At 38.1% G+C, this 57,671-nt stretch carries 58 protein-coding genes and 1 rRNA gene (1 of these 59 only partly in view); 21 read left to right on the forward strand and 38 right to left on the reverse strand.

The window, feature by feature from the left end; translation table 11 throughout:
• The 5 genes from BFJ97_RS18420 to BFJ97_RS18435 all read right to left on the reverse strand — a co-directional run.
• Nucleotides 1-155, reverse strand: the 5' end (the start) of a protein-coding gene (locus BFJ97_RS18420; protein ID WP_068986111.1) for an ABC transporter ATP-binding protein. 613 nt of this gene lie to the left of the window's left edge; 155 of the gene's 768 nt are visible here — the first part of the coding sequence; its start codon is at nucleotides 153-155; its stop codon lies off the left edge, out of view.
• 25 nt (nucleotides 156-180) lie between these two features.
• Nucleotides 181-450 (reverse strand): hypothetical protein, encoded by a 270-nt coding sequence (locus BFJ97_RS24330; RefSeq protein WP_139114483.1) that lies wholly within the window; start codon nucleotides 448-450, stop codon nucleotides 181-183.
• 382 nt (nucleotides 451-832) lie between these two features.
• Entirely contained in the window at nucleotides 833-1,309 is a 477-nt protein-coding gene (locus BFJ97_RS18425) for a glutathione peroxidase (protein WP_068986112.1), read from the reverse strand.
• A gap of 17 nt (nucleotides 1,310-1,326) precedes the next feature.
• Nucleotides 1,327-2,661: an FAD-dependent oxidoreductase gene (locus tag BFJ97_RS18430; protein WP_068986113.1), complete on the reverse strand. Its 1,335-nt coding sequence runs from the start codon at nucleotides 2,659-2,661 to the stop codon at nucleotides 1,327-1,329.
• Nucleotides 2,662-3,567: 906 nt separating this feature from the next.
• Entirely contained in the window at nucleotides 3,568-3,855 is a 288-nt protein-coding gene (locus BFJ97_RS18435; RefSeq protein WP_068986114.1) for a DUF6509 family protein, read from the reverse strand.
• 171 nt (nucleotides 3,856-4,026) lie between these two features.
• On the opposite strand from BFJ97_RS18435, the gene BFJ97_RS18440 reads away from it, so the two are divergent.
• The 5 genes from BFJ97_RS18440 (at nucleotide 4,027) to tatC (ending at nucleotide 9,125) form a co-directional block, all read left to right on the forward strand.
• The gene (locus BFJ97_RS18440) at nucleotides 4,027-5,211 is read left to right on the forward strand and encodes an alanyl-tRNA editing protein (protein WP_068986115.1); all 1,185 of its coding nucleotides are present in this window, start codon (nucleotides 4,027-4,029) and stop codon (nucleotides 5,209-5,211) included.
• A 325-nt stretch (nucleotides 5,212-5,536) separates the two neighbouring features.
• A complete protein-coding gene (locus BFJ97_RS18445; protein ID WP_068986116.1) occupies nucleotides 5,537-6,283 on the forward strand; it encodes a gluconate 2-dehydrogenase subunit 3 family protein in 747 nt (248 codons plus the stop codon).
• A 19-nt stretch (nucleotides 6,284-6,302) separates the two neighbouring features.
• Complete coding sequence (locus BFJ97_RS18450) at nucleotides 6,303-8,015, forward strand: GMC family oxidoreductase (RefSeq protein ID WP_068986117.1); 1,713 nt, start codon at nucleotides 6,303-6,305, stop codon at nucleotides 8,013-8,015.
• Nucleotides 8,016-8,061: 46 nt separating this feature from the next.
• Entirely contained in the window at nucleotides 8,062-8,265 is a 204-nt protein-coding gene (gene tatA / locus BFJ97_RS18455) for a twin-arginine translocase TatA/TatE family subunit (protein WP_068986118.1), read from the forward strand.
• A gap of 11 nt (nucleotides 8,266-8,276) precedes the next feature.
• Nucleotides 8,277-9,125 carry a twin-arginine translocase subunit TatC gene (tatC, locus tag BFJ97_RS18460; RefSeq protein WP_068986119.1) on the forward strand — a complete coding sequence of 283 codons (849 nt, stop codon included), beginning with the start codon at nucleotides 8,277-8,279 and terminating at the stop codon, nucleotides 9,123-9,125.
• A gap of 14 nt (nucleotides 9,126-9,139) precedes the next feature.
• Here the strand turns inward: tatC and BFJ97_RS18465 are convergent, their stop codons facing one another.
• The 12 genes from BFJ97_RS18465 to BFJ97_RS18520 form a co-directional block, all read right to left on the reverse strand.
• Nucleotides 9,140-9,955 carry a metallophosphoesterase gene (locus BFJ97_RS18465; protein WP_068986120.1) on the reverse strand — a complete coding sequence of 272 codons (816 nt, stop codon included), beginning with the start codon at nucleotides 9,953-9,955 and terminating at the stop codon, nucleotides 9,140-9,142.
• 135 nt (nucleotides 9,956-10,090) lie between these two features.
• Nucleotides 10,091-10,324 (reverse strand): hypothetical protein, encoded by a 234-nt coding sequence (locus BFJ97_RS18470; protein WP_068986121.1) that lies wholly within the window; start codon nucleotides 10,322-10,324, stop codon nucleotides 10,091-10,093.
• Nucleotides 10,325-10,419: 95 nt separating this feature from the next.
• Nucleotides 10,420-11,142: an amino acid ABC transporter ATP-binding protein gene (locus tag BFJ97_RS18475; RefSeq protein WP_068986122.1), complete on the reverse strand. Its 723-nt coding sequence runs from the start codon at nucleotides 11,140-11,142 to the stop codon at nucleotides 10,420-10,422.
• The gene (locus tag BFJ97_RS18480; protein WP_068986123.1) at nucleotides 11,135-11,794 is read right to left on the reverse strand and encodes an amino acid ABC transporter permease; all 660 of its coding nucleotides are present in this window, start codon (nucleotides 11,792-11,794) and stop codon (nucleotides 11,135-11,137) included. The genes BFJ97_RS18475 and BFJ97_RS18480 overlap by 8 nt, the downstream gene beginning before the upstream one ends.
• A gap of 85 nt (nucleotides 11,795-11,879) precedes the next feature.
• Nucleotides 11,880-12,680 (reverse strand): transporter substrate-binding domain-containing protein, encoded by an 801-nt coding sequence (locus BFJ97_RS18485; protein ID WP_068986124.1) that lies wholly within the window; start codon nucleotides 12,678-12,680, stop codon nucleotides 11,880-11,882.
• A gap of 351 nt (nucleotides 12,681-13,031) precedes the next feature.
• Nucleotides 13,032-13,391: a Na+/H+ antiporter subunit G gene (locus tag BFJ97_RS18490; RefSeq protein WP_068986125.1), complete on the reverse strand. Its 360-nt coding sequence runs from the start codon at nucleotides 13,389-13,391 to the stop codon at nucleotides 13,032-13,034.
• Nucleotides 13,369-13,653 carry a Na(+)/H(+) antiporter subunit F1 gene (locus tag BFJ97_RS18495; protein ID WP_068986126.1) on the reverse strand — a complete coding sequence of 95 codons (285 nt, stop codon included), beginning with the start codon at nucleotides 13,651-13,653 and terminating at the stop codon, nucleotides 13,369-13,371. Before BFJ97_RS18495 ends, BFJ97_RS18490 begins: the two co-directional genes overlap by 23 nt.
• Nucleotides 13,653-14,135, reverse strand: a complete 483-nt coding sequence (locus tag BFJ97_RS18500) for a Na+/H+ antiporter subunit E (protein ID WP_068986127.1) — start codon at nucleotides 14,133-14,135, stop codon at nucleotides 13,653-13,655. Before BFJ97_RS18500 ends, BFJ97_RS18495 begins: the two co-directional genes overlap by 1 nt.
• On the reverse strand, nucleotides 14,135-15,640 hold the full coding sequence (locus BFJ97_RS18505; protein ID WP_068986128.1) for a Na+/H+ antiporter subunit D: 1,506 nt from the start codon (nucleotides 15,638-15,640) through the stop codon (nucleotides 14,135-14,137). The genes BFJ97_RS18500 and BFJ97_RS18505 overlap by 1 nt, the downstream gene beginning before the upstream one ends.
• Nucleotides 15,633-15,971 (reverse strand): Na(+)/H(+) antiporter subunit C, encoded by a 339-nt coding sequence (locus BFJ97_RS18510; protein ID WP_068986129.1) that lies wholly within the window; start codon nucleotides 15,969-15,971, stop codon nucleotides 15,633-15,635. Before BFJ97_RS18510 ends, BFJ97_RS18505 begins: the two co-directional genes overlap by 8 nt.
• A gap of 3 nt (nucleotides 15,972-15,974) precedes the next feature.
• Entirely contained in the window at nucleotides 15,975-16,397 is a 423-nt protein-coding gene (locus tag BFJ97_RS18515; protein ID WP_068986130.1) for a Na(+)/H(+) antiporter subunit B, read from the reverse strand.
• Nucleotides 16,387-18,798 (reverse strand): Na+/H+ antiporter subunit A, encoded by a 2,412-nt coding sequence (locus tag BFJ97_RS18520; protein ID WP_068986131.1) that lies wholly within the window; start codon nucleotides 18,796-18,798, stop codon nucleotides 16,387-16,389. Before BFJ97_RS18520 ends, BFJ97_RS18515 begins: the two co-directional genes overlap by 11 nt.
• 359 nt (nucleotides 18,799-19,157) lie before the next feature.
• On the opposite strand from BFJ97_RS18520, the gene BFJ97_RS18525 reads away from it, so the two are divergent.
• On the forward strand, nucleotides 19,158-19,844 hold the full coding sequence (locus tag BFJ97_RS18525; protein WP_068986132.1) for a universal stress protein: 687 nt from the start codon (nucleotides 19,158-19,160) through the stop codon (nucleotides 19,842-19,844).
• A 46-nt stretch (nucleotides 19,845-19,890) separates the two neighbouring features.
• Here the strand turns inward: BFJ97_RS18525 and BFJ97_RS18530 are convergent, their stop codons facing one another.
• Nucleotides 19,891-21,093, reverse strand: a complete 1,203-nt coding sequence (locus BFJ97_RS18530) for an MFS transporter (protein WP_068986133.1) — start codon at nucleotides 21,091-21,093, stop codon at nucleotides 19,891-19,893.
• Between the two features lie 116 nt (nucleotides 21,094-21,209).
• Here BFJ97_RS18530 and BFJ97_RS18535 point away from each other — a divergent pair, with 116 nt between their 5' ends.
• Nucleotides 21,210-21,929 (forward strand): DUF421 domain-containing protein, encoded by a 720-nt coding sequence (locus BFJ97_RS18535; protein WP_083227096.1) that lies wholly within the window; start codon nucleotides 21,210-21,212, stop codon nucleotides 21,927-21,929.
• A gap of 18 nt (nucleotides 21,930-21,947) precedes the next feature.
• Here the strand turns inward: BFJ97_RS18535 and BFJ97_RS18540 are convergent, their stop codons facing one another.
• A complete protein-coding gene (locus tag BFJ97_RS18540; RefSeq protein ID WP_083227097.1) occupies nucleotides 21,948-22,652 on the reverse strand; it encodes a CBS domain-containing protein in 705 nt (234 codons plus the stop codon).
• Between the two features lie 253 nt (nucleotides 22,653-22,905).
• Here BFJ97_RS18540 and BFJ97_RS18545 point away from each other — a divergent pair, with 253 nt between their 5' ends.
• Together BFJ97_RS18545 and BFJ97_RS18550 are read left to right on the forward strand one after the other, a co-directional pair.
• Nucleotides 22,906-23,670 (forward strand): MerR family transcriptional regulator, encoded by a 765-nt coding sequence (locus tag BFJ97_RS18545; protein ID WP_068986134.1) that lies wholly within the window; start codon nucleotides 22,906-22,908, stop codon nucleotides 23,668-23,670.
• The gene (locus BFJ97_RS18550; protein WP_068986135.1) at nucleotides 23,667-24,320 is read left to right on the forward strand and encodes a GAP family protein; all 654 of its coding nucleotides are present in this window, start codon (nucleotides 23,667-23,669) and stop codon (nucleotides 24,318-24,320) included. The genes BFJ97_RS18545 and BFJ97_RS18550 overlap by 4 nt, the downstream gene beginning before the upstream one ends.
• A 111-nt stretch (nucleotides 24,321-24,431) precedes the next feature.
• On the opposite strand, the gene BFJ97_RS18555 is transcribed toward BFJ97_RS18550, so the two are convergent.
• The 3 genes from BFJ97_RS18555 to BFJ97_RS18565 are packed head-to-tail and all read right to left on the reverse strand — an operon-like array spanning nucleotide 24,432 to nucleotide 26,301.
• On the reverse strand, nucleotides 24,432-25,214 hold the full coding sequence (locus BFJ97_RS18555) for an ABC transporter permease (protein WP_068986136.1): 783 nt from the start codon (nucleotides 25,212-25,214) through the stop codon (nucleotides 24,432-24,434).
• Nucleotides 25,211-26,101, reverse strand: coding sequence for an ABC transporter ATP-binding protein (locus BFJ97_RS18560; RefSeq protein WP_068986137.1), 891 nt, complete (start codon nucleotides 26,099-26,101; stop codon nucleotides 25,211-25,213). Before BFJ97_RS18560 ends, BFJ97_RS18555 begins: the two co-directional genes overlap by 4 nt.
• Complete coding sequence (locus BFJ97_RS18565) at nucleotides 26,098-26,301, reverse strand: PLDc N-terminal domain-containing protein (RefSeq protein WP_068986138.1); 204 nt, start codon at nucleotides 26,299-26,301, stop codon at nucleotides 26,098-26,100. The genes BFJ97_RS18560 and BFJ97_RS18565 overlap by 4 nt, the downstream gene beginning before the upstream one ends.
• A 746-nt stretch (nucleotides 26,302-27,047) precedes the next feature.
• Here BFJ97_RS18565 and BFJ97_RS18570 point away from each other — a divergent pair.
• Together BFJ97_RS18570 and BFJ97_RS18575 are read left to right on the forward strand one after the other, a co-directional pair.
• On the forward strand, nucleotides 27,048-28,304 hold the full coding sequence (locus BFJ97_RS18570; protein ID WP_068986139.1) for an ATP-binding protein: 1,257 nt from the start codon (nucleotides 27,048-27,050) through the stop codon (nucleotides 28,302-28,304).
• A gap of 241 nt (nucleotides 28,305-28,545) precedes the next feature.
• Nucleotides 28,546-28,839: a 3-isopropylmalate dehydrogenase gene (locus BFJ97_RS18575; protein WP_068986140.1), complete on the forward strand. Its 294-nt coding sequence runs from the start codon at nucleotides 28,546-28,548 to the stop codon at nucleotides 28,837-28,839.
• A gap of 319 nt (nucleotides 28,840-29,158) precedes the next feature.
• Here BFJ97_RS18575 and BFJ97_RS18580 read toward each other — a convergent pair whose 3' ends face one another.
• The 3 genes from BFJ97_RS18580 to BFJ97_RS18590 form a co-directional block, all read right to left on the reverse strand.
• Entirely contained in the window at nucleotides 29,159-30,838 is a 1,680-nt protein-coding gene (locus BFJ97_RS18580; protein ID WP_068986141.1) for a hypothetical protein, read from the reverse strand.
• Between the two features lie 270 nt (nucleotides 30,839-31,108).
• A complete protein-coding gene (locus tag BFJ97_RS18585; RefSeq protein ID WP_068986142.1) occupies nucleotides 31,109-31,540 on the reverse strand; it encodes a protein-tyrosine phosphatase family protein in 432 nt (143 codons plus the stop codon).
• 21 nt (nucleotides 31,541-31,561) lie between these two features.
• Nucleotides 31,562-32,509 carry a carbohydrate kinase family protein gene (locus tag BFJ97_RS18590; RefSeq protein ID WP_068986143.1) on the reverse strand — a complete coding sequence of 316 codons (948 nt, stop codon included), beginning with the start codon at nucleotides 32,507-32,509 and terminating at the stop codon, nucleotides 31,562-31,564.
• A gap of 177 nt (nucleotides 32,510-32,686) precedes the next feature.
• On the opposite strand from BFJ97_RS18590, the gene BFJ97_RS18595 reads away from it, so the two are divergent.
• Together BFJ97_RS18595 and BFJ97_RS18600 are read left to right on the forward strand one after the other, a co-directional pair.
• Nucleotides 32,687-33,250: a GNAT family N-acetyltransferase gene (locus tag BFJ97_RS18595; protein ID WP_068986144.1), complete on the forward strand. Its 564-nt coding sequence runs from the start codon at nucleotides 32,687-32,689 to the stop codon at nucleotides 33,248-33,250.
• 18 nt (nucleotides 33,251-33,268) lie between these two features.
• Complete coding sequence (locus BFJ97_RS18600) at nucleotides 33,269-34,186, forward strand: EamA family transporter (protein ID WP_068986145.1); 918 nt, start codon at nucleotides 33,269-33,271, stop codon at nucleotides 34,184-34,186.
• 73 nt (nucleotides 34,187-34,259) lie between these two features.
• Here the strand turns inward: BFJ97_RS18600 and BFJ97_RS24335 are convergent, their stop codons facing one another.
• Nucleotides 34,260-34,391, reverse strand: a complete 132-nt coding sequence (locus tag BFJ97_RS24335) for an S-layer homology domain-containing protein (RefSeq protein ID WP_139114484.1) — start codon at nucleotides 34,389-34,391, stop codon at nucleotides 34,260-34,262.
• Between the two features lie 421 nt (nucleotides 34,392-34,812).
• Here BFJ97_RS24335 and BFJ97_RS18605 point away from each other — a divergent pair, with 421 nt between their 5' ends.
• From BFJ97_RS18605 to BFJ97_RS18625, 5 genes are all read left to right on the forward strand, one after another.
• Nucleotides 34,813-35,919 carry an extracellular solute-binding protein gene (locus tag BFJ97_RS18605; RefSeq protein ID WP_068986146.1) on the forward strand — a complete coding sequence of 369 codons (1,107 nt, stop codon included), beginning with the start codon at nucleotides 34,813-34,815 and terminating at the stop codon, nucleotides 35,917-35,919.
• Nucleotides 35,920-36,053: 134 nt separating this feature from the next.
• Complete coding sequence (locus BFJ97_RS18610; protein ID WP_068986147.1) at nucleotides 36,054-37,124, forward strand: ABC transporter ATP-binding protein; 1,071 nt, start codon at nucleotides 36,054-36,056, stop codon at nucleotides 37,122-37,124.
• Nucleotides 37,125-37,136: 12 nt separating this feature from the next.
• On the forward strand, nucleotides 37,137-38,858 hold the full coding sequence (locus tag BFJ97_RS18615; RefSeq protein WP_068986148.1) for an ABC transporter permease: 1,722 nt from the start codon (nucleotides 37,137-37,139) through the stop codon (nucleotides 38,856-38,858).
• 27 nt (nucleotides 38,859-38,885) lie between these two features.
• Complete coding sequence (argH, locus tag BFJ97_RS18620) at nucleotides 38,886-40,400, forward strand: argininosuccinate lyase (protein WP_068986149.1); 1,515 nt, start codon at nucleotides 38,886-38,888, stop codon at nucleotides 40,398-40,400.
• Nucleotides 40,397-41,344 (forward strand): N-acetylglucosamine kinase, encoded by a 948-nt coding sequence (locus BFJ97_RS18625; protein ID WP_068986150.1) that lies wholly within the window; start codon nucleotides 40,397-40,399, stop codon nucleotides 41,342-41,344. Before argH ends, BFJ97_RS18625 begins: the two co-directional genes overlap by 4 nt.
• A 96-nt stretch (nucleotides 41,345-41,440) precedes the next feature.
• Here BFJ97_RS18625 and BFJ97_RS18630 read toward each other — a convergent pair whose 3' ends face one another.
• The 4 genes from BFJ97_RS18630 to BFJ97_RS18645 form a co-directional block, all read right to left on the reverse strand.
• The gene (locus BFJ97_RS18630; protein WP_068986151.1) at nucleotides 41,441-42,736 is read right to left on the reverse strand and encodes a transglutaminase domain-containing protein; all 1,296 of its coding nucleotides are present in this window, start codon (nucleotides 42,734-42,736) and stop codon (nucleotides 41,441-41,443) included.
• A 155-nt stretch (nucleotides 42,737-42,891) separates the two neighbouring features.
• Entirely contained in the window at nucleotides 42,892-44,046 is a 1,155-nt protein-coding gene (locus BFJ97_RS18635; RefSeq protein WP_068986152.1) for a transglutaminase domain-containing protein, read from the reverse strand.
• A gap of 245 nt (nucleotides 44,047-44,291) precedes the next feature.
• Nucleotides 44,292-44,552, reverse strand: coding sequence for a metal-sensitive transcriptional regulator (locus BFJ97_RS18640; RefSeq protein WP_053993550.1), 261 nt, complete (start codon nucleotides 44,550-44,552; stop codon nucleotides 44,292-44,294).
• 81 nt (nucleotides 44,553-44,633) lie between these two features.
• Nucleotides 44,634-45,341: a glycosyltransferase family 2 protein gene (locus tag BFJ97_RS18645; RefSeq protein WP_068986153.1), complete on the reverse strand. Its 708-nt coding sequence runs from the start codon at nucleotides 45,339-45,341 to the stop codon at nucleotides 44,634-44,636.
• Between the two features lie 338 nt (nucleotides 45,342-45,679).
• On the opposite strand from BFJ97_RS18645, the gene BFJ97_RS18650 reads away from it, so the two are divergent.
• On the forward strand, nucleotides 45,680-47,545 hold the full coding sequence (locus BFJ97_RS18650) for an SEL1-like repeat protein (protein WP_254660204.1): 1,866 nt from the start codon (nucleotides 45,680-45,682) through the stop codon (nucleotides 47,543-47,545).
• A 57-nt stretch (nucleotides 47,546-47,602) separates the two neighbouring features.
• Here the strand turns inward: BFJ97_RS18650 and BFJ97_RS18655 are convergent, their stop codons facing one another.
• The 5 genes from BFJ97_RS18655 to BFJ97_RS18675 form a co-directional block, all read right to left on the reverse strand.
• On the reverse strand, nucleotides 47,603-48,007 hold the full coding sequence (locus tag BFJ97_RS18655; protein ID WP_068986155.1) for a hypothetical protein: 405 nt from the start codon (nucleotides 48,005-48,007) through the stop codon (nucleotides 47,603-47,605).
• Between the two features lie 76 nt (nucleotides 48,008-48,083).
• Nucleotides 48,084-49,454 (reverse strand): sensor histidine kinase, encoded by a 1,371-nt coding sequence (locus BFJ97_RS18660; protein ID WP_068986163.1) that lies wholly within the window; start codon nucleotides 49,452-49,454, stop codon nucleotides 48,084-48,086.
• Nucleotides 49,454-50,125, reverse strand: a complete 672-nt coding sequence (locus tag BFJ97_RS18665; protein WP_068986156.1) for a response regulator transcription factor — start codon at nucleotides 50,123-50,125, stop codon at nucleotides 49,454-49,456. Before BFJ97_RS18665 ends, BFJ97_RS18660 begins: the two co-directional genes overlap by 1 nt.
• A 199-nt stretch (nucleotides 50,126-50,324) precedes the next feature.
• A complete protein-coding gene (locus BFJ97_RS18670) occupies nucleotides 50,325-50,720 on the reverse strand; it encodes a GntR family transcriptional regulator (RefSeq protein WP_068986157.1) in 396 nt (131 codons plus the stop codon).
• 1,050 nt (nucleotides 50,721-51,770) lie between these two features.
• Nucleotides 51,771-52,814 (reverse strand): pyridoxal-phosphate-dependent aminotransferase family protein, encoded by a 1,044-nt coding sequence (locus tag BFJ97_RS18675; RefSeq protein ID WP_083227098.1) that lies wholly within the window; start codon nucleotides 52,812-52,814, stop codon nucleotides 51,771-51,773.
• A gap of 300 nt (nucleotides 52,815-53,114) precedes the next feature.
• Here BFJ97_RS18675 and BFJ97_RS24345 point away from each other — a divergent pair, with 300 nt between their 5' ends.
• The gene (locus tag BFJ97_RS24345; protein WP_139114485.1) at nucleotides 53,115-53,303 is read left to right on the forward strand and encodes a hypothetical protein; all 189 of its coding nucleotides are present in this window, start codon (nucleotides 53,115-53,117) and stop codon (nucleotides 53,301-53,303) included.
• Here the strand turns inward: BFJ97_RS24345 and aceB are convergent.
• Nucleotides 53,295-54,893 carry a malate synthase A gene (aceB, locus tag BFJ97_RS18680; protein WP_068986158.1) on the reverse strand — a complete coding sequence of 533 codons (1,599 nt, stop codon included), beginning with the start codon at nucleotides 54,891-54,893 and terminating at the stop codon, nucleotides 53,295-53,297. The two genes, BFJ97_RS24345 and aceB, sit on opposite strands and share 9 nt — an antisense overlap.
• A gap of 110 nt (nucleotides 54,894-55,003) precedes the next feature.
• A complete protein-coding gene (gene aceA / locus BFJ97_RS18685; RefSeq protein ID WP_068986159.1) occupies nucleotides 55,004-56,287 on the reverse strand; it encodes an isocitrate lyase in 1,284 nt (427 codons plus the stop codon).
• Between the two features lie 214 nt (nucleotides 56,288-56,501).
• Between aceA and BFJ97_RS18690 the strand changes: the two genes are divergently transcribed.
• Nucleotides 56,502-57,173, forward strand: a complete 672-nt coding sequence (locus BFJ97_RS18690; protein ID WP_068986160.1) for a LytTR family DNA-binding domain-containing protein — start codon at nucleotides 56,502-56,504, stop codon at nucleotides 57,171-57,173.
• A 315-nt stretch (nucleotides 57,174-57,488) separates the two neighbouring features.
• Here BFJ97_RS18690 and rrf read toward each other — a convergent pair.
• Nucleotides 57,489-57,604: ribosomal RNA gene (gene rrf / locus BFJ97_RS18695) — 5S ribosomal RNA — on the reverse strand.
• Nucleotides 57,605-57,671: the final 67 nt, after the last annotated feature.

A 57,671-nucleotide genomic window follows, 5' to 3' on the forward strand; every position in this document is an offset into this window, starting at 1 on the left:
TTTAGTAGCGTCGATTTCCCAGCCCCTGAAGGCCCCATTACACCAACAAACTCTCCTTTTTCTACTTCAAATGATATATTCGATAGCGCTGTAAATGTATTTGCGCCTTTGCCGTAAGTCTTTTCAACATTTTGTACCTTTAATAATGGCGTCATAAACGCTCACCTCTTCTTTCTGACTTTAGTATACGACCCCAAACTTACAGCAAATTTGACGCAAGCTTACAACAACCTTAAATCGTAGGCATAATGTGGGGTGGATTTCCGTTCCGACTGGGCGCTTTGTTGCTGCCGCTTCGCTTTCGCACAGATAAAACATTGTTGCTGTCGCTTTGCTTTCGCTACAGATTAAACATTTGCCGCTGACGCTTCGCTTTCGCGCAGATAAAACATTGTTGCTGCTGCTTCGCTTTCGCGCAGAGCAAAGCTTCCTGAGGGCGTCAGTCTTCACTCCAATTAACCTATCTACATGACATAAGTTCTAACAAAATGTCACCCAACTTTTTATTTTTATCACCTAACTTTTAAATTTTATCGACATCCACCTGCCAAAAAGCAAAAAAGGATTCACACACAAAATTGTGGGTGAATCCTTTTACTTTATTATGTCGCCCAGTCAGAACGAAGATCAACCTATCCTCATGACATGAGTTTTAACAAAATGTCATTCAACTTTTTAGTTATTGGGGCACTTTCAAGAATTATCGCCTAACTTTTAATCTTTATCGACTAACTTTCACGTTTTATCAACCAACTTCTGAATTTTATCGACATCCAACTTCCAAAGAGCTAAAAAAGATTCACACACAAAATTGTGCGTGAATCCTCTAACTTTATTCTGCTAATACTTTTTTAATATCCTCCTCAAAGCTACTTGGCTTATCGGCTGATCCGTAACGTCCAATAACCTCACCGTTACGATTCACAAGGAATTTTGTGAAATTCCATTTTACACTGTTGCCGAGAAAACCTTTTGAATGAGATGTCAGATAATCAAAAATAGGATGTGCATCTTTGCCATTGACCTTCACAATTTCATGCATTGGGAACGTCACCCCATATGTCAAACGACATTGTGACGCCGCTTCCTCAGCAGTCGCTACCTCCTGCTTAAACTGATTTGATGGGAATCCAAGAATCACAAGGCCCTCATCCTGGTATTTTTTATATAAACCTTCTAACTCTTCAAATTGCGGTGTAAAACCACATTTTGAAGCCGTATTAACAATTAACATTGCCTTACCCTTATAACGATCTAAGCTATATTCAGTACCATCTTCTAAAGCAACTTGAATGTCGTAAACGCTCATTACTTATTCCCCCTATGTTATAAACGCGCATTTTTTCTGGCAATCTGCTGTAGAGGATCCCAAACACCATTGAATGGAGGCGCGTAGGCTAAATCTAAATCTAGTAAATCTGGTAACGTCATTTTATTGTATAAAGCTGTTGCAAACACATCGATCCGTTTATCAATTCCTGCCGGTCCAACAATTTGTGCTCCTAAAAGCTGCTGATCTCGCTTACGAACAACAATTTTAATAAATATCCGTTGGGCACCTGGATAATAGCCAGCAATATGGCGGGCAGACAATTTAAATGCCTCATATTCAAAACCTAACTCTTTCGCATTACGCTCATTAATACCTGTCGTGGCAATCGTTAAATTGAAAAACTTTAAAATTGAAGTACCCACTATACCACGAAACGGCGCAAACTTACCTGACATATTGAGGCCCGCTAAACGACCTTGCTTATTAGCTGTCGTTCCAAGAGGTACATAATCTAAGCGCTCTTTCACAATATTAAAATGGGTAGCACAATCTCCTGCAGCATAAATATTTTCGACAGATGTCTCTAAATGTCGATTGACAATAATGGCACCATTTTTATCTAGCGCTATCCCTGTTCCCTCTAAAAACTGTGTATTCGGTCTAATACCTGTAGCCATAATGACTAAATCCGTATCAAATTCGCCATTGTCCGTAATTACACGCTCAACCCGTTGATTCCCCTCAAACGCCTCTACTTTTGTATTTAGCACAAGCTCGATATCATTCTTTTTTGCTTCCTCATGAACATGTAGCGCAAGTTCTTCATCTAGAATTCTTGCAACATAGCTACCTCGTTGAATTAATCTTACTTTTTTGCCGCAAGCATGTATCGTCTCGGCCATCTCAAGCCCAATATAACCTGCACCTATAATCGTTACATTTTCTATTTCTGACGTTAAATCCGCTAGTAAATCATCTAGCTGAGGTATTGTTTTCACCGTGTGTATACCCGTTAAATCCGAACCCTTCTCTACAGGCATAATAGGATTTGCGCCTGTTGCAATAAGTAGCTTATCATAGGGAATTTCAAATGTTTCCCCAGATGACTGCGTTCCAAGAACAAGCTTCTTGTCTACATCAATTCCATTAACCTCATGACCAACACGGGCATCAATACGATACTTATCACGAAATGTTTCAACGTCTCTTGCGATAAGACGCTTTGTCGATGAAATACGCCCATCTACAACATAGGGCAAGCCACACTGCCCATATGAATAAATAAATCCACGTTCTAAAGAAGTAATCTCTGCTCCTGGTACATTTCGATATATTTCCATTGCTGCTGACATTCCGGCTGCATCTCCGCCGATGATTACGTATTTCATCCAACAATCCCCCTTATTTTTTCCTCGTTGCTATTAAGGCTGCCTACTGGTCCATAAATAAACGTCTTCTCCCTCCACTTATGATGACTCGAACTGTATGAATAGCAATAACCATCATTAGAACAAGGGACGCTATAAAGGCTAGCATGGTAATGACAATTTGTAGTACATAGAATGGTGAGTCTATATCTAATTACAGGTACAGGTGTTTGGACACCCGCTGAAAGCAGTTAAATCATCTACATCAAAAATTCGATACGCACAATGAAAGATGCCATAAATTCCTGTAACTTGAGTGTTACCTCATAAAACAATGTTAGCAAAAAGCTAAAAAGAAATGCACGCTTCCAGTACTCTCTTTTTTAAGAAAATAACGCAAGTATACGCCAAACGGCATGAACAGTAAGAAATTGTAGAAGGCTTAGAAAAAAGCTGGTTGTTTCGCAATATAAAGCCATGTAGATGGATTCGTTAGAACAATCCCACTATCTTCTAAAATATCAGTGACAAATTGAAAAGGATGTAAATTATAATAAACTGTATCCGTAGATTGTAGAGAACAATTATCTCTTGTTTCTGGGAAAGGTAGCAAAACTAGACACAGTGCCGATAAAAAGTAAAAAATAAATGAGAACATAATAATTGTTTTAAAAAAAGATAAATAGCCGTATTTTTCGATACATATAAATAAGCCAAGGTACAAATAGCACAAAGGATAGCACGCTTGTTATTAAAGAAGCTACCATAATAGAATGTGTATAAACTGACATAAAGCACCTCTTTGTTTAAAATCCTCTTTTTTATTCCATAACTTAGTTTAACCTTTAAACACAACACTAATATTTCAGCAAGCTTCTTAATAAAAAAACAGGTAAAGAAATTTTTTTCTTTACCTGCACGATTCACTTATGCTTTTGTAATTTCTTCTTTGCAGAATGCTAAAATTTCTTCTAGCTCATCATCCTCTAATGCAAAATCTAAGTACTCACCTTCTGCTTTTTCCATGATGAAGTAATTTAAAATAAATGACTCTTCACCTTTCTCAGCGATTAGTACACGAATTTCAATTCCTGCCTCATGATAAAGCTCATCTTCTTCATCGATATCTACATCTAAAATAAATTCATAACGCTTACCTTCAATAATGTTTGTTGGATCTAAAATTTCTTCCACTGAGAATTGTGTAATTTCCATTGTATTATCTCCTTTAAGTTAACCTGTTCTTTTATATATTAAATCAAATTCAGCATGGGTCAACTAGAAAACTCGTATACACCTATAAGTAATTATGCCACAATTAAATGGAAACTAATTTAGAGACACGCTTCTCTTAAGGATACTCTACATATAAAGGAGGCTTTTTTCTTGAAAGAGCTACTATATTACCAAGATGTTATGCTACGAGAATTTGATGCAACAGTTGTCAGTAAAGGAACTGACGAAGAAGGCCGTAACTACGTGGTGCTATCAAACACTGCTTTTTATCCAACAGGAGGCGGACAACCTCATGACACGGGTACTTTAAATGATATCGAGGTCATTGATGTCGAGAAAATTAATGATGAAATCCGTCATTATATTCAAGGCGACTCTTCAAATTTAGCTGGAGAAGTGCATGGTACATTGAATTGGCAACGACGATTTGATCATATGCAGCAGCATGCAGGTCAACATATTTTAACTGCTGCTTTTGTGGAGCTTTTTGATGCACCAACTGTGAGCTTCCACTTAGGTAGTGAGCAGGTCACAATTGATATTGCTGTAGACGCGCTTACAGAAGAACAGCTTGTAGCCGTGGAAGCTCGTGCCAATGACATTATTTTAGAGAATCGTCTAATTGAAACGAAGTGGATTACAGAAAAGGAACTTGAAAACTATAACCTACGTAAAGAGGTAGCGGTGACAGGAGATATTCGTTTAGTTATTATTCCCGATTTTGATTACAATGGCTGCGGTGGTACCCATCCAACATCAACGGGACAAGTCAGCGCGATAAAAATTCTTGGAACGGAAAAAATGAAGGGCAATATTCGTGTTTCTTTTGTTTGTGGCCATCGAGTTTTAGCAGAGCTTGCCATGCGAAAGAAAGTACTAGCTGACGTGGCAAGACAATTGAGTGTTCCTGAAGTTGAGGCAGCTTCAGCTCTTACAAAAATCTTAACAACACAGAAAAATACAGAAAAAGCACTTTTGGCGGCAAAAGAAGAGCTGCTAAATTATGAAGCAGCAGCGCTAGTTTCAAGTAACGAGCGCATTATTACTGCCGCCTTTAATCAGCGTACTATGCAAGAGCTTCAAAAATTAGCAAGAACTATTGTCGCTGAGCAGACAGAAGCTATCGTATTACTTGTTTCAGAAAATGAAGACAAGCTTCAGTTTGTCGCAGCTCGTGGTGCAAAAGTTGAGAAAAGTATGAGAGACATTGCTACAAAGGCACTGCCACTCATTAATGGAAAAGGTGGCGGAAGTGATCAAATGGTACAAGGCGGTGGCGAGCACATTATCTCTACCGAGCAACTATTGGAAGCTATGCAAGAAGTACTAAACTGATCTTTTCGATGATAAATTACAAAAAAAGGAGCTCTCCGTTGCTAGGGAAGCTCCTTTTTTCATTCATCCACATCATCACTTACTGCACGTTCTATTGCTACGATCTCCCCCATCAATGATTATAGTTTAAATAATCAATTCCTAAGAGCTTGCATTTATCAACATATTATCCACAATTAATCCACAGTTTATCTCGATTACATCAAACCACTTTACCAATCGAATGAAATTAAATATTTTTCCAATATTTCCTGATTATAATTTACTTTTTTTGCTGATTATAAAAAATAGAATAGTTTCTATACATTTTGAGGGGAGGATTTCTATGAGTCCTGAAAAAGATATTTCACGTCGTGATTTTTTAAAAACAACAGGGATCGCAGCAGGCACTTTAGTCGGCGGTGGATTAATAGGTGGTCTTGTAGGCTATAACATGCCTGGTAAAGGAACTGCCACGCTTGAGCATGGTCAGCATGGAACTGCTACTGAAGAGACTGGCTCGCCAAAAGCTAAAATGTTTTTTATGAATCAAAGAGATTTTAATATTTTAACAAATGCAACTGAACGTATTTTCCCTGAGGATGATTTAGGTCCAGGAGCAAAGGGCTTAGATGTGCCCTACTTTATCGATCATCAGCTAGCAGGGCAATACGGAAGTAATTCTAAAGAATATATGCATGGACCATTTGGCGAGGGCGCTCCAACACAAGGTTATCAGAGTCGTTTAACACGTGCAGAAATTTTTAAGCAAGGTGTTCAAAAGCTGGAGTCGGAAGCACAGAATCGCTACAAAAAAAGCTTTAATGATTTAGATGGCAAGCAAATGGATGAAATTTTAACGGCCTTCCAGAAAGGTGAAGTGCAAATGAGTGGCGTGACTTCTGCACTCTTCTTTACTTTATTACGCGCAGCAACATTAGAGGGTGCTTATTCTGACCCAATATATGGTGGAAATCGTAATATGGACGGCTGGCGTATGAAAGGCTTCCCTGGTCATCAAATGACGTATATTACTCAAATCGAAGATCCGAAATTCCAAAAAATTGAGCCTAATTCATTAGGCAGCCACTAAATATACGGGGGTGTAGAAAATGGCAACAACATTACCATCTGTAGACGTTGTAACGGTCGGTGTAGGATGGACTGGCGGCATTGTCGCTGCAGAGTGCTCAAAGGCCGGCTTGAAGGTCGTTGGTTTGGAACGTGGACAAAAGCGTGGCACAGAGGATTTTCAGGCTATCCACGACGAGTATCGTTACGCCATTCGTTACGATATAATGCAAAATCTTTCAAAGGAAACGATAACCTTCCGCAATAATCGCAACATGAAAGCATTGCCTATGCGTCAGCTTGGTTCTTTTTTACTCGGTGAAGGGCTTGGAGGAGCTGGTACTCACTGGAATGGCATGACTTATCGTTTCTTACCATATGATTTCCAAATCAAGACACTAACAGACAAACATTATGGACCTAATAAGCTTGGACCTGATTATTTATTACAAGATTGGGGATTAACATACGATGAGCTCGAGCCTTATTTTGATAAGTTCGAAAAAACAACAGGTATTTCTGGTGATGACAAAAATCCATTTAGCGGCAAACGTTCAAATCCTTATCCTACTGGGCCTATGAAAATGACACCCATGCTTGAAAAATTTGAAAAGGCGGCAAAAAACCTTAAACTATCACCTTACATGGTTCCTTCTGCAAACGTATCAGAAGTTTATAAGAACCCTGATGGTGAAACAATTAATGCTTGTCAATATTGCGGTTTCTGTGAACGCTTCGGTTGTGAATATGGTGCAAAATCATCTGCTGAAATTACTGTTGTTCCTACTGCATTAAAAACAGGTAACTTCGACTTACGCTATAACGCTAACGTTGTCGAAATCTTAAAACAAGGCAATAAAGTGACTGGCGTCAAATACGTCGATACGGTATCTGGTGAAGAATTTATTCAACCCGCGAATGTAGTTGTACTTACAAGCTATGTCTTTAATAATGCGAAGTTATTAATGGTTTCTAAAATCGGAGAACGATATGATCCCGCTACAGGAAAAGGAACACTAGGAAGAAACTATTGCTATCAGATACTCCCTGGAGCTGTAGGGTTCTTTGATGAGCAATTCAACACATTTATGGGTGCGGGTTCTCTCGGCGTAAGCTTAGATGATTATAATGGCGATAATTTCGACCATAGTGACTTAGATTTTATTCATGGTGGAAATATAGCTTTGACACAAACAGGGACTCGCCCTATCGGCTCAAATCCAGCGCCTCCTGATACACCGGCATGGGGACCAGAGTTTAAAAAGCAATCGATTTATTACTATACACGCTCATTCGGTATTGGTGCACAAGGTGCTTCGATGCCACATAAAGAAAATTATTTGTCTCTTGATTCTGTGTATAAGGATGCTTACGGCTTACCTTTAATGCAGTTAACATACAACTTTACAGATCAAGATCGTGCACTTCATAAATACATTTCAGCGCGTGCAGCTGACATTATGAAAGAAATGGGTGCCAAAACCGTTGTTCCAAACGCTGAAATTACTGATTACAATATCGTACCGTATCAAACAACACATAATACAGGCGGGACAGTTATGAGCTTAAAACCAGAGAATGGCGTCGTCAATAATTATCTTCAGCATTGGGATGTAGAAAATCTTTTTGCCGTAAGTGCCGGAAGCTTTGCTCACAATAGCGGCTATAACCCTACAGGTACTTTAGGGGCACTAGCTTATCGCTGCGCAGAGGGTGTTGTAAAGTATAGTAAATCAGGTGGTTCTTTAGTGTAAAAGCAATTGATAAGGCTAGATATTTTATTAAAAGGAGGCAAGACTTATGGGAGGTCTTGGAGCAATTGGAGTACCTGGTTTAATCATCATTTTAGTAATTGTCTTAATCGTGTTTGGTCCAAAAAAATTGCCAGAAATCGGCGGTGCAGTAGGTAAAACATTTGCAGAATTTAAAAAATCTACGAAGGGGCTTATCGATGACGATGACGAACCTACAAAAAAGGTCGAAAAAAAATCTGATGCTTCGTAGGAGGGGTTCCTATGGATCCATATGAGGACGGAAAAAGAAAATATTTAAGCCCTCTTGATAAGAAAGCAGCTGAGCCTCCCACATCTGTGGAGGCTTTTGTTGAAGTTCCAATTATAGAGACAATCGAACAGGATATTGTAGCTAATCAACCGCTTTTTCCTGCGACATCATTGCTTGAACATATTACAGAACTACGAAAGCAAATTATTAAAGGGCTAATCGTATTTATCCTATTTTTTATAATTGTGTTCTCCACCATTAATATTTGGTTTCCTTTTGTAACTCGAGGCCATTCACTAATCATTTTAGGTCCGTTAGAGGTCATCAAGTTTTACATGACCATTTCCACAACGCTAGCTTTTGGGCTTTCCATGCCATTTCTAGTTCATTTTTTGTGGAGCTTCGTAAAGCCAGGGTTAAAGGAAGAAGAAAGTCGTTTTCTTGGTCTTTATGCACCTATAATGCTTGTACTCTTTTTACTAGGCGTAACTTTCGGTTATTTTATTGTAAATCCGCTCAGTTACTCATTTTTAGTAAGCGTGGGAGCGACTAATTTTGATGTCATGATATCCGCAAGTGAATATATGCATTTTTTAGTTATGACAACCATACCACTTGGACTTCTCTTTGAGTTACCTATAGTAGCTCTCTTTTTATCATCCATCGGTGTATTAACAGCTGAATCCATGAAAAAAATACGAGGCTGGTCATATATCGTGATGGGGGTCGGTTCTGCTGTCATGACACCACCTGATTTTATTAGCCAGCTACTCGTATTAATACCAATGATTATTTTATATGAGTTAAGTATTTTCCTTGTTAAACGTATTGAACGAAAGCAAATTGAAAGCACTGCGTAGCATTCACGCAGTGCTTATTTTTTCTTTAAATCCATCACAATAATTTCCGGAAGATTAAAAATGCGATATGGTACAGTGCTATTGCCTAATCCTCGGCTGACGACCATACTAGTCTTTCCGTCTTCGTAGACACCAGCTGTATATTTTGGAAATAGCCCCTGTCCTGGCGCAACAAGTCCTCCAAGTCCAGGAATACGAACTTGCCCACCATGTGCATGTCCTGAAAACACCAAATCTATACCATGATTTACATACGTATTAAACACTTCTGGTCGATGCGCCAATAACAGCTTTAGCATATCATCCGGAAGACCAGCTGTTGCAATCTCCAACATTTCTTCCGTCGATCTACCCATTAACGGATCTTCAATACCAATAATCGCCAAGCGCTCCCCGTTGCGCTCTAACACGGTCGATTGATTGGTCATTACATGTACACCTAACGATGAGAGCGCCTCATAAATTTCACTTACCTTATTTGTCGCTACCTCATGGTTTCCTAGTACATAATAAACATCCGCTACTTCAACTAGCCCTCGAACTGCCTGTAGGCTTTGCTCCAAATCATAGCGATTGCTATCAATCACATCACCTGTGATAAAAATATAATCTGGATTTGTCGCTTTAACCGTTGCTATCAGTCTCTGTTGATTGTCACCAAAGAGGGCATCATGTAAATCTGATACTTGTACTATGCGAAGCCCATCAAAGCTGGCAGGCACTTTTTCTGATTCGAATACATGCTTATTTACAACCAGCCAGTGATTGTTTACGTACAAAAAAACGACTATAAAAACAAGAAAGAAAACTACGTATAATAATTTTTTCAATCGCAATCGCTCACTTTGTGGCTACTTTTTCAGAAAAATCTCTGACTCTTCTATTATAAGCTTAAAACGTTCGAATTGTAAGTCAATGCTCTGAAAATCCACAGATTGCACAAAAAGAATAACGCAAAATTATTCTCATTGAGTTACTCTTCTATTCGTCACTTTAGCTTTTCTTTCCGTTACTTTGGCTCTTCTTTCCATCGTTTCAGCCTTTCTATCCGTCATTTCGACTCTTCTTTCCGTCGCTTCGGCCTTTCTATCCGTCATTTCGACCCTTCTTTCCATCGTTTCAGCCTTTCTATCCGTCATTTCGACTCTTCTTTCCATCGTTTCAGCCTTTCTATCCGTCATTTCGACTCTTCTTTCCATCGCTTCGACCCTTCTATCTGCCTACTAATTTATAGAGATACCAAAAAAAACGCATTTAGATACTCCTATAAGGAGGTCTAAATGCGTTTTCTCGTTTATAATACTTTTTCTAAGAAATCTTTCGCACGCTGTGTAGACGGAGCTGTAAAAAACTCCTCTGGTGGTGCATCCTCAATTAACTTACCACCATCAAGGAATAGTATTCGGTCCGCTACCTCACGAGCAAAGCCCATCTCATGCGTTACGATTAACATGGTCATCCCAGTATCAGCAAGATTTTTCATAACAGCCAATACCTCTTTTACCATCTCAGGATCAAGAGCTGAGGTTGGTTCGTCAAATAAAATTACTTTTGGATCCATAGCAAGCGCTCGAGCAATGGCAACACGCTGCTTCTGACCTCCAGACAAACGGTTTGGATATTCATTGCGCTTTTCAAAAAGACCTACTTTCGTTAATAAGTCTTCTGCCTTTTTGATAGCAGCTGTCTTGTCCATACCCTTAACATTGATCGGTGCGTATGTTACATTTTCAAGTACTGTTTTATGAGGGAAAAGATGAAAATGTTGAAATACCATGCCAACTTCTTCACGGATCTTCATAATATCTGTCCCTTTATCCGTCAGGACGTCACCAGCAATTGTAATTTTTCCGCTCGTTGGCTCCTCCAACAAATTTAAGCAACGTAAGAATGTTGATTTACCAGATCCTGATGGTCCGATAATGGCAATTACTTCTTTTTCTTTAATTTCTGTTGAAATACCCTTTAGTACTTCATTTTGTCCATATGATTTGTGTAAATCTTCAATTTTAATCACTTTTTCTCATTCCTTTCTCAATTCGTTTACCAAGGAACGTTAATACAAGCGTCATAATGTAGTAGATTACACCTGCAAATAGTAAAGGCTCTAGATAGCGATATGTTGCGCCACCTACAATATACGCTCGACGCATAATATCAAGTGCACTAATAACTGTTACAACGGCTGTTTCTTTATTTAATGTAATAAACTCATTCACTAAAGATGGTAATATATTTTTTACTGCTTGTGGGATAATAATATCCTTCATCATTTTTGCATATGGAATACCTAGTGCCTGTGCCGCTTCCATCTGACCTTTATCAACCGCATTAATACCACCCCGAATAATTTCAGAAATATAAGCACCTGAGTTTAACCCGAATGCAATAATAGCCGTTGGTACTGGATCAATTTGAATATCTAATAACTGTGGCACTGCATAGTAAATAATCATTAATTGTAATACGAGTGGTGTACCGCGGAAAATCGATGTATAAAAATCTGCAATCCAGCGCAAGACTTTCACTTTACCAATTTTGCACAATGCTAGTAATATACCAATTATAAAACCGATGATTGACGCACCGATTGCGATTTGAAGTGTAACACCTATTCCTTTTAATATATAAGGAATAGAGGGAATGATAGCTGTAAAATCTAAATTCACAGCGTCCCCTCCTTTCTCATTCTTTTTTTAGGAAATGAAAAGCACAAGCGATAGCCCTGAATAGAGCTATCGCATTTCAACTAGCTTATTGAACTTTTTCTAACCATTTCTCTTCTAGCTCTTTAATTTTACCTTCATCAGCTAATTCTTTTAATGCTTTGTTAATTTTATCTTTAAGATCGCTACCTTCTGGAACAGCGATCGCTTTAAAATCTTCAGGTTGCTCCTTAACTGGGAACGCTTCTAGTTGATCATTTGTTTTCAAATAACCTTTCGCTACTCCACCTTCTACAATCCCGGCATCTAAACGTTTAGACATCATGTCTTGGATAATTTCAGGAATTCGTGTACGTCCTTCAACTGTTGCATCTACGTCTTTAGCAATAGTATTACCTAAATTTTCTTGGATAGAAGCTGTTTGTACACCGATTTTTTTACCAGCTAAGTCAGCCTCTTTTTTAATACCACTATCTTTTTTTACAATGATCACTTGCTCTGTTTGATTATATTTATCAGAGAAGTCTACAACTTTTTCACGTTCTTTGTTCGGTGACATTCCAGAAATAACAACATCAACTTTACCTGCTTGTAGCGCTGGCACTAGGCTGTTGAAGTCCATATCTTGAAGTTGTATTTCTACACCAAGTTTTTCACCAACTAATTTAATTAAATCGATATCAAAACCGATCATTTCTTCACCTTTTGCTACGTCAACATACTCGAATGGTGCATAATCAGCTGAAGTACCTACTTTTAATACTTGCTTTTCTTCTGTGCCTTTGTCTGCATTTGAACTTGCATTATTTGCTTTATCTTCTTTTGTGCCACATGCCGCTAGTACACCAATGACTAGAACGAGCATTAGCATGAAAAATTTGTTCTTCATATTCAACAATCTCCTTTTATTTATGTTTTATTGTTTATGAGAATCTAGTTCTCGAAAATAGCCAAATGGATATTTATTCACTTTTAAGAATAAAAAATCTATCTGCTAATTAAGATATACTCTTTTTAAACAATAATCAAGCTAAACTAAAAATTTTTGGATAAAATATTATACACAAAATTTTCTGATAAATCAATTTATTCAAACCTAAAAACCAACTTACCTTAAATGCACGTTATCTTACTATTTTCTAATTGCTCTACAATTATCCCTACATCGCAAGAATTCCATAAAATAACTTAGATTTCTAAAAAAAATAGACCCCCAAAAATTGGAGGTCTTCTACTTATCTTATGTTTCATCTGCGAATAGCTTTTCCTTCAACTCATCCTCTCCCGATCCTTCCGCTAAAGGTACGCGAGAGCGATACGCCGCGCGACATATTAAATGCCCTGCCACAGGAGCTGTTACAAAGACGAAGACAATACCTAAAATTAAACGTACACTAACATATCCGTCATGCACCCAAAAGTAAATAAATGTGCCCAATAGACAGGTTAAAACCGACAATGTCGAACTTTTCGTCGCAGCATGTGAGCGTGTGTATACATCAGGTAAACGAATCATCCCAAATGCACTAATAACACTTACAATGGAGCCAATCAAAATAAGGATGACCGCCGCCCATTCAATCATTTGATCTACGTTCAACAATCACACCTCTTTCAATATATTTCGTAAACGCTATGGTGCCGATAAAAGCTAAAATACCTAATATTAAAATGGCTTCTAAATACGCCTTTGTTTTCAAGACAATCGAAACAATAGCGATTGCTGACAGTAAATTAACACCAATTGTATCAAGTGCTATGGCACGATCAGGCAACGAAGGACCTCGAATAACACGAAACAGCGATAACGCAATAGATACACTGAATAATGCAAGCGCCAACAGTAAAATTTTTTCAATCATTAGCGTGTCACCTCCATGATTGCTTGTTCAAATTTTCCTATGGAACGAACGACAGCTTCTTTCGATTGTTCAATATCCATTGCATGGATATAAAACACATCGCCCTCTTCAGAAACCTCCATCACTACTGAACCTGGGGTAAGTGTGAGGAGCAACGCAAGTGCTGTTATTTCCCAATCTCCCTTGAGCTCTGTTTTATACGTAAATATGCCAGGAGTAATATTTAGTTTCCGCGTAGTAATTTGTCTTAACACGCTGTAACTCGATATTAGGAGCTCCCAGTTAAAGAGCCATAATAATTTTATAATTGAAAACATACGTCGCAAATAAAATTGTGTGCCGTAAAAGCGATGCATGACATATAATATCCCTATTCCTACGATAAACCCCATTAAAAATGTCGAAAACTGCGGAATCACTTCATCTTGTAACAATAACCAAAGTGTTGCAATAAATAAATTCAAGATAAATTGCATCGCCATTATTTATTCACCTCACCTTGCCATGTTGTACCATCCAACACTGCATCAATATAGATTGATGGTGTGTAGAGTGTTTCCGCTGCATCTATTACATATGGCGCCATCCATTCCGCTCCAATTCCTAAACCAATTGTACAAGCTACCAACAAGGTTAATGGCAATACAATGCGCTTCGGTAAAGGCTTTTCATCTTCTAAACTAATAATTGTTTCCCCAAAGAATGAGGAAAGAAATATTCGTAAGAGTGAATATAAAACAATTAAACTAGATAAAAACCCTAGCCCTAGTAGAACAAAATTTCCGCCCTCAATTGCACCTTGTCCAATTAAAATCTTACCTAAAAATCCACTTAACGGTGGAATCCCTGCAAGTGAACACATAACAATAAAGAAAAGCCATCCAAAAAAAGGATAATTCCGAATAAGCCCACTCATGTTATCGATTACCGTTTCACCAGTAACATAAATCATCATCCCAACGGCTAAAAACAACATGGCTTTAGCCACCATATCATGCATCAAATAGTATGTTACGCCCTGTAAGGCAGACTCAGTACCGATGGCAAGACCAGCTACTATAAATCCAACACCAATAAGGACATTATAAGCAGCAATTGTTCTTACATCTCTCCCTGCCAGTGCTCCCATACATCCAGCAATAATCGTCAGCCCTGCCATAATCCCAAGTACCATATGCGTCACTTCAGTGTTATTTGGAAAAAGTAATGTAAAGGTGCGAACAAGGGCATAAATTCCAACCTTTGTTAATAATGCTGCAAAAAGTGCGGCTATAGCTGTTGGAGGTGCACTGTATGAGCCTGGAAGCCAGAAAAATAATAATAGTCCAGCCTTCAAACTAAAGACAATTAAGAAAATGAGCGCTACAGTCGTAATAAGGGGGTCAGCCCCAGCCTCCATAACACGGACAGAAATATGTGCCATATTCAATGTTCCAACGGTTCCATATAAAAAAGCTAATGCCACTAGGAAAATCCAAGACGCAACAACATTAATCAGCACATATTTTAATGCTTCACGTAGCTGAATTTTATCGCCACCTAAACTAATAAGTGCATAAGAAGCAAGTAACATAACCTCAAAGCACACAAACAAGTTAAAAATATCCCCTGTTAAAAATGAGCCATTAACTCCCGCTACCATAAGCAAGACAAACGGGTAAAAATACATCTTTTCATAGCTCTTACCGATTGTGAACATGGCATATAACAAACAAATGGCTGCGACAATATTTGCTATTAACACAAGTAAGACTGCGAATGAATCAGCAACAAATAAAATGCCGAATGGCGGTGCCCAGCCACTAAAATCAATACGCATCACGCCTTGGTCCTGAATCTCTAGCAATAAAATAACACTAATGAGGACAACAAAGCTTAATGTCAATAAACTAATGATGCGCTGCAACATAACATTTTCACGTAAAAACACAAGTAAAATTGCCGTAATAATCGGCACAATTAATGGTAAAACAATCAGATTACTCATCCGGCGTACCTCTCAATTCATCAAAATTCGCCGAACCGTTCGTTTTATAGACTCGGTAACCGAGAACAAGTACAAACGCCGTCACTGCAAAGCTAATCACGATCGCAGTTAAAATTAAGGCTTGCGGTAGAGCATCTGTGTAAGGACCTTCTGATTCTTCTAAGAGTGGTACGTTCCCCTTTTTCAATCCACCCATCGTTAAAATCAGTAAATGCGCCGCATGCGATAATACCGCAGTTCCTAAAATCACACGTAATAACTGTTTCGAGAGGATTAAGTACGTCCCAACAGCTACTAATACACCCACTAAAACTAGTATTAATGACTCCATTGGCTATTCATCCTCACTTATACTTAAAATAATTGTGACCACAACACCTACAACAGTTAAAGCTACGCCAGCTTCGAAAAGCGTGACAGTCGAAAAGCTCATCTCCCCGAATATCGGCACATTTATATAACTATGAGCTTGCGATAGAAACGGCACATCAAAAAATAGTGAGCCAATAGCTGTGCCTGTTGCCAGTAAAACGCCAAGTGCTGCAACCTTTTTAAAATCAAATGGCATCCCTTTATGCACCGTCTCAATGTCATATGCTAAATACAGTAGAACAATGCCTGAAGCCAGCACGAGACCACCTATAAAACCTCCACCTGGAGCATGATGCCCTGCAAAGAATAGATAAATCCCAAGAGTTAAAATAATGAATACGATTGTCTTTGTAACCGTACGTAAAATAACGTCATTAATTTTCATGATCCGTCTCCCCCTTTCGTGGCTTTAGCTTCGTTAGTGTATACACGCCTAAGCCAGCAATCAGAAGGACAACCACTTCTAGCATCGTATCAAATGCACGGAAGTCGCCTAATATGGTGTTAACAACATTTGAACCACCCGCTAATTCGTAGGAATCATTAAAGTAAGTGGACACTGGCTCAAAGCGATCGAAATGGACAACCGCTAAGCCTACTAATGTAACAGTGGCACCAACGAAAATGGATATAACCGCCTTAGACCATTGCACTTTTTTATGGGAGGCGTCAGGCATTAAATCAGGTAAATATTTAAAGCAAAGAAGGAATAAAGCAGTTGTCACAGATTCAACGACTAATTGAGTTAACGCTAAATCAGGAGCACGGAAAATAACAAAGAAAAACGCAATTGAATAGCCTAACACGCCATTCAACAACATCGCCGTTACACGTCCTTTGGCGAAAATCATCCAGACTGCTGCGAACATCATCACAAACACTAAAATGAGCTCATAAGACTCAATTGTAGAATCCTTCGCAAAATCAAATGCAATCGTATCCGACCAAATAAAATATCCTGCAATTAAGGCAACAAAGAATACATATATATAGACAAAATAATGTGTTAGATTACCTGTCATATAGCGATTAGTAAGCTTTGTAGAACTATTTTCACTAAACTCAAGCATACGATTGTAGTACGTATTAAACGCATATCTTTGAGAGAATATTCGATATACAGGCTTCCAGCTGTTTAACGTTTTAAATAAGAAAATCCCAATAATAATGACACCAAGAGTCATTAGCAATTCTGCATTAATGCCATGCCAAGCATGAATATGTGGTGTTAATTCACTAGTTGATGGGAATGTTGGATAAATACTCGCCATAGCAGGTTCTAAAATATAATGTCCTAGCACATTAGGGAAAAAGAAAATTCCAACTACGAATACGCACAGTATGATTGGCGAGAGTAGCATACCTAATGGCGCTTCATGGGGTTTTTTATCCATCTTTTCAGGCTGTAGTTTTCCGAAAAACGTTCGGCTTATTAAAATCATACTGTAAACAAATGTAAAGATACTTGCCACCCATGCCACTATAGGAAATAACAGTCCCAAATCAGTAATTGAAAAGGCTTCTACATGACGAATAGCTAGTACTGCAGCGAAAAACATTTCTTTACTTAAGAAGCCATTAAAAGGAGGTAATCCAGCCATAGAAAAACTACCAATAACTGCAATTGTAAAGGTTACAGGCATTAAGGCCATTAAACCACCGAGACGACGAATATCGCGTGTTCCCACCTCATGATCGACAATACCGACCATCATAAATAATGCGCCCTTAAATGTTGAGTGATTAATAAGATGAAACAACGCCGCAAAGCTTGCCTGCGTATAAAGTATAGAATTTTCAGCATAACCGTAATAATGGCCGACTGATCCTAGCCCAAATAAACACATAATTAAACCAAGCTGACTAACCGTTGAAAAAGCCAATAACGCCTTTAAATCAGTTTGACGCACAGCATTAAATGAACCCCAGAACAACGTTATAAGACCAATCACACTGACTAACCAGAACCAAACAGCCTCGCCTCCAAACACTGGGGAAAAACGCGCAACTAAATAGATACCTGCCTTTACCATTGTTGCCGAATGTAAATAAGCGCTGACTGGTGTCGGTGCCTCCATCGCGTCTGGCAACCAAATATGGAAAGGAAACTGTGCGGATTTAGTAAATGCACCGATTAGAATAAGGATTAACGCTGGGATAAACAGTGTATGATCACGTATAACCTCGACATTGGCTATGATTTCACGAATGCTAAATGTCCCTGATGCTACATAAAGCATTAGAAAGCCCGCAAGCATTGAAAGGCCACCGAAAACGGTAATTGTCATGGCTTTTCTTGCACCAGCACGAGAGGCTTTACGATGATGCCAAAATGCAATTAACAGGAATGATGACACACTTGTTAGCTCCCAAAATGTGTATAATACCATTAAATTATCTGAAAAGACGACGCCAAGCATAGCGCCCATGAATAGTAATAAATAGCAGTAAAAATGATGAAGAGATTCTTTCGTTGATAAATAGAAAATAGAATATAAAATGACTAAACTACCTACACCCGTAATTAGCAAACCAAAAATCATACTTAGTCCGTCCAGGTAAGTTGAGAAATTTATATTAAAAGAGGGAACCCACTCATATGTATGGATAAACGTTTTACCCTCGGCAATTTGAGGAATGTAGCGCGCGAGTAAAAGAAACAGAATGAATGGAACAGATAAAACAAACCAGCCAAGATGTGTAATACGCCTTAGTCGCCTATAGAGTAAGGGAATAAGCGCAGCACAAATAAATGGTAAAAGTATCGCAATGAGAACTGTAACCAAATGAAAACCTCCTACTATCAATTTCGTCCAGCAATTTGCTATTGACTATGCGCGAAAAACCATAGATATAAAGTCGCTTGACTATCTATTTAACTAACTGCATAATAGTGTGGCATATAGAAGCAATTGGTTTAAATACACAAGATGCATAAAGTAAATCGCTGTAAAGCATAGAGATAAACCTCGTTCCTCAAGGTTTTCCCGATATATTTTCATTAACTTTTATACATTTTCAAGTATACAATATAAATGAGCACAATGCACTGTATCAGTGTTGATTTTAGCTGTTTTAAGATACTTTTTTCAAAATAGACAGTAGAAATAACAAAATAACAACAAGATATGAGGTGGGAATTTTTATGAAGCATGTAAAAGGGCGCTTAGACGAAAGTATTTTAGTTTGTGTCTACTATGGACTTAACGGTGAACGTTTAATACGACGCGGTCATAAAATGGCTACAATGTTAGACTGTCCATTGTATATTCTTTCGGTCGATTCGCAACCCCTCGATGCATTTGATGCAGAGAAATCTAGCTACATCGAGCAATGGAAAAAGTTATCTGAAGAGCTTGAGATTGAAAAGTTCATATTACTGGATAATGAAAAACGCCCCATACAAAAGGTTATTGCAGAAGTGGCAAAAAATTATGGAATTTCACAAATCATCGTAGGCCAAAGCGCACAGAGTCGCTGGGAGGAAATTACAAAGGGCTCATTCTTAAACGTCTTGTTAAAAGAGGTTCCTTTTGTTGATTTTCACATCGTTGCTGTCCAACGTCCAACTGACAATGATGCAAACGATACATACGAAAAAGGTGTACGTGCTTATTTAATCAAAGAAAATGAAGACTTTAAGGTAGCATTTACATGTCCTAAATATGTATCAATTGAGGGTATATTTTTCAAAGAAATCGGCACCGACTTTGATAATGGCATTTTCAAATTCACTTACAATGATAAAATGCATGAAGTCCACATATTAGAAGGCTATGTAGCAGATAAGGAAAGACTACCTGCTGAATTTTTATCACCACTACGTCAATAAAAAACGCGTTCCACGAGGACGCGTTTTTTTATCTATCTGGAAGTTCTTATACCGCTGAAGCTGGTTGATCCTTCGGTAAGAAAAATGCCACGAGTAATAATAATGGTAGCAAAGATACGACCATCATTGTAAAATCGATACCCCGATGATCCATTAATACACCAATTACCATCGCTCCAATTGCCCCCATTCCGAAAGCAAAGCCAGTTGTTAAACCCGCCATTGTACCAATTTTTGTCGGGACAAGCTCCTGTGCATAGACAACGGTTACCGAGAAGCTAATCATAATGAGCGTACCGATAATTACTAAAAATATCATAGCTGCCCATAACGGTACATACGGCAGTGCTAAACAAAACGGCATTGGTACAACAACGGATAGTAAAATAACGTTTTTTCTACCAATCCGATCTGATAATGAACCGCCGAAAAATGTTCCAATGACGCCAAATGCCATAAAGCTAAAAATTAAAATTTGTCCAAGACGAAGACTAACATCATAATGGTCCATTAAATAAAATACATAAAAACTTGTAATATTAGTGGTATAAAATGATCGTGCAAAAATAATAGTAAATAATAACGTTAACGCAATACCTACTTGTTTTTTTGTTAAAGGGGGCAATGTAGAAACTAACACGCGTTTTTTCTTTGCTACGCGCTCTTGCTCCAACTGCTTTTTATACCATCCCGCAATTTTACTCAACAAAATAATTCCGAACGTTGCCGCCACTAAGACAATTGCGGCACCACGTTGTCCAAAAACATCAAAAATATAGGCACTAATGAGCGGCGCAAGGGCTTGACCAGAATTCCCCCCTACTTGATAAATTGACTGTGCAAGTCCTCTTTTCGGACCTGCTGCCATAAATGACACCTTTGATCCTTCAGGGTGAAATATAGCCGAACCAAAACCTAAAAATAATACCGCAATAAGAATGATCCAATATTGCGTTGTGAACGCTATTATGGCAATACCAATAAACGAACTAGTCATACCAATTGGCAACGCATATGGCATCGGCTTTTTATCACTGACAAATCCAACAACTGGCTGTAAAGCAGAGGCAAATATGTTAAGGACAAATGATATAAGCCCTATTTGTGTAAAGGTTAAACCTAAATCACTCTTTAATATCGGGAACATCGCTGGAATAACGGCCTGCATCGTATCATTGATAAGATGGGCAACAGCTATTGCAATCATTATTGGATAAACAGGGTTATTAAAATTTCCAACCTGTTTCATGTTGCCACCCACTTTCTGAATTATTTAAAAATTCCGTTTACGAATAATTGTCGCATACAATTGACTTTTTTGCACAAGCTATTTTTCGACAGTAGTTTAAAGGAGTTGATATATATATGGAAAGTTTTTTTCATGCTAACTTTTGGGAAATGATTCTTCGGACAACACTTTCCTTCTTTGTGCTTCTTATTCTGGCACGAGTCCTAGGAAAAAAACAACTAGGTCAACTAACATTTTTCCATTACATTACAGGGATTACATTTGGATCGATTGCTGCAGAAATTGCTTCACAAACTGAAACCCCTTTTTTAGATGGTATGATTTCTCTTATTTGGTGGGGTGCTTTAACATATTTTATGACTATTATTACTATTAAATCTAAAAAAGCACGTGTTCTCATTGATGATAAGCCTACAATCCTTATTCAAAATGGACTTATTTTAGAATCTGCTTTAAGGAAAAATCGTTTGCATATGGATGAGTTAACAATGATGCTACGAGAACAAGCCATATTTTCTGTACAAGATGTGCAATATGCATTACTTGAAACAACGGGTAAACTTAGTGTGCTACCAAAGCCTACTGAACAATCAGCTACAAAACAAGATGTAAAGGCCGATGTAACACCACCAACCTATATACCAACAGAAGTAGCTTCAGATGGGCAGGTTATTTATGAAAACTTAGTTGAACTTGAGTTGACTGAAGATTGGCTTATGAAGAAGCTAAAAAAACAAAATATCCAATCTGTGGAAGATGTCTTTTTTGCCCAAGTTCAAGCAAACGGCTCTCTATATGTAAGCTTGAAGGATAAAGCAAGACGATCAAGCCCTTAACAGCTTGTCTCGTCTTGCTTAATCTATTTTTACAATATCCAGTGGTGTAACGATGCCGATTAGTTTTTGATGTGGCTTCCCATGCTCCGTTATTAATAACGCCTCAAAACGGCTTCCCCGCTCTACGCCTTGTTTAAAAATATCTTCAGCCTCGTATATCGTTATGTATCTACTCACAAATTTGTAATTCACTCTATTTTTTTCATGTAATAAAATGTCGTGCAAAGTCGGAACTTCCTTAGGTATTTGATTGCTTACCATTACCATAGCTAGCCAGTTTGTAATTCCTACTGTCGTCACAAGTCCTTTAAATTGATCTTTATTGTATACAGGAAACTGTGTAAATTTACGATGGCGTATAACTTTTAATACTTGTTTTAACGAATCTGTTTCCTGAAAAGCTAGTACTTTTTTGCAAAACATTTGTCCTACAAGTTTTGGCTTAGCCAGTTTTCCCTCTATATATTCAATTCTTTCCACTACGTCTATATGTGGTTCAGCAATTACATATTCGAAGGACGTACGATGATGAACAATTGCATTTCGTAAATCTGCGTACGAGCGCAAATCGTCTTCGTATTTACGAACTAGTACATCCTTCTTCTTAGCTTGATCGATAAGACGATAAAAGGGCATAAAATCCTTTGCACCGATAATATCTCTTAACCTGTGATCTATCCGATTAAACGCTGTAAGAAAGCGATTGGAATTTTCTATATCCAATTTTTTCACCTTCCCCTATTTATTTTTTCATATTTTCCGAGTTATTTGATAAATCCTAGTTATAGCTACATTATATTCCTAAGTTTTGGATATTCCAAGATAAGTGATGTACATAATATAGCCCTAGACACTTTGCTTTTGCTACAAAAATCTCTGCTGAATGAAGAATAAAAAATTTTTCTCTAAACTACTTGAAAGTTACGCAACGTCATTTTGTACAATATTGGTAACAGTTAAAAAGGGGGCGCGCTAATTGCTTGTCATTCATGAAGTATCAAAACAAACAGGGATTTCTGTTCGAACACTGCGTTATTATGAAGAGATTGGCTTATTATTCCCGACAGCCAAAACAGAAGGTGGACACAGATTATATGGTGAAGAAGAGTTGAAAACACTACAACAAATCGTATTTTTAAAAACATTAGGATTTCGTTTAAAAGAAATTCAGCCATTACTCAATGAATCTTGGGATTGGGCGGAAAGCTTAGATCATCAGCTTGCGTTTGTTCAAGCAGAGCAAAACAAGTTAAAGCAAATGGAAAGCGCTATACTAGGATTACAACATGCTTTGACCATCGAGGGAAGTTTAAATGAATCACTTATTCAAAAGATCATTAAACTTTCTACTCAAGAAAATGGGAAAAAGCAGGCATTTCGACAACAAATATTTTCTGAAACTGATTTGAAGCTAATACAAAAGCTCCCGAATATAAATCGCAATGATCCGCATTCTTTAGAGTGGATTAGTTTATTAGGTCAATTAAGGGAATTGAAGGAAAGCTATGATGCTGAATCAGCTTCAGTGCAACGCATTATTAAACGAATGATGGAAAAAGCAGCAGAGGAATACAAAGGGAATGAATCATTTTTAGAAAAGATGTGGGATATACGAAAATCCTCTTCACAGTCCGAACAGCTTGGCTTGTATCCGTTAGCGGAAGATTTCTTACATTTTATTGATCAGGCTTTTACTATTTATGAAGCTAAAAATATTAGTAAAGGGGATCCCCAACAATGAGCACAGAAAGTTTATTGTTAATTGGTGGCTTAGCTATATTAGATATGTTTAGTCCAGCTATAATCGGTGTGACTGTATACGTATTGCTTGTGGCAAAAAAGCAGCAAAGTCGACTACTCTTAGCATATTTAACGACAGTAGCTTTTTTTTATTTTTGTACAGGCATTTTCTTAATGCTTGGCTTAGATGTAGTTTTTGATCCAATTGCCAATGCATTAAATAGCCATTCTGCTAGATTAGTAATGACAATTGTAGGTGCCATATTATTTGTCGGGAGTTGGTTAGTACCGAAGAAAAATACTTCGGGATCCCCTAAGCCAAAATCGTTTAGTATAGAAGCAATGATTGCTTTAGGGTTCACAACTTCTCTATTAGAAGTGGCAACAGCTTTACCCTATTTCGCTACAATCGGCATTTTAACAAGTAATCATTTAGCTTTTTATGAATGGTTGCCCATTATAGCCGGGTATAATCTAATGATGATTACGCCAGCAATCATCTTGCTCGGCTTACACATACTATTCAGACGCTTTATGACTACGCCGTTAAGAAAAATACAAGCACTTTTTGATAAAAGCACAAGTTCAGCTCTTTCATGGGTAATGTTTTTAGTTGGTCTTATTTTACTGATGAATGGTGGTATGATTTAAGAAATAATACGGTAAAAATCCGCTATATTTTCTATTGGCAAGGCACGCTTTTTTAGTTCTCGCGCTCGTACTCTACCAAAAGAATTTACGCAGATTTTTACCATGTTTCCTTTAAATTTTCGTCATCGATGCATTTTTCTTCATCGTGAAAGTTCCAATACTAATACAAACAATTGTCAATATTATTGTCATCATGAGACTCCACCAAAAATCAGACATTTCCATCGTGCCCCTAATTAATTGAACGCCATATAACGGTAGTTTCCACGGGGATACTGTCCAAAATGTGCCGACTATTGCATTTATCATTTGCCCCATAAAAATAACAATAAATGCACATGAAGTCGCAACTATTGTTTTAAAGGTAGCACTCATCATCAATGTCACTGCTAGCACAAAGAGTAGCCAAGAAAAATACGTGAAAAAACTTGCCACAAGTGACCCTATCTCAAAGGTCCCATAAAGTACGACCGTGTAGTAAACGCTCGCGGCAAAACCAGCTAAAATACTAACAAAACCAACAGTACTCATAACGATAAATTTACTCAAAAAATAAGCGCCAAACGATATAGGACGGACATACAATAAAGTAGCCATGCCACTTGCTCTTTCTTTACTGATGGCCCCTACAAAAGTAGCCATTAATACGAGTAACCCGATTGTCTGAAATTGCCCGATGGACGCTTGTAATAGGTCAACTGGCATTAATTCTGGCATCAACATTTCAAAGCCTTCCGGTAAATTACCAACAGCATTTAAAATATCCATCATATAATAGTTTGTCAGTGGATCACTCATACCGAGCAATGCAAATACAAGAGGTATCCATAAAAACTTCCAGCTTCGCCAAGCTTCTCTGAATTCCTTTTGCAGAAGGACATTAAATCCTCTCATATTTTTTTCGCCACCTTCATGAAAATCTCTTCAAGTGAAGCTGTTTGTCGTTCCACTTTCCGTATTTTATAAGGAGCATTACTTAAATGATGCAGTAGCTCCTGCATACTCTCCTTTTCATCAATGATTTCTATATATACATAACGGCCCTTCGCTTTGCCTATATGTTCAGATTGAATAAAATGGTCGGCCTCTTCTTCAGTGTTAAATTCAACAACATAATTTGGTTCATCGAAGCGTTCTCGCACTTCATGCAATGTTCCCTGCTCTACTAGCTTTCCATCACGTAAAAATAATAATTGATCTGTCATTTCCTCGGCATCATTCAATATATGAGTCGAATATAAAATGGTTGTTTCTTGTTGTAGATCTTTTAACAAATCAAGTACTTCCCTACGTCCAACTGGATCTAAAGCAGATACAGGCTCATCTAATAACAATAATTTAGGCTTATGCACAATTGCTTGGGAAATACCTAGCCGTTGCTTCATGCCACCAGAAAATGTAGCAATTTTCTTATTTATATCATTGCCTAGCCCCACAAACTCAAGTGTCTTTTGTGCTTCTAATTTTGCCTTGTTTGCAGGCACACCATTTAACTTTGCAGCCATTTCAGTAAACTCTAGCGCACTTAGCCAAGGATGAAATTGCGGAAATTGTGGTAAAAAGCCAATAGTAGATCTTAAATCACCATCTAACATTTTTACAATTCCAGAGGTAGGTTTTAATAGACCTGTTAACATCGATAAAGTCGTTGTTTTACCTGCACCATTTGGTCCAATTAATGCTGTCGATGTATTTTCTGCTAATGTGAAATCAATTCCATCAACTACTACTTTTCCTGCAAATTGCTTTGTTAGGCTTGTTACTTGCAGTAATGTCGTCATGTTTGCTTTCTCCCAACTATAAAGTACGCAATTGGCCCCAAAAGATTAACGAAAATAATAATAAACACCCATAAAATTTTCGGCCCATTTGTTGCATGGATTTTACGTAAGTCGACTAAAGCGACAATCATTAAAATAAATTGAACTATGATTAGTGGCGCTATGACTGCCCATGGAACTTTTGCTAACTCCTCCATCATACAGATCACCTCATCCTTTGTTATATCATCACTATAACAATTTTGCTCTGATGTGTATAGAAAAAATTTACAAATATTACGGACATACAAACCAAAAACTTATTGCCAGCTGATACCCAAAATGCAGCTTCTCCTCTATATATTTCTTAAACGTGAGATGATTTTAATTGGATATTTATGTTGACCTCTCTTTAAAGTATGTGAAGAAATATACTTAAATTAACGGAGCAGGTAATGAAAATCAAGGTTACTCATCAAATTACAAAATGCTACACTACAATTATTAGTAGGGGTGAAATAGTAAATATTGAGTTATTAGGAGATAGAGGATGAAAATTAGGAAAGAGAATGGTCAGGGCGGCATTTTTAAAGACATACTTATTGAAATTCGAGATTCAATCTTATTTGAAATAGTTTGGAACATTTTAATATTTATACCAAGAATAGTGATTCGTTTAATCAAGAATATATTTTAACTAGTCTAAATGAGTGCGATTCTTTAAAGGTATTGCCTTTTTTGGTTTGCTATTATTGAACTCCCATGAAAGACCTTAATCACCTTTTATTTTCTGTGATGTAGCATTGGTTTTTGCGCTACATGGGTGGCTAACGGTGCAGGTTAGTCAAATTTTTTTTTACACTTTTTTCAACATCTTTCTTTTTTTGAAAAAATGTTTATAATTATCTTAACCTTTTGTGTTTTATCACTTTTATAGCATTTATTACTCAATTTAGGGGCGCTGATCATGGGGATAACGACATTATTATTAAATGCATTCATTATTATCATTTGTATTTTTTTCTATCAAATATTTTGGTTAGATAAAGATGGAAAAGAAGCGCGTAATACTATATTAATTTCCTTTCTTTCATCCATTGCGGTTGTTCTATGTATGACATTCCCTTTTAAGTTTGATTATGGATACATATATGATTTACGGCTTATCCCAATCCTTTTAGCTGTTCTCTATGGTGGTTTTAGGAGTTTTATTTTTATTACTGTTATATTTGTTTCTTACCGTTTTTACTTAGGCGGAGACGGAGTCTACCCTGCCATTATTGTATATTTTATGGCCACTTCCATTACTATGGTATCTCAATATTTTCTTGCTGGTTATTATAAAAAAAGAAAAATATTGTTCAGCTTACTGCTTATGTCTCTTTGCACTATTTCCTTTTCTATATTCGCTTTAATGAACCAAATACGAATAAACGATAAAATTCAACCTGATTTTATTTACTTTTTATTCAATTATATAGTGATCAATATTCTGACTGTTTTATTGTCTCTTTATTTAATTGAAGGAATGATAGAAAGGTTTAAAATGAAAGGAAAAATTCACCGTGCAGAAAAATTCATGGTGACTTGTGAATTAGCAGCGTCTATAGCCCATGAAATAAGAAACCCGTTGACTACGGTATATGGATTTATGCAGATGTTTAGTAAAAACGAAATCTCTGAAACGCAAAAGGATGACTATTTACAAGTCATGCTAATGGAGTTAGAAAAAGCGCAACTCGTTATTAACGATTATTTGTCCCTTATAAAACCACAAAATGTTGCAAGAGAATTATTAGATATTAGACCAATTGTTGAGCAAGTAATAGAGGTTATTTTACCGATCGCCATCCAATGTAATGTTAAAGTTGAAAGCGATAATGAATGTTCCTACTATATATATGCCAACACCGATAATCTAAAAATGTGTTTAATTAACATTGCAACGAACGGGATTGAAGCCATGACTAATGGAGGGATGCTCCGAATTAATGTGAAAAAGGTAAAGAATCGTATTGTGATTGATATTATTGACACAGGAATTGGAATGTCTTCTGAGGAGATAAATCGAATCGCTATGCCGTTTTATTCTATAAAAGAGAAGGGAACCGGGCTAGGTACGATGATTGCATACAGTATTGTAAAAGGATTAAACGGAGATATAGAAATAAAAAGTGAAAAGGGAAAGGGAACACAGTTTTCTATTATTATTCCTTCTTCCTAATAGAAATCGTAGAGCAAAAAAATTTCGACTATTTAGAGCTTGTTGCTAAAGTACAGTTCGAAAACGATGAATTTAAAGACGAAAAAGAAATTGAGAAAATATCCGGATACAATAACGCAGCAGTATCCATTTTGAAGTGTTCAACTAATGAGGTGCGATTGTTCAATAAAGCAATCGCTTTTTTACTAACAGAGCAGTTTAGGGTAAATGGGAAATATATTTATGAAAGAAGGAGAGTTAAATGAGCGAATTTTTCTTAATACTTATGGTTTTTTCTATCGTTGTTGCAAATATTATTGGATTTATATCCTACAAAAAAAGGAAAAGTTTATATTTTGCTTCTTTCACAATATTATTACTAGCAGGTGCATTTGGTGGAATCGGAGTTATACTAGCACTATTCATTCTTCGTGATGCCTTTGCGGTATTCTATGGGTTGAATCTTGCCTACTATTTGCTAATAAATAGTCTTATCGTATTTCTACTTGCCATTTTAGTTACTATAATTAAAAAATATACCAAAAAGAAATTGTGATGCATTCATACGCATGCCCGACGCACAAATAAAAAACCCGGAAAAAATATTCTTCCGGGTTTGATCACCACTTACATTTATTCCTCCATGACACACTGCCTCGCTTCCGTATTGGATCTTAAGATATCCCTAAGACAACCGTACTTTAGCTTTAATCAGTAATGATGGTCCTTCAGAGCTATCGATCAACCTTACTCATCGGGTTAACCCTCCTAGTCACATAGGATTTGAAGTGTAATCCTTTATAGTATAGATCAATTATTATTTTTCATACGCATGATTTTTTTAAAATTAGAATTACCCTATACCATTTATTTTTCTAATCAACATGCCTTACTTTATCGACCACCAACGCCATAGCTAAAGCGTAAAATGCCCGACGAGCTCCAGCACAGTTTGGAGATTCTTTATCAGTAGTAGTAAGGTCTGTAGCAGAGCTTTCCGTTCCATCTGCATTTGAAGCATCAGCTAATATATCTAAGCGAGCTAAATCCCAAAGGCCTGAACGACCGTGCGAAGGGAAGTGACTTTGGCCATGTAATGCTTGGCCTATATCAAGTTGAAGTTTAATGGCTTCTCCGACTTTATTATTCAGACTTGCAAAACCTTGACCTGTAATTCCAGGATAAACATTGAACAATCCAACCATGGCCTGATTAATCCCCTCACCCTTATTAGGCATTTGCCACGGATTTTTAATCAACTCGGATGAGCCTAACATAGCATTTTCCGGAATGTACATACCCCAATATTTAGCTTGGCTAAACAAATTACTCATTAAAGTGTTTTTTATAGATGAATAGTTAGTGAAAATGTCTTTGTAGGTATTAATCATCTGAGTTACCATAACTCCTGAATCCGAATCAACATTCGGAACAAGACTGTACCATGATGAAGCTGTTGGATTTTCGATTAAGCTTGCAAAGATTTGTAAGAATGTTATTGCAAATGTATTATAGGCCGGAGAATCGAATCGAGATCGTAGCATATTATTTGCCAAGGTTACTTCGTAAAATCCATGAACCGGAAGAACCCTTTTAGCAGTTAATGAATTGTTAAATGGCTCTTGTTGGAAACATCCTTTAGAAGCATTTGCAACTGAGGTGTTAGAGCCCCAATGAGTATAACTAAGAACATCTCGGATTGCATTTTTCATATTATATGCAGGAGTTAATGAAGCTCCAGTTCCATTTACTTTTACATCATAAACATGCGCTGCCATCCAAAAAGCAATGGCGTTAAGTGAAGCATTAAGAATAAATCGCTCGTTTTTAGTGTTGTAATAGGAATGGTGATCTATATAATCCCTACCGCTTGTTCCTGGTTGAATACCAGCAAAAGAAACTTGTCCTGAACTATCAAGAACTGTTGGCATTTCTAAGTAATTTTTTTGAGGATCGGTGGATAAATCTGCGGTCGTGATCCAGTATCCGATTTGCCCCGAATATGGACCAGTAGCAAAACGGTACGACTTTTCTTCATCATTGTATATCCAAGCAGATGGCGTACGATGATACATTAAAGCATAGTATTCTTTAGAATTTAATACTTCATTAGCAAAATAGTCTCGGTATCGCCCTAACAACACATCAACATTAGAAAGTGAAACATCGCCCTGGGATTCGTCTAACTTCTTAAGCATTGCCGCACCAAGATAAATAAAGCCTGCTAATGGATTAATGGTCGGAAAATTAAATGCTCTATTAATAAGCTTTGGAATAACAGCATGAACAATTTCCTTGTAAACTGCATCACGTTCGCCGGCTAGTGCCTTTTGTTGAGCGAACTGGGCACAGAACATCATTACTTGTCCAACACCCTGTTGATATGTGGAAGTATCACTTGTACCATTTAATATATTGTTTTGGAAAAATTTTCGCACTCGTGGATATCGACCTTTATCCTTCTTATAAGGATGGCTTAAAGATGACTGCTCCGTAGATAGTAAAAACGCTTCAACGAAGGCTTGAGCTTCTTGTAATGGTGTAAATGTTGTCATATAAAATCACTCCAAAATTTGTATTTTTAACTTACAAAAATTAAAAGTGAATTATATTTTCAAAAATAAACCAAGTTATTATTTTTGATTACCGTAACGTGAGGTTAATTTACATGGTAGACGTTTTAACCAATATCATCCCCAACTTCGAGTAATGAGTCCTTTTTTCTCTAAGTTTGAAGTCTTTAAAAAAAATCATGAACAGTTAATTCACTAACTAAAAAAAGAAGATGTACCAAATTGGAAAAATCCTTTGGTACATCTTCTCATTTATTTATATAGCTTGTGCAAAGCATCTGCCATTTTTGGGCGAATCGTTACTTGTGGACGAGCGTTTTTTACAGCCTCTTCCGCTTCCTCTAGAGAATTAGCTACGCCAAGCTCCATTAACACGGCTGTCGCTGCAACACCTGCGCGACCTCCCCCGCCTCCACAATGGAAGTACACTTTCTGCCCATTATCATAGGCAGAAACAATTTCTTTCGCTACTTTTTGGATAGATGGCGCAACTTCTATGTCCTCATCAGCAATTGGCATATGCTTGTACTCATATGAAGCCAATTCCTGCTCCTCAGTACTTAAGCCGTTTACTCGAACATCAATCACGACATCCACCTTTTCTAGCTCAAAAGCAGAATCTGCGTCTTTCGCACCGCCAAAGAATAATCGATCCTTTACTAATACATCGTAGTTTTTCTCCATTGTATGCACGCTCCAAAACGACTATTTAAGCAAATGCTTAATATCATCATAATACGGAAGAGCTGTTAATGCCCCCGCTTTAGTTGCTGCCAAAGCACCTAGTTTATTACCAAAGTTTACACAACGAGCAAGTTCCTCTTCCGTTGTAGGTAAGCCATTGTAATGAACATCGCGTAATACACCAGCCATAAATGCATCTCCAGCACCTGTAGTATCTACTGGTACAACCTTTTCTGTCGGTACATGGATAACTTCACCGTTTAATACCGCATATGTGCCATTTTCTCCTACTGTTACTAAAATAATGGGCACTAAATAACTGTTTAATTGCTCAATGCCCTCTTCCAAACTAGTCGTTTCAGTAAGGAAAAATAATTCATCATCCGTGACTTTTAAAATATCTACATGCTCAAAAAATGACGTGATCGTTTCACGGCAAATTTGCTCACTACTCCAACGAAGAGGACGAATATTCGCATCCATCGCGATAATTGCCCCTTTTTCCTTTGCCATCTCTACAGCGGCACGTGTTGTTTCAAGGGCTGTAGGATGGAACATTGTACCCGAGCACACAGTTAAAGCAGATGCATGTTTAAAAGCTGCTTCATTTAATTGTGATGCTTCTACTTGTAAATCAGGCGTTTCATCGACATAATCCTTAAAAATTCGCTCACATTCTTCTGTTAAATGTACATAAACACCACTAACACGCTTCGCAGGGTCAAAAACTGCATAATCCAGGTTTACCCCTTCTTGCGCAAGCCCATCTCGAACAAATTCAGAGCCTTCGTCATCTCCTGTAATCGTAATTAATGCAGATGGAGCACCTATACGGCTAATACCTGCAGCAACATTCACCGTTGCACCACCCATATATTTAGTAAAAGATGTATTTGTTACATCATCAGCAATATAGTCAATAAAAGCGTCTCCGTAGACTAAAATAAAATCCTTATCTTCCTTTGTCATTGTTGTCCTCCCGAATGTCTATACCTTATAGATTACCACGAAATTTGTTGTCGAATAAAGTTTTAAACTTTCGGAAAAATAGTAAAGAAGCCAACACTTATCTCTATATACTCAAAAACTTGAGACATCCTCTATCTTTGTTATACTTGCCTATATAGAAAGGTGAGGATTTTGACAATGAGTATTACAATTCGACAAGCGCAATCACAGGATGCCCATGCCGTTGTACCATTAATTATTGATGCAATTGGTGATATTGCCAACCGTTTAACAGGAGAACAGACAGCTAAAGCAGTTGAACAAGAACTTACTGTACTATTCAAACGTGAGGACAATCGACATTCCTATTTAAATACCTTTGTTGCTGTTGAGAATGAGCACGTATTAGGAATTCTTGTTTACTATAATGGTGTTGAAGCCATTCAAATGGATGCAAATCTCGTAAAATGGCTTGAAGAAAAAAATGCGCCATCTATTATCATCGATAAAGAGGCTCACGAAGATGAATATTATATTGATACTGTTTGTGTAGCACCAGAAGCTCGCAGAAAAGGAATTGGAACATTATTACTGCAATTCGCAATAGAAGAAACACAAAAACGAGGCTATGCAAAATTATCATTAAATGTTGAAACACAAAAAGAAGATGCTCGTCGCCTTTATGAACGTCTGGGCTTTGTTATTACCGAGCCATGGTCCATAATCGATGAACCATTCCATCATATGGTGAAACAGTTTTAGGATGTGAAACACAAAAACATGAATAAAAATTTATTATACGCTCTATTAATAGTGATCGCTTCAAGTAGCTATGGGATTTTATCGACAATTGTCAAAGTGGCTATGCAGCACGGCTTTACATCAGGAGAAGCAGTATCAAGTCAATATATTATTGGCTTTATGCTAGTTCTAACTATTTTTATAGCGACGCAAAGGCAATTACCGAAGCTTTCTAAAAAGGGACTGCTTATTTTAGTTTGCGCTGGAATATTTACTGGTACTACCGGAATTGTCTACGGTGAATCGTTAAAGTATCTACCAGCCTCTCTTGCAGTAGTCATGCTGTTCCAATTCACCTGGATCGGCTTATTATTAGATTGCGCGCTACATAAACGCTTACCAAGTCGAGCTGAAGTGATTTCTCTCATTGTATTATTTGCTGGAACCATTTTAGCTGCTGGTGTACTAAATGTAGATTTAAGCGGTATTGCTATTCAAGGATGGCTGCTTGGTTTTACAGCTGCCTTTACCTTTGCTTGCTTTATCCAATTTAATTCACGTCATGTGGAGGGTATTACCACTACATCACGCGTATTGATTGTTTCCTTTGTCGCCCTTATTTTAATTTGTATTTTCCTAAACCCTGAAATTATTTGGAATGGAAAACTATTTAACGAGGGCTTATGGAAATTTGGATTAGCACTGGGGATCTTCGGTATTATTTTGCCGATTTACTTATTTTCTATAGCTATTCCGAAAGTAGGAGGAGCGCTTGCCTCCATTTTAAGTGCTATAGAGCTACCCGTTGCCGTTACCGTTTCCGTTATTGTTCTACATGAACCCTTAACTTCTTTACAAATAGCAGGTATTCTCTTGGTTATTATCGGTATGATGCTTCCGACAATACTTGCTCAGCGGCAACAAAAGAAAAAATCTTTAGAACCTGTTAGTAAGTAAATACTTTAATCTAAATTAGAAAGGGAGATGTATCATATTTTTGATACATCTCCCTTTTTTCAGCATTCTGTAATTATAAACCATGCGCTCGATACATAAACGCTGTAAATTGTGAACGCGTTAAGTTGTCTTTCGGTCCGAAATTGCCGTTTTCACCGCCTAACGCAATGGTACGGTCTGCTAGAGCGCCCTTCCATACTTCCAAAAACCACTCCCAACATCATCGTTAAAGCTGTGAAAATCTTCAAAGCTTTACTACTCATATTAAAGCCCCTCTTGATCATCACCCTAGCTTTGGGATGACAATTTTTGGAGACTCCTTATTTTAGTTATTTTTCAAACCGTAACATGCATTTCAAAACTATTAAAATCAATATTTGTTAGTTTTTGAACATATATTGATAACCAACTTTATTGGAAATTTTTAAATTGATGAATTTACATTTAATCTTGATAAATTTCTTTTTTAGAGAGGATTTTTTTATTTCACCAATGCCGTTGATACCTATTATTCTCTTAATATTCGAGCATGGCATTATAATTTTTCAATTATTCTAACATTAATGCAGAGTCTCCGGATTATACTGCTATATGTAAGTTTTTCACTATTAGGAAGGAGGAAGATTATGCAAAAAACACGGATCTTCGGTTTTGTACTTGTACTGATGCTTCTTGTCTTGGCTGCTTGTAGTAGTGATAACAACAAGGATTCTAAAAAAGATGCAACTGCTAACGACAAAACGTCTGATTCTGAAAAGACGGATGTAGCGGCTACACCATCTGGAAAGCTTGTGATCTATACGGGGCGTGATGAAGCCATGGTGCAAAAGGTAATCGATCAGTTTAATGAAAAGTACCCGGACATTGAAGTGGAGTTTTTAACGATGGGCGCACAGCAAATTTTAGAACGCCTACGTGGTGAAAAAGCAAATCCTCAGGCAGATTTTTGGTGGGGCGGTACGCAATCCGCACTAATTGTCGGTGCCGATGAAGATTTACTCCATTCTTGGAAGCCTAGTTTTATCGACTCCATTGATGCAGCGCATAAGGATGCAGATGGTCGTTGGTTCGGGGAAATGCTACTGCCCGAAGTGATTATGATTAACAGTGATTTATTAACGAAAGAAACAGGTCCACAAGACTGGGATGATTTATTAGATTCAAAATGGAAGGATCAAATTTTAATTCGTGGTGTGTTAGCTTCTGGTACGATGCGTACTATTTATTCATCTATGATTGTACGTCAAGGCGCAGATACACCTGAGAAAGGTTACGATTGGTTATTAAAATTAGATGCCAACACGAAAGAATATACACAAGATCCAAATGCACTTTATTTAAAGATGACACGACAAGAAGGCAGCGTTTCTTTATGGAATTTACAAGATATTTTATTAAAGAAATATACGACTGACTACCCGTTTGATTACATCTATCCGAAAAGTGGTGCACCGATTTTAGTAGATGGTGTAGCTGTTGTAAACAATGCCAAGAATATAGAAAATGCAAAGTTCTTCGTAGAATTCTTATTCGAAAAAGGAATGGTAACGCAATTAGCAAATGAATACTATCAAATTCCTACTCGCTCAGATATCGATAAAGCCGCAATGCCTGAGTGGTATCAAGAATTAGATTTAAAAACTTTTGATATAGATTGGCAGCTCATGTCTGAAAAAGAAGCCGAGTGGATGGAGCATTGGGATAACAATATTAAAGGCCAAGGGAAAAAGTGACCAACGCCGCCTAACTGTCCAATGGCTCTAACATCGTAAAGCGATCTATTGAATATTGTTCATGTTTTAAGCCTCGAGTAATTTTTGCTCGAGGCTTCGTGTAACTAGTTTTCTGCGAGAAAGGAGCATTGCATTTGAAAAGTGTCAAAATAGAAAATGTCTCTAAGCAATTTGGTCAAGTGTTTGGTGTAAAAGATTTAAATCTTCATATTCAAGCTGGTGAGTTTTTTACGTTTCTTGGCCCAAGTGGTTGTGGTAAAACAACAACGTTAAGAATGATTGCAGGCTTCTATTACCCTTCAGAAGGGAAAATATTTTTTGATGATGGAGACGTGACAAGACTTCAACCCAATAAACGGAACATCGGTATGGTGTTTCAGAATTATGCCCTCTTTCCTCATATGACAGTAGACGAAAATATCGCCTTTGGCTTACAAGTACGGAAATTTTCAAAGGCGGAGATTAAGCAAAAGGTTGACCGCATTAGAGGGCTTGTACATTTATCGCAATATGGCAATCGAAAAATAAATGAATTATCTGGTGGGCAGCAGCAACGGGTTGCCTTGGCAAGAGCTCTTGTGATAGAGCCGGATATTTTATTGTTAGACGAGCCATTGTCTAATTTAGATGCTAAATTACGCGAAGAAACGCGCGTTGAAATAAAACGTATTCAATCCGAGCTTGGTGTTACAACCATCTATGTTACGCATGATCAAATGGAAGCGATGTCTATGTCAGATCGTATTATGGTCATGGAAAATGGGAACATCAGACAAATCGGTACTCCGCAAGAGATTTATAATAGGCCTTCAAACCGCTTCGTAGCAGATTTTATTGGCGAGACAAACCTACTGGAAGCGACAATTGACTCCGTCAATGGTAACGATATACAAGTAAAAACAGCAAGTGGACTTGTTCTCACTGGGCAAAAGCAACAAAGCTCCCCCACTTTAACGCATATGATTGGAGACAAAGTGTTTATTTCTATTCGTCCTGAATCAATCCATCAAGGTACTGGTGAAAACACATTAACAGGTAAAATCACTTTTGTGGAATTTACAGGGGTTAGTGTGAACTATATTGTGGAATGTCTAGATTTTTCACTAAAAGTAATGATTATCAATATGAACGGTCAATTAAAAAAAATTGGTGAAGAAATCACTTTAAATATAGCCCAAGATTCACTGTATTTTTTAGGGGAATAGGAGGGGAACAACATGGAAAAAACGCACCTCAAACCTTCTGAAGGAAATGCATGGACACGACTATCAAGCTCAAATTGGTTTGTGTATATATTAGTTGCACCTTTATTTTTAGTGTTGTTTGCCTATGTGGTATACCCGTTCTATCAAACTTTTATAGAAAGCTTTTCTAGTGATGATGCGCTAGCTAATTATAAACAGTTTTTTAATTTCGCTAGCCCCGCCAATATAGAAGCATTATGGACTAGTTTATATATATCCCTTATTAGTGTTATTTGCTGTGCAATCGTTGGGGTTACCATGGCATTCTTACTCGAGCGTTACGATTTTCCAGGTAGACGTGTACTCTCTATTTTAGTTTTGGTACCCATGGCTCTTCCGCCATTAGTAGGTGTACTTTCTTTTACATTCTTATATGGGGAAAGCGGTATATTTCCACGTGCGCTTCAACACCTATTCAGCTTACATGAAGTGCCCTTTTCATTAAAAGGCATCTGGGGCGTTATTGTTGTCCATACATTCACGATGTACACTTACTTCTATTTGACTGCCTCCGCTGCTATAAAGGGGTTAGATCCAGCTCTAGAGGAGGCGGCAACTAGTCTAGGTGCGGGGCGTATTCGAATATGGACAAAGGTTATTTTGCCCATGTTAACACCCTCAATTGTCGCCTCATCCTTACTCGTATTTATGATATCCATGGCGTCCTATACAGCACCTTTAATGTTCGGTGTCGAACGTACGATGACGATGCAAATCTATTTATCACGTACGAACGGGAATTTAGATATGGCAGCGACACAATCTATGATTTTATCCTTTGTGTCTATTACCTTTTTAATTATTATGCGTTGGTATCAAAACCGCCGAAACTATCAAAATCTAAGCAAAGGTATTAGTGTTCATCGATCTGAAGTTTCTTCAAAAGGAATGAAGATGATTGCGACTATCGCGTCTTTTATAGGTACATTAATTTTAATTTTGCCGCTTTTAGTTCTTATCTTAATTTCATTTTCAGTAGATGGGGCATGGAAAACACAAATTTTGCCAACTGACTATACACTGGATCATTATGTAGCGCTCTTTACGGATGAGCGGACATGGCGACCTATTTGGAACTCCATTCAAATGGGGATCGTTGCAACACTCGGCAATATCCTCTTCGGTGTCGCAGCAGCCTATGCAATGGTACGTTTAAATTTTAAAGGTAAGACATTGCTCGATATTTTAATCATGGTTCCTTGGGCATTACCGGGAACAGTTGTAGCTGTCAATTTGATTGCCGCTTTTAGTACGGAAAATATATTCGCCTTTAATCAGGTTCTGATTGGGACGTTCTGGATTTTGCCGTTAGCCTATTTCATTAGACATTTACCGCTCGTTTTCCGGTCTACATCGGCATCTCTTGTGCAATTAGATCCGTCTATCGAAGAAGCATCACGAAGCTTAGGTGCAACTTGGTGGTATTCATTTAGACGTATTGTCTTACCACTTACATTTACGGGCATTTTGGCAGGTACGTTACTAGCACTTGTTCAAAGCTTTGGTGAATTCGTAGCGTCAATTCTTATTTATAGTACGTCAACAATCCCATTATCTGTGGCGATATTCCAAAAATTATATGCGTTTAAATTTGGAACTGCTTGTGCATATGGCGTCTTACAAATTTGTTTAATTTTAATTGTACTTGTTATTTCCGAGAAGTTATCTAAAGGCAGTGCTGGTTCGGCCATATAACTGCTAATCTACTAGGGGGCAATTACTATGTTTGAAGATTTCCGCAACAAAACCCAGCAAGAAGATGGGATGATTTTCCCGTCTAATATTTATCGTAAAATTGTCTTACAGCCAGCTTATGAAGAAGCCAAGAAGAATTTTTTAACAATCATGCTACAAATCAATATTGCACACTTAAAAATGCTAGAAGAACAAGGACTTGTAAAAAAAGAAGAAGTCAAACAAATCGGTATTGCTCTTAAAAAACTAGACTTGAACTATTACCGTATAGAGGATTACAACCCGCGATATGAGGATTTGTTTTTCCGTATCGAAAATAAATTAATAGAGCTTGCTGGTGATGTTGCTGGGAATCTTCACATTGGTAGAAGTCGCAATGACATGGGCATTGCCATCTATCGTATGACCTTAAGAAAAAAGTTGTTATTGCTCATGCGGGAATTACTGACATTACGGGATGATTTAATCGCAGCTGCTGAGGAGCATGTTGATACGATTATGATTGGCTATACACATACGCAGCAGGCACAGCCCACAACCTTTGCTCATTATTTAAAAGCGGTCATCGATCAACTTGAACGAGACTTTGAACGCTTGCAGCATGTCTATAAAACCGTGAATCGTAGCAGTATGGGAGCAGCAGCATTAACGACAACCGGCTTCAACATTAGTCGAGAGCGTATGTGTGAGTTATTGGCATTTGATGATATTATCGAAAATGCGTGGGATGCTGTTGCTGGTGCGGATTATATTGCAGAGGCAGCAAGTATTGTTCAGCTTGCAGCACTTAATCTCGGTCGTACATCTCAAGACTTTTTACTATGGGCTACACAGGAATTCAATGCCTTTACGCTGGCAAGTCCATACGTACAAATTAGCTCTATCATGCCTCAAAAGCGCAATCCCGTTTCGATCGAGCACACACGTTCATTACTATCTGCAGTTGTTGGAGATGCTAGTACAGTATTGCAAATGGTACATAATACACCGTTTGGAGATATCGTAGACACTGAAGATGATATGCAGCCCTATTTATGGCGTGCTATCGACCGTTTAATAGGGATTTACAAGCTATTTGGTTCACTTGTCGTTACGATGAATGTAAACAAGAAAAAACTAAGAAATCGTGCAGAGAATAGCTTTGCCAATGTAACGGAGCTTGCTGATACGTTAGTGCGCTCTGAAGGGATTTCATTCCGCCAAGCACACAGTATTGTCAGTAAGTGTGTAAAGGTCCTACTCTCTCACGGTGAGGAATCACTTGCAAGTCTGACATGGGGTCTAGCGAATACCCAATCCAAATTGATTACTGGTAAAACATTAAATATTTCTGAAGAGGATTTTTATAACACATTAAAGCCTGAGACTTTTGTCAGTGTCCGAACATTACCTGGTGGCCCAGCGCCAGAAACGATGAAGGCATCTCTTGAACGCTCCAAGGCGAATGCTCATAACCTTTATGAATGGATTCGCTTGAAGGAGTCTATGATTGTTGAGGCGGAACAGCAATTAACCGTATTTATCGAGGAATGGAATCAATGACGGAATGGCTACTTATTATTGACGGTGGTGCTACAAAAACGGCATGTGCGGTCGTACATGCCGAGTCTGGTGAAATAAAATTTACTAAATCAATAGGTGGCTCGAACTATCAAGCTATTGGCGCTGAATCTGCTACGGCAATATTGCAAGAGCTTTTAATACATGTACAGCAGTTTTTGCAAAGTCAGTCCGTCCCTCAAATTGCTGTAGCTACCTTTGCAATGGCTGGCATTGATTCTTCTAAAGATCATGAAATGGTGTCTGCCATTGTTCATAAAGCGCTATCGGCATTACAACTTAAAATAACAACACTTATTATTGAAAATGACGCACAAGCTACTTTATTAGGTGTTACTGCCGGACAGGCAGGCGCTTTACTCATAGCTGGAACAGGAGCTATTGCTTACGCATTTGATGGCTCGCAAATAGTACGTGCAGGTGGCTGGGGGCATCGTGCCGGAGATGAAGGTAGTGGCTATTGGTTAGGGCAAGAGGTTATCCGCGCCATTTTCCGAATGGAAGACGGGCGTGGTGAGCCAACCCTATTAAAAGATACTGTCTATGAGTACTTATGTATCCACGATGTTACGGAGCTAGCTGCCTGGCTGTTCCACCCATCTTACACGAATGCACAGCTTGCCAAAATGGGTGCCTTTTTGGCAGATGCCGTGACCAAAAAGGATTCATCCGCCATTCAAATATCAATGCGTGCTGCCCATGAGTTAGTGCTCCTTGCTAGCGCCTTGTTGAAAAAAACTGGCTATCAAGGAGACGGATTTAACCTTTATTGTAATGGTGGTGCCATTAAGCATAATCCATTAATTTTTAAAATTTTTTCCCAGGAAATGAAATCGATGTATCCGCAAATAGAAGTTTCTTTATGTCAGCACCAACCGATCTATTATCTTATAGAGCGCACAAAAAGAGCCTATGACAGTCTGTAATGTCATAGGCTTTTCATGTTGTTAAAATTCTATTATGTTAATGAAATTAAGGTGCCCTATTAAATAAAGTATGGCTCTTCTTTTTCTTTGATCACGTTAAAGTGCCATCTTTTTCAGTTCATTTGTCGTGAAATATAGATAGCCATCCTTCACAAATAAATCCTTCGTATCTTCACGATTTAATATTTGCTCCCCGCTTCCATCTGGGCGAATTTTCGTTAAATACGCTCCGCGTGAATAATTACTAAAATATAACCAACCATCTGCATAAACGATGTATTGTGCACGCGAATGGGAAACACGCTTCGATTTACCTGTTTTCAAATCAAGCACGTACAATTTATTATCGTCAGAAATATTGCTATAAAATATTTGCTGTCCTACTTGTGCTGGGAAATCTACATCGTGAAAGTAGTTATACGTTGTACCCGTGGCTTTTGGGTAATCTTCAGCAATCCACGTATGGTCTTTTGCCATCGTTCGATCATCCACTAAAAAATATTGATAGCGTACCGACCCTTTACGATCAGGTACTGGATCATTCCATGTAGTATCGAGATGGTACCATTGATTGTCCAACTTTACTAAATTCCAAGCATGTCCTTGCTGTCCGACATAGCCTACTATATATTTTGTTTCTATCCCTAGCTTTTGTAACATCGTATGCGCTAACAATGCATAGCCCTGACATACACCACCATGTTCTACAAGCACTGTATATGCGCTATGTGGACTTGCATTCGTTTGATCTGTATAGGCAGTGGTGGCAACGATATAATCATTGACAGCCCTAACCTTCTCTACATCACTTAATGATTTTTTATTGATAGAGGCTATAATCTCTTGGACGTTCATTTCAACAGATGCCGCCTGTTCTGGTGTCATTAAATAACTTTGCTCACCAAAGATGGTAGCTGTTTTCCCTCCATATTCAAAACGAATAGAATGTTTGCTAATATGCCCATATACGTAATCATCTCGCTTTATAGCATTTTCATAGGCTTCTTCCACTATCTGTTCAATCCGCTGTGTATTGCCTTTATATTGAATCTCAAACGTAGGTGAAAAACTACTGTAGTATGCATACATCGCATCAGCCATTTCCTTTGCATTCGTGACAACTAACGTTGCTTCAGGTGTTTTGGAAGTTGAAGCTGTAACGGCTACCCCTTCTTCTGGCTTTTCTTCTATAGGTGTGGCCGTTTCAATTGAGGCATTCTCTGAAAGCTTAGCAGTAGCATCTATAATTTTTTCCTTTGTTGAGAGAAGCATCGTTTCTATTTCATCATTATTTGCCCAAGTGATCACTTGTTGTACAACTGCTTTACCGGCTGTATAGATTGGGTCAATAAAAATTACGATTATTACGATAATGGCTAATTTTTTCCACAAAATGCTCACCTCCGACTGTTTCCTGTTTTCATTATATACAAAAAAAGCACAAAGAACTCACTTGGAAGTCCTTTTGTGCTTTCATTTTATAAATAGATAAAGATATTTGTAGGGTGTGGTCGCATCCGCAAGCGGCGACCTGTTTACATAAAAGCTTAGTTTATTTTAAGCTTTTGTTCTTTTGCATTAACATAATAATTTAAATAATTATTACTAATGCTTAAGTCAGCCACTGATTGCTTCACAAGCACCTCAGTTTTTAACGTCTGAAGATTTAATTTTGTTAAGTAACCACCGTTACTGTAATCACTGAAATATAAATTGTTGTTCGCTCCTGTAATATACAAAGCACGTTTATCAATAACTTTTGTTTTCTTACCGTTTGTTAAATCAAGCTTATACAATTTATCGTTATCCGCTGTATTACTAAAGTACAATGTATTATTAACTTGATAAGCGAAATGAACATTTTGCATATAGTTAAATGTTGTACTTGTTGCAGCAGGATAATCTGAAGCGATCCATGTATGATCTTTCTTAAGCTGTGCATCCGGTACTAAAAAATAATCGTACGAAGAGGCACCTAAACGATTTGGTAATGGATCATTCCATGTTGTATCTAAATGGTACCATTGACCATTAACCTTCACTAAATTCCATGCATGTGCTTGGTTACCATTAACATAACCTACAACATACTTTGTTTCGAGTCCCGCTTGTTCCAACATTTTATAGGCCGTTAACGCGTAGCCTTGACATACAGCTTGTCCCTCCATCAGCAATGCATATACACCATGAGGGCTAGCATTTGTTTTAGTACTATATGCTGTATTTGAAACAATATAATCATTAATCGATTTTACTTTTTCGAACTCTGTCATTGAAGGTTTAATAATTGTTTTTAATACTTGATCAATCTTTTTTTGTACGGCCGCTTCTTGCGTTTGGTCTGTGAAATATTTCATTTTAAATGTCACATTGCCTGCTGAATCTGCAGAAATAGTAGTACTTTCCATGTGACCACTCGCATAGACCGCCTGCTCTTGAGCTTTTTCGAATGACTCCTTAATTTTTTTATTGAAATCAGTCATTGGTCCGCTATATGTAATTTTAATTTCCGATTCGAAATTATTTAATTGCTTTACGATTTCTGTTGTGAATTGATCCCAAGTTGTTACTTTGGTATTGGCTACTACGTTATGAGCAATAACTGAGGAAGTATGTATTGGATGAGTGTCCGTATTTTGAGCATAAGCTGCTGTTGGACTCAACATCAGTAATGCTGCACCGCTTATCAACCATTTTTTCATAATAAATCACCTTCCCGTTTGTTATGTTCTTGTAATCAAGAATAACAGAGAAAGTAACTACAAATCTATCGTACAAGTTCACTAACTATGACTTTTAACCACATTGTTAATTTTTATACATAGGTCAAAACTCCCTTAAATAAAATATAAGTATCGATTTTTGCAACAAAAAATAAAAACCCACCTGTTTAGTGAGTTTTCTATCTATGAATAGCCTTTTCTACATAAGCTGGCTTTTCTTTATGTTAACGACTTTTTACTACTAAATTGACTGCCTCTTGAATAGCTTCATTCATTTTCTCGCCGTCACCTTCAGCATTTTGTACACATTCTAAAAGATTCGTACTGACAATTACACCTACTGTACGATCCACTGCTGAGCGTACTGCCGATAATTGAGTAATGACTGCCTTACAATCCTTTCCTTCTTCCATCATTTTCAAAATCCCACGTAGCTGGCCTTCCATCCGTTTCACACGATTTTTTACTTGATCTGAATATTCCATCATCATTGCTCCTTTTTCATACTCGCTACGTTCTTGAGTAATTATTATTCTTTATCCTAGCACATTATTTCAAAATTAAACCTACCTATTCCTTGGTTTTAAATAGTTCATAAGCATTTTAGCAATAATTGACCTTGCATTTGTTATTTCATCATACTGGATCACTGTATTTTTCTTTATTCGTATATGGCCTATCTCTACTTCAAAAATTGGACACTTTCTTTTAAGTGCAGCAACTAACATATTTGTGTCATAGTCATATCGTTCACCTTTTACTTTTAGCAGCCATGGTAGCTCTTTTATAGAGATAAATCGTAAGCCTGTTTGTGTATCCATTAGTTTTCTATGATAAAGGAGCTCAAAAAACAAGCTTGTTACACGATTGCCCCAGTATGATAAAAGAGTGCTGTCGGAAGAGTGGAAGTTACGTATCCCTAGCACAATCCCTTCAGAAAACACCTTCGTCATGGTTAATACTAATTTCACATCTTGTAATGTATGTTGACCATGGGCCCCTACTGTAATCACACCCTGGTACAAACCCCTTTGCGACCATATATAAGTAAATGCTGTCTTTAATGCCCTACCTTTTCCAATATTACAGTCATGCTCTAACACTTCACAGCTGTCAATTTTCTTTAACTCTTCAAAAATGCCTGCATATTTTTCATCACTGCCATCATTGACAATAATAATCTTTGTAATTGTAGTTGCTAATAGTTGATGCACATAAGTTATAAGTGATTGTTGTGGATTAAATGCTGGAATGATTGCTGCAATATTCTTCATTATTTCTATCCTCCGAATGACTTTCTTAGCAATAGCTACTACGAATCTCTACGAGTATCCTTATACAAAATAGTATCATGTAAAAAGGACAATTCAACCGATGACTCCAAACCAACGATCCCTAGGCATCATTGTGTCCAGATGCACAGTGCTAACGCTACGGCGAGGGGAGACTTCTGTACCTGTCGCTCAAAAGACATTTACTGAAACAAGTTAAACTCATCAATAATATTGATTTTTTCCCGATATATGAAAAAAGAGGATTTTTACGAAAGAGGTGAGTCCCTATCGTCATTCAATATGAAATTTCTCAAGAACACTGCAAGAAATTAAAAGCTTTGTCCTTCGTTAAATTGGCTAAAAATTTTCAGGATGCTAGCTCGCTTGCCATCTCCAAGCCAGCTATATCTCTACAAAAATCACTCCTTGTACTGGAGGAAATTTTATATGAATTTTATAAGCTGGAAATGCATTCCGAACCGAAGCTAAAAAATACCCGATCATTACTCAATAATCGAAGCTTTGTTGCAAAAATTCATCCACGTCGCATATATCTATTAATGAATCTTGCAAACAAAATGACTTCTAGTAATAGCAGTGAAATCGTGGAGGCAAAGGCGGCAAAAATCGTTCTTGATTATATAAGTGATATTGTAGAATGGTTTATTGACCGCTATGACCGTAGCTTAAAGGAAAAAATGATTCACATAGCCCCCTTTGAAGATATAACTTCAGCGTTTAATTTAAATACATGGCTTCAAGATGACCAGTCACCCGAGGCCTATAAAAATGCGGCAAATTGGTTTGAGATTGCCGCACAACAAGGGAATGCAAGTGCTCAATATAATTTAGGCGCACTCTATAACCAGGGCCGCGGTGTAAGGAAAAATTATGCGGTAGCAAAAATGTGGTATGAACGCGCCGCTTCGCACAATGATGCAAACGCACTTTATAGCTTAGGCGTGCTCTATCATTTAGGACATGGTGTAATACAAAATTATGAAGAAGCAGCTCGTTATTATAAAGAGGCTGCAGATTTAGGAAATGCAGATGCACAGTATAATTTAGGCGTTCTATACAATCAAGGGCTTGGCATGACACCGAACTTTGCCGAGGCAGCGAAGTGGTATATTCTAGCAGCCAATCAAGGGAATACAAGTGCTCAAAATAATCTTGGCTTCCTTTATCACAATGGAACTGGTGTCAAGCAGAGCTATGAGGAAGCTATAACCTATTTTGAAATGGCTGCATTAGCGGGCGATGCAAGCGCTCAGTATAATCTTGGCTATTTGTACCTTAAAGGTCGTGGTATCTCGCAAAATTTTGAAGAAGCTGCAAGGTGGTTTCACTTAGCTGCACTTCAGGACCATATAAATGCTGAATTTCAATTGGCGATGCTATATAACACTGGTCAAGGTATAACTCAGGATCGCGTAGAGGCTACTAAATGGTTTAAGCTCGCTGCGCATAAAGGACACCTAAATGCTCAATACTGTCTCGGTGTCCTTTATGTCCAAGAAAATGATATTACTTTAGCTAAAGATTGGTTACAGCTTGCTGCTCACCAAGGACATCTCAGTGCAGGCTTTGAGCTTGGACGCATCTATGTATATCAACTTCAGCAACCTAACAAAGCTTTACCCCTTTTTAAAGCCGCTGCTGAAAAGGGCTATGCTGACGCTCAGTACGAACTCGCATTATTATATGCAACTGAATTGAATTATGTTGATGCAGTGAAATGGTGGAGAGCCGCTACCGATCAATCTCATATTAACGCAGAATATCAATTGGGGTTGTTATATGAACAAGGATTGGGTATCGCCCAGGACTTAGAAGAGGCACGGCGCTGCTATCGACTTGCAGCCATCCAAGGACATGCAGGCGCTCAATATCAGCTCGGTAATTTATTTGATAAGGGAAAAGGTGTCGAACAGGATTACACAGAAGCCGCAAAATGGATTGAACAGGCTGTTGCTAAGGGACATGCCAAAGCACAATACCAATTAGCTCAAATGCACAGTCATGGACAAGGCGTACCGAAGGATTTCATAAAAGCTGCCCAACTGTATCGATTAGCTGCCAATCAAGGGCATCAAAAAGCACAATTCCAGCTCGGTATGCTCTACAAAAAAGGGCAAGGTGTTGCACAGGATTATACGGAGGCAACAAAATGGCTTAAGAAGTCTCTTGAAAAAATAGAATAGTTTTTCCTAAAAAAATATCCCGTGTCACCCTCTAACGATCGTGACACGGGATTATCATTATTTTTGCATGTCTTCTTTTTGATCTACCATAAATGTTACAAAGATAAATAAAGCAAAGCTAATTAATAGCGTTGTCCCACCTACGATAAAGAAAATCAATGTAAATGTATTACTAAAATTAAATGGATTTATATTGTAGAACCACATGCCGATTGTTAAACCAAAAACACCAAGAATTGCTGTCCAACCATGTGCCGCTACTAATTTTTGTGATTTAACTTTGAAGGCACGATAGAAAATGCCCCATGCAAACATGCTTAACCAGCCAACTAATAAAATGTGTGCATGTATCGGTCTATATTCATAACTACCAGTACCAGACATATGTGAACCTAGATACGTACCAAATAAGGCAAAAATCGCAGCAAGACGAATAAGGCGTAAACTCCATTTTTGTTCCATACGTTAACTCCTCCTAAGCTTTTTCAACTTATTCAGTAGTCTATCGTGTGAACATGAACTTTACATGAACTCCTCATTACAGTTTTGGTAAGGTGATACGAACCTTCGTACCCGAATTAATAACACTTTCCATTTGAACCGTTCCTCCATGTAACTCAGCAATTTGCTTTACGATGGCCAGTCCAAGCCCAGTCCCTTGCTTTGTTCTAGAGGCATCCGCGCGATAAAAGCGATCATATACCTTTTGTAATTGATCAGCAGTCATCCCTATACCGCTATCCTCGACGAGTACTTCCACAGAGGTTGAGGATTCTTGTAAGTGTACATGAATTTCTCCACCTTCAACATTATACTTAATGGCATTCGTCAATAAATTATCCCAAACATTTTGTAATAGACCCGCATCACCATCATATGTTACTGGTTCAAGCTGATACGATAATTGTACATCTGCATCTTCAAGTTGCCAGCGATATTTTCTAACCGTTTCCTTCAACTGCTCATCTAAACGATAAGGCTCACACTTTAATAACCTTGTAGATTGATCGAGTGACGTTAGTAAAAGTAATTGCTTCGTTAATGTCGACAGACGCTTCGTTTCTAGCTCAATAATTGTCGTATATTCCTGCCTTTCCTTGTCAGTCAGCAAGGGATTCTTTAACAAATCAACATAGCCTTGAATATTCAACAACGGCGACTGAAAATCATGGGATACATTACTAATAAACTCTTTACGTATTCGATCATTCTCCTGTAATTTTTCCGTCATGACATTAAAGCTAACTGCTAATTGTCCAATCTCATCTGCTCGATCTATATCCAGTAACGTATCGAACTTTTCATGTGCAAGCTGATGTGTTGCCTCTGTTAGCTGTGTAATAGGGCGAATTAATGCTTTTGCAAAAAGTAGCATTGCCAATAGACTAAGTACTGCCATCACAAGAATAAGCCCACCAAGTATCGTATGCACCTCAGAGAATAACAAGCGAATATCAGGCCTGATAAACAGTGCATAATGCTTATTTTCATATGTAAATGGTACACCTATCGTATTAATTAGCTCATTCGCAAAAAAGCCTGTCATAAAAGTCTCTTTTGGAAAATCACGCATACCATGATAAATTTCCCCTTCTAAAACACGATCAACAGTATTAGATGACAGTGTTTTATCGCGATATTTACCACCGTAAAATTCCCCTTCATCACCAGCTGTTACATAAATTTGATAACCAATTTCGCCGAGAGTTGTAAAATAATTATCTAAATCGTCAGGCTTTGCTGTCTCGATGTATTTCGTAATATCCTGCGCAATATTCACATTTTTAGCATCATTTTTTTCCTTTATAACTTGATGATAATAAGTATTTGTTACTAAAAAACCGATACACAAGCTGCCAATCATAACGAGCAAAGTCGTGACAACAAACTTACTATATAACGTTTTCATCATGCATTAACCTCGAGCTTATAACCCACTCCACGTACCGTTGTAATCTCAACATCTGTTTCATAACGATGCAGACGCTCACGGATCCTCTTTACATGCGTATTTAAAGTCTGCTCATCTCCATCATAATCATAGCCCCACACCTGTTCCATAATAATACTACGTGTAAACACCTGATTCGGGCGTGATGCTAGTAATGCCAATAGCTCAAATTCCTTTAAAGGCAGAACAAGTGTATCTTCCCCAATGATTACTTCAAAACTTCGACGATCGATGACTAGTCTACCCACCTGGATTGTTACCTGATTTTTCTTATCTAGTCTACGCAATATGGCAGCTATGCGAAACAGTAATTCTTTAGGTTCGAATGGTTTCACAACATAGTCGTCTGAGCCTGCCAAAAACCCTCGTTCCTTGTCTTCAAGCTCGCCCTTTGCCGTTAATAACAATACAGGAATATCATAATCCTGGCTCAATGTCTCGGTTAATGTAAAGCCATCCATCCCTGGCATCATGACATCCACAATAGCCAGATCAGGCAAGTTTCCTTCAAGTAATTGCAGGGCCTGTTGTCCATTTTCCGCCTGCAACACCTGATAGCCCTCTCTTGTCAGATAAATATTTACTAGCTGCAAAATATGTACATCATCATCTACAACGAGAATTTTCATTCAAGCCTTACCTCCATCCAATCCAAAAAATTCCGCTCCCATCCGCAGACAATCTGCAAGCATCCGTTGAGTCTATCGTTGAACGTTGCTCCGCGAGGAATGAAAAGATTTTTTAATAACTACTTTCATTCATATTATAACGAAAAGAAAGAAATCAACAGCAATATAAGTAATGGCAAAAACGCCAAGCAACATTTTGCTACACTCCTTCTACTGGGATTTGCAAATCAGCACATACCTGTTTCATCATGCGCTCAATCTGCTCGACTGTAGCACCGAGCACCATTCCTTCTGCCACAACAGGCTTTAAATTTTTTTCAATTTGCTGTAATTGTTCAGGAGTTAAGATTCGCTCCTCTGTAGATCGAATAATAGCACCTGATTTGGCTCTGATTGTAATGATCCCTTTCTCCTCTAGCTCATGGTAGCTTTTATTAACCGTGTGCATATTAACACCTAAATCAGCGGCTAAATTACGTACAGATGGCAAAGTATCACCTGACTGCATATCCCCTCTTGCAATTCCTTCAATAATTTGACGTGTTACCTGTTCATAAATGGGTACGTCAGATTGTGGCTCTATTTTAATAAACATTCCTATCATCTCCATATTTGTTATATAACCAACATAACAAATTATCATTTTTTGTGCATAAAGAAGAAGGAGATTTTTAGAGGTCTATAAGAAGAACCTCGAATTGAATCAACAGTTATACAAACCGTTGGCAATAAAGGCTATGACGGCTTTGAGAATTGACAAAGAGATGTCCCATTACATCATGAGACATCTCTTTTCAACAGTAGCTATTTCGCAACAATTGCTAATTTTTCTTGTAAACATGCAGTAGCTTGTTCTATATCCACTATGCATCCTACTTCATTTAATGTTTCCCCTATTAATCTTACTGCCTCTTCTAGCATTGCAGGGGTTGTACTCCCGATACGAAAAACATATACATTTCTTAAAAAATGTAGACATCTCTACTGTGACACGACTTATATCTTTTGACTTTCGTTTTTGTGTCTTCCTTATTCTCCGAGCCTGGTTTCGCCGAAGCTACTGCCATTAGGGTATGACTCTCCAAAGGCTTAAATTCTGCATTTACCCTATTTAGAGAGGTTGTTAACATTTTTATATTTGTATATATTTTTCTTGTTCACACAAAGGCGCAACCCTTCATGCAGTCTTTCTCTCACGAGTAGACCTCTTATGCTTTCACATAAGCGCAGACTATATCTTCATCTTATCTTTTAATAAGAGCCACATTTTTCTTCCGCCATTCGCTTGCGGTTTTACTCTCCCTCAAGGAGATAGTCGTTGAACGTCTTCCTTGTCTCATTAGAGATTTAGGAGTTCGCTGCTAAACATCCATTACCAAAGCACTTAGCGCTACCGTTTTCCGTTGTCACGATGATCCTTTACGGACACTGAGTAATTTTTTTCAGCTTATGCCATCCTTGTTGTTTTTTCTGCTTTCGCACCGTTACGTCTGCCGTTTCCAGCTCCGCTTTGGTCACAAGGCTTTAGGAGTTAAAAGCAATTAACGTGGAGTTCGCACCAATCGCTTGATACGAAGGGTATTCTGTTATAAATCTATGCTTCTATACAGATTTGTATAGTTTTATCTAAATTTTTCGTAACAGTTTAGTTACCCATATGCCCGATACGGAAGGCCTTTCCTGCTAAATGCGCTAGTGCACCAGCTACTATCACGCCTTTTTCTGCAAGTTTCGCACGGAACTTTGCATCCTCTACCCCTTCAGGATACAGTAAGCAGCTAAGCGTAGGTGCCGCAACCGCTTCTTCAGCAAGTGCCACCATACCATATGTGGACAATGCAGCTCTTATTGCGCAACCATATGCGACATGACGTGCCTCACGTTTTGTCATCCCTTCTTCTAGTACAATGTTCATCGCCACATCATATGCATAAATTAAGTTTACAGGAGGCGTCGCAAAGTATTTTCCTGGATCATTCATTACCGGAATCCAATTTTTAATATCGCTATAATAGGCAGGAATCGAACCCATTGCTTCACGTGCCTTTAAAGCAGATTGATTGAAGGCGATAATCGCTAAACCTGGTGGTACACCAATTGCCTTCTGTGACCCTGTTAAAACAATATCCAATTTATAGTCTGGACAGCCATATTCCTTGCTCATATTTTCATCAAGGGCAGCTGTCGCTACAACTCCATCCAAAATAACAAGTGCCCCAGCCTTCTTAATGATTGGTACCAAAGCATCCAAATCGGATACTACACCTGTAGAAGTGTCCGCATGTGTAATAGTAACAGCTTTAATATCCCCCTCAGCCAATTTTTCTTCAACTGCAGAAACTTCGACCTGCTTACCCCATTCAGCCTGTAGTACCTCTACATGAATACCATAAGCTTGGGCTAATGGTGTAAATCGGTCACCGAAATAACCGTGACTAATTACGAGTAGCTTTTCTCCTTTGCCAACTGTATTAACAATCGCCATTTCCATAGCAAGAGTCCCAGATCCAGCTATGACAAAAACCTCGCCATCTGTTTGTAATAATTTTTTTGTTTGTTCTATGGCATTTTTATAGATCGAAACAAAACGGGGATCTGTATGTCCCCTCGTTTCACTTGCTAAGGCATCATAAATTTCATCTACTACTGGAGTTGGTCCAGGAACTAATAATAATTCTTTATTACGCATTTTACGCTCCTCCTTAGAATGAAGATAAAAAGATGTCTTACAAGCTCCCCATCTAAGCCCGCAAGACATCTTTCACCCCTTTAAATCTCTTTACTTTTAGAAGTAGACCCTTTTTATTTTATAACCATGCTCGATTTTCAATAAGAAACGGGGGAACAGACCCCGCTCGTTAACATTAGTGGAAAATAGAGTGGACTCCATTCGAGTTAGTCCATAACAATCTAGGAAAGTTGGATATGTTCGTTTAGTAGATTTGTATCTCCAATCAATTATGCCTCGGCATAATTCCGTTCGGAGACTTTGAGCCAACAAATGTTTTTTGCGCGAAAGCGTAGTGCTAACGCAGCGTCAGCAACGTGTTTTTGTCTGTGCGAAAGCGTAGCGGCAGCAACACAGCACGACGTTGGTCACTCAGTCGTCGCCACAGGACGTGGCGCTTTTAGAATGAGTTCCTCTCTTTCAGCGATTACTGAAAGAAAGTTAAGCTAATTTTTCGTAACCTGGAAGCGTCAAGAATTCGGCAAATTCATCTTGCTCAATTAATGATTTAAACAGCTCAGCAGCTTCTTCGTAGCGACCGCTGTTATAGACTTGTTCCCCAACAGCCTCTTTAATTTTCACAAGCTCTTCCTCCAAGACTTCTAGTACGAATGCCAATGTAATACCACGCCCATCCTCTAAAACACCTTTTGGATGGCGAATCCATTGCCATACTTGTGTACGAGAGATTTCTGCAGTTGCAGCATCCTCCATTAAGTTATTAATCGGTGCAGCTCCGTTGCCTCGTAGCCAAGAAGCAATGTACTGAACCCCTACACTACAGTTAATACGAAGACCTTCAAGTGTAATTGTACCTTCTGGAACAGCTACTAATTCTTCCGCTGTAACCTTTACATCCTCACGTTTTTTATGGATTTGGTTTGGTGTCGTCATAATCGCATCAAACTGTTCCATCGCCGTTGCTACCATACCTGGATGTGCTACCCAAGTTCCATCATGGCCATCTGTTGCCTCACGACGTTTATCTTCTGCAACTTTTGCAAAAGCCACAGCATTCGCATCATCATCACCCTTAACAGGGATTTGTGCTGCCATACCGCCCATCGCAGGAGCGTTACGTTTATGACATGTTTGAATACATAAAGACGTATATGCCTGCATGAATGGTACAGTCATTGTTACTTGTCCGCGGTCCGGTAAAATTACATCAGGTTGATTGCGCAGACGTTTAATATAGCTGAAAATGTAATCCCAACGTCCACAATTCAGACCCGCTGAATGTTCACGTAGTTCAAATAAAATTTCATCCATTTCAAATGCTGCTAAAATGGTTTCGATTAATACAGTAGCCTTAATTGTCCCTTTTGGAATTCCGATATAATCTTGTGCAAAAACAAAGACATCATTCCATAAGCGAGCCTCTAAATGGCTTTCAAGCTTCGGTAGGTAGAAATAAGGCCCTGTACCTTGTGCCAATGCGTTTTTAGCATTGTGGAATAAATACAGACCGAAGTCAAAGAAACTACCCGAGATCGGTTCGCCATCCACTAGTACATGCTTTTCTAGTAAATGAAGACCACGTGGACGAACTAATAATACAGCTGTTTCTTCGTTTAACTTATATGTTTTACCATTGGATGCTTGTGTGAATTCAATTGTCTTATTAATAGCATCACGCATATTAATCTGACCGCCAATCATGTTTTCCCATGTCGGAGCAGATGCATCCTCAAAGCAAGCCATGAACATTTTTGCACCAGAGTTTAGAGCATTAATAACCATTTTACGGTCAACAGGTCCTGTAATTTCTACACGACGATCTTGCAAATCTGCTGGAAGTGGTGCAATTGTCCAATCTCCCTCACGAATATGCTTTGTTTCTTGTAAGAAGTCGAGTTTCTCACCTGCATCAAGACGCTTTTGACGTTCTTGACGAGCCTCTAACAGCTCTTTTCTACGAGCATCAAATTTTTCGTGCAGGGCAAGAACAAACTCAAGGGCTTCTGGTGTTAAAATTTCTTTTGTTTGCTCGTTTTGTTCCCCAACAATTTTAAGCTTACCTGTTGTTGCTTGTTCCATCAGTTGTTTCCCCCACCTTTGCGATTTTAAATAGTCATCCTCCGCTTTAGGAGGAGCGGAGGAGACAGATCTATGATTATGAATTTAGATGTACGCGTACTTTTCCAGACTTATACGAATTGTTCTGTTTCTGTAGAGCCAGCCATCGCTGTTGTAGAAGAAGTACCACCAGAGATAACTTGAGATACTTCATCAAAGTAACCAGTACCAACTTCACGTTGGTGACGTGTAGCTGTGTAGCCTTTTGATTCTGATGCAAACTCAGCTTGTTGTAGCTTAGAGTATGCAGCCATACCATTATCTTTATAATCATGCGCAAGCTCAAACATAGAGTGGTTTAATGCATGGAAACCTGCTAATGTAACAAACTGGAATTTATAGCCTAACTTACCTAACTCGCGTTGATATTCTGCGATTTCTTCTTCTGATAGATTCGCTTTCCAGTTGAATGAAGGTGAACAGTTGTATGCTAGCAATTTACCTGGGAATTCAGCATGAATAGCTGCCGCAAATTCACGGGCTTCCTCAAGTGATGGTTTAGAAGTTTCACACCAAATCAAATCTGCATATGGCGCGTAAGCTAAACCACGAGCAATCGCTTGTTTGATGCCTGGTTTTGTACGGAAGAAGCCTTCTGGAGTACGTTCACCAGTAATAAACTCTGCATCACGCGGATCGATATCAGATGTTACCATATCAGCAGCGTCAGCATCTGTACGAGCGATTAAAATTGTATCAACACCCATTACATCTGTTGCAAGACGAGCAGCAATTAAGTTACGAACAGCATTTTGTGTTGGAAGTAAAACTTTACCACCTAGGTGACCGCATTTTTTCTCTGAAGCTAACTGGTCTTCTAAGTGAACGCCAGCAGCACCAGCTTCAATCATTCCTTTTACAAGTTCAAATACATTCAGAGGACCACCGAAGCCAGCCTCAGCATCTGCTACGATTGGAGCAAACCAATCAAATTGATCTACACGTCCTTCAGCATGATCGATTTGATCTGCACGTTGTAAAGCTTGATTAATACGCTTAACTACTGCTGGTACAGAGTTTGCTGGATATAAGGATTGGTCAGGGTACATTTGACCAGAAAGGTTAGCATCTGCAGCAACTTGCCAGCCTGATAAGTAAATTGCTTTTAATCCTGCTTTTACTTGTTGTACAGCTTGATTACCAGTTAATGCACCTAATGCATTAATGAACGGCTCTTCATGTAAAGAATTCCAAAGTCGAGCAGCACCTTTAGCTGCTAAAGTTTGTTCAAGTACAACAGAACCTTGTAACTTAACAACCTCTTCAGCTGAATAACCGCGTTCAATGCCTGCCCAACGTGGGTTTTCTTCCCACTGTTTTTCTAATGCTTGGATTTTTTCTTGACGTGTTGACATATTAAAATTCCACCTTCCCCTTTGTATACAATATACTCTGTTAAAAAACTTTCAACTAGCTGTTCCATAACAGGTTTACTTGTTGTAAATTAATATATAACAGTACATCTGAATTTTCATTATTTTTAGATAAAATACCAAATTTTAATGATGAAACTGCTTTTTTCAACGACGAAATTTGGTAAACTGTTTACAAACAAGGGGGATATTCACAATGAATAATGAGTTTAATTCTTTGCCAAAAGATATTTCACAACAGTTTATTTCAATGTTAAAAGACTGGGTTCCAGACAATTCATCCATTGCAATTGCAGCAGAAAACTCCTATATCTATTTTCATTCTGGACATCAAAACATCAACTTGGAAGTAGGCCAACAAGTACAATCAGGTAGCATCGCAGAGCAAGTTCTACGTACGAGGAAACGGACAGACGCCGTTTTAGATAATTCCTTATTCCAAACACCGTATTATGGGATAGGTTACCCTATAAACATTTTAGATGTGCCTGCAGCGCTTGTTGTAGTATTACCTTCAACCTTTACCGAAAAGAAAGTAGAGCCCTTTCAATTTTTAACTGGAAAGCAAGACGAGGAATGGAATCCTGTTGCAATTGGAAAAATCTCTCATATTGAAAGCCTGCAGAAAAAAACGTGGTTTTATGTAGAGGGGGAGCAATTTAAAACAAGTATCACACTTAAAGAGCTTCAAATGCGTTTACCTTCATTCTTTATTCGTATTCATCGATCCTATATTGTTAATATTCATTTCATTAAAAAAATGGCTAAGGACCTGACTTCCAACTTTATTGTTACTCTAACAGATGGAAGCGAGCTACCTGTCAGTCAATCCTATATCAACAATTTGAGAACAGCACTTGAATTTTAGGGACAATAGTAGAGAATAAACCTAATAGCGGGCATAAAAGATAATAAAATAAAAACTAGGGTACTTCTTGTTACAAACGGAACAACAAGTACTCTAGTTTTGTATGAAATGAAATCTCTCATCACGCGACATTCGAGGACATTTCAGCGACGTTTACCTTTTTGATTCAATGGATGACTTTATAAGTGCAACCACTTTCCTCCTTCAGATTCCACATCACCATGGAAACTCTTGTCTTTCGCTAAGAGTTTCTACTATCAAGTTATGCCGCGTGCACATAAAAAAGCCTGAGAAAAAATTCTCAGGCTTTGGTTTGCCTAGCGACGTCCTACTCTCACAGGGGGAAGCCCCCAACTACCATCGGCGCTAAAGAGCTTAACTTCCGTGTTCGGTATGGGAACGGGTGTGACCTCTTTGCCATCATCACTAGACATTGTATTTGGTTGAAAGATTTGTTCTTTCAAAACTGGATAAACGGTGCATTGAATGTTTCAAACA

This window comes from Lysinibacillus xylanilyticus (assembly GCF_001708185.1).
In the GTDB taxonomy this organism is placed as follows: Bacteria; Bacillota; Bacilli; order Bacillales_A; family Planococcaceae; genus Lysinibacillus; species Lysinibacillus xylanilyticus_A.

What these genes read in the sequence shown, in the direction of transcription:
- BFJ97_RS18425 (WP_068986112.1), bottom strand. Translation starts at nt 1,309, where the DNA reads ATGAGCGTTTACGACATTCAAGTTGCTTTAGAAGATGGTACTGAATAT.
- BFJ97_RS18430 (WP_068986113.1), bottom strand. Translation starts at nt 2,661, where the DNA reads ATGAAATACGTAATCATCGGCGGAGATGCAGCCGGAATGTCAGCAGCA.
- BFJ97_RS18435 (WP_068986114.1), bottom strand. Translation starts at nt 3,855, where the DNA reads ATGGAAATTACACAATTCTCAGTGGAAGAAATTTTAGATCCAACAAAC.
- BFJ97_RS18445 (WP_068986116.1), top strand. Translation starts at nt 5,537, where the DNA reads ATGAGTCCTGAAAAAGATATTTCACGTCGTGATTTTTTAAAAACAACA.
- BFJ97_RS18450 (WP_068986117.1), top strand. Translation starts at nt 6,303, where the DNA reads ATGGCAACAACATTACCATCTGTAGACGTTGTAACGGTCGGTGTAGGA.
- tatA (WP_068986118.1), top strand. Translation starts at nt 8,062, where the DNA reads ATGGGAGGTCTTGGAGCAATTGGAGTACCTGGTTTAATCATCATTTTA.
- tatC (WP_068986119.1), top strand. Translation starts at nt 8,277, where the DNA reads ATGGATCCATATGAGGACGGAAAAAGAAAATATTTAAGCCCTCTTGAT.
- BFJ97_RS18470 (WP_068986121.1), bottom strand. Translation starts at nt 10,324, where the DNA reads ATGGAAAGAAGAGTCGAAATGACGGATAGAAAGGCTGAAACGATGGAA.
- BFJ97_RS18485 (WP_068986124.1), bottom strand. Translation starts at nt 12,680, where the DNA reads ATGAAGAACAAATTTTTCATGCTAATGCTCGTTCTAGTCATTGGTGTA.
- BFJ97_RS18495 (WP_068986126.1), bottom strand. Translation starts at nt 13,653, where the DNA reads ATGATTGAAAAAATTTTACTGTTGGCGCTTGCATTATTCAGTGTATCT.
- BFJ97_RS18500 (WP_068986127.1), bottom strand. Translation starts at nt 14,135, where the DNA reads ATGGCGATGCAATTTATCTTGAATTTATTTATTGCAACACTTTGGTTA.
- BFJ97_RS18505 (WP_068986128.1), bottom strand. Translation starts at nt 15,640, where the DNA reads ATGAGTAATCTGATTGTTTTACCATTAATTGTGCCGATTATTACGGCA.
- BFJ97_RS18510 (WP_068986129.1), bottom strand. Translation starts at nt 15,971, where the DNA reads ATGGAGTCATTAATACTAGTTTTAGTGGGTGTATTAGTAGCTGTTGGG.
- BFJ97_RS18515 (WP_068986130.1), bottom strand. Translation starts at nt 16,397, where the DNA reads ATGAAAATTAATGACGTTATTTTACGTACGGTTACAAAGACAATCGTA.
- BFJ97_RS18525 (WP_068986132.1), top strand. Translation starts at nt 19,158, where the DNA reads ATGAAGCATGTAAAAGGGCGCTTAGACGAAAGTATTTTAGTTTGTGTC.
- BFJ97_RS18530 (WP_068986133.1), bottom strand. Translation starts at nt 21,093, where the DNA reads ATGAAACAGGTTGGAAATTTTAATAACCCTGTTTATCCAATAATGATT.
- BFJ97_RS18535 (WP_083227096.1), top strand. Translation starts at nt 21,210, where the DNA reads ATGGAAAGTTTTTTTCATGCTAACTTTTGGGAAATGATTCTTCGGACA.
- BFJ97_RS18550 (WP_068986135.1), top strand. Translation starts at nt 23,667, where the DNA reads ATGAGCACAGAAAGTTTATTGTTAATTGGTGGCTTAGCTATATTAGAT.
- BFJ97_RS18555 (WP_068986136.1), bottom strand. Translation starts at nt 25,214, where the DNA reads ATGAGAGGATTTAATGTCCTTCTGCAAAAGGAATTCAGAGAAGCTTGG.
- BFJ97_RS18560 (WP_068986137.1), bottom strand. Translation starts at nt 26,101, where the DNA reads ATGACGACATTACTGCAAGTAACAAGCCTAACAAAGCAATTTGCAGGA.
- BFJ97_RS18565 (WP_068986138.1), bottom strand. Translation starts at nt 26,301, where the DNA reads ATGATGGAGGAGTTAGCAAAAGTTCCATGGGCAGTCATAGCGCCACTA.
- BFJ97_RS18570 (WP_068986139.1), top strand. Translation starts at nt 27,048, where the DNA reads ATGGGGATAACGACATTATTATTAAATGCATTCATTATTATCATTTGT.
- BFJ97_RS18575 (WP_068986140.1), top strand. Translation starts at nt 28,546, where the DNA reads ATGAGCGAATTTTTCTTAATACTTATGGTTTTTTCTATCGTTGTTGCA.
- BFJ97_RS18580 (WP_068986141.1), bottom strand. Translation starts at nt 30,838, where the DNA reads ATGACAACATTTACACCATTACAAGAAGCTCAAGCCTTCGTTGAAGCG.
- BFJ97_RS18585 (WP_068986142.1), bottom strand. Translation starts at nt 31,540, where the DNA reads ATGGAGAAAAACTACGATGTATTAGTAAAGGATCGATTATTCTTTGGC.
- BFJ97_RS18590 (WP_068986143.1), bottom strand. Translation starts at nt 32,509, where the DNA reads ATGACAAAGGAAGATAAGGATTTTATTTTAGTCTACGGAGACGCTTTT.
- BFJ97_RS18595 (WP_068986144.1), top strand. Translation starts at nt 32,687, where the DNA reads ATGAGTATTACAATTCGACAAGCGCAATCACAGGATGCCCATGCCGTT.
- BFJ97_RS18600 (WP_068986145.1), top strand. Translation starts at nt 33,269, where the DNA reads ATGAATAAAAATTTATTATACGCTCTATTAATAGTGATCGCTTCAAGT.
- BFJ97_RS18605 (WP_068986146.1), top strand. Translation starts at nt 34,813, where the DNA reads ATGCAAAAAACACGGATCTTCGGTTTTGTACTTGTACTGATGCTTCTT.
- BFJ97_RS18615 (WP_068986148.1), top strand. Translation starts at nt 37,137, where the DNA reads ATGGAAAAAACGCACCTCAAACCTTCTGAAGGAAATGCATGGACACGA.
- argH (WP_068986149.1), top strand. Translation starts at nt 38,886, where the DNA reads ATGTTTGAAGATTTCCGCAACAAAACCCAGCAAGAAGATGGGATGATT.
- BFJ97_RS18625 (WP_068986150.1), top strand. Translation starts at nt 40,397, where the DNA reads ATGACGGAATGGCTACTTATTATTGACGGTGGTGCTACAAAAACGGCA.
- BFJ97_RS18635 (WP_068986152.1), bottom strand. Translation starts at nt 44,046, where the DNA reads ATGAAAAAATGGTTGATAAGCGGTGCAGCATTACTGATGTTGAGTCCA.
- BFJ97_RS18640 (WP_053993550.1), bottom strand. Translation starts at nt 44,552, where the DNA reads ATGGAATATTCAGATCAAGTAAAAAATCGTGTGAAACGGATGGAAGGC.
- BFJ97_RS18645 (WP_068986153.1), bottom strand. Translation starts at nt 45,341, where the DNA reads ATGAAGAATATTGCAGCAATCATTCCAGCATTTAATCCACAACAATCA.
- BFJ97_RS18655 (WP_068986155.1), bottom strand. Translation starts at nt 48,007, where the DNA reads ATGGAACAAAAATGGAGTTTACGCCTTATTCGTCTTGCTGCGATTTTT.
- BFJ97_RS18660 (WP_068986163.1), bottom strand. Translation starts at nt 49,454, where the DNA reads ATGAAAACGTTATATAGTAAGTTTGTTGTCACGACTTTGCTCGTTATG.
- BFJ97_RS18665 (WP_068986156.1), bottom strand. Translation starts at nt 50,125, where the DNA reads ATGAAAATTCTCGTTGTAGATGATGATGTACATATTTTGCAGCTAGTA.
- BFJ97_RS18670 (WP_068986157.1), bottom strand. Translation starts at nt 50,720, where the DNA reads ATGTTTATTAAAATAGAGCCACAATCTGACGTACCCATTTATGAACAG.
- BFJ97_RS18675 (WP_083227098.1), bottom strand. Translation starts at nt 52,814, where the DNA reads ATGCGTAATAAAGAATTATTATTAGTTCCTGGACCAACTCCAGTAGTA.
- aceB (WP_068986158.1), bottom strand. Translation starts at nt 54,893, where the DNA reads ATGGAACAAGCAACAACAGGTAAGCTTAAAATTGTTGGGGAACAAAAC.
- aceA (WP_068986159.1), bottom strand. Translation starts at nt 56,287, where the DNA reads ATGTCAACACGTCAAGAAAAAATCCAAGCATTAGAAAAACAGTGGGAA.
- BFJ97_RS18690 (WP_068986160.1), top strand. Translation starts at nt 56,502, where the DNA reads ATGAATAATGAGTTTAATTCTTTGCCAAAAGATATTTCACAACAGTTT.